We start from the raw sequence: 56,934 nt of genomic DNA, 5'->3' as shown, positions 1-56,934 counted from the left end.
GTGGTCAGGCATGAACAAGAGTTGCTATCTGGCCGATCCTGATATGCCCGACTATAAAATGGCTACCTGACTATACTTGACAATACCTGACTATACTTGACAATAGCTGACTACAACTGACAACTCTTGACTACAAATGACTACAACTGACAACTCTTGACTACAAATGACTACAACTGACAACTCTTGACTACAAATGACAATACCTGACAACTCTTGACTACACCCGACTATAAACGACCATACCTGGCCGTCAGTCGATCTTGACCACTTCTGCAGGGATGTTATATTGATCTACCGCCTCGCGGGCGAAGCGGACGTGTCCGCGCGGGGCCATCAGGTACAGTTTGGCACCTTTCATGTTTGCCAGTTCGCTCAGCAGTTTCCACTTGGAGATATACCCGCGCATCTGGTCGGTTTTAATGCACACTTCCAGATAATGGCGGTTAAACATATTTACCCCAGTCACATCAGGCGTAAAACGGGTGTTATCTGCGGCCCTTTCGTATGATTTCGGGGTTTCATAACCCTCCATATTTGCCTGGATATCCTTGAACCCGTGCGACTTTGCCCACTTCACTACCAGCGGGATGAATGCTTCCTTTTCCATATTGACCATGCATTAATTTCCTCCCGACAGATTCGGGAGATATGTTAAAAAAATCAATCCTGACGTACAGAGGGAATGCAGCGGCTTGACGGCCCTGAAAAACTCAGTCTTCCAGCTCGTCGAGGAATGTATTGTAGGCCGAGAGCAGCTCACGGTGTGTTTTCGCATTCTTTTGTGCAAGCGCGAGCTCCACACCTTTCTTATAGATCTCCTCAGCTATTTCCACTTTATCCAATGCAGCAAAAAATGCGCCAGCGTGATAGTATGTGGGCAAATAATCCGGATGTTTTTCCAGAAGCAGGTTAAAATAATGCTCTGCTTCCTTCGGGTCGGACTTGGCATATTCGATCGCGAGCGCATAGGCGTTGAACGGATCGTTCGGGTCTTCTTCGTAAAACGCCTTTAAATTGGCGAGTAGGGAGGTGTTCATCGATATTATTATGCTTGCATACTGTTTACTTTTCTCTTAATTTGCCCGGGCAAAGTTATTCTCATCAAACGTAAAGATAAGTAACCATACCATCATGAAAATACTCGTTTGTATAACTAATGTCCCCGATACAACAGCCAAGATAAGCTTCACCGACAACGACACCAAACTCAACAAGACTGGTGTACAGTTTATCATCGGCCCCTACGACGACTATGCGCTCGCCCGGGGCGTGGAGTTGAAGGAGCAGCTCGGAGGCAGTCTTACCGTGTTGCACGTAGGTGAAGCCGACGCCGAACCGCAGATCCGCAAAGCGCTCGCCATTGGTGCCGACGACGCTATCCGTGTAAACGCCGATCCGCAGGACTCCTATTTCGTGGCCGTGCAAATTGCGCACATTGCACGCCAGAACAGCTATGACCTGATCCTGATGGGCCGCGAATCCATCGATTATAATAGCGGCGTGGTGCACGGGCTCGTAGGCGAAATGCTCGGCATACCCTCCTATTCGCCCGTAATGAAGCTCGACCTCGAAGGCAACAACGCGACTTTCACCCGCGAGATCGACGGCGGCAAAGAAGTGCTGAAAGCGCCGCTACCGCTCGTGCTCGGCTGCCAGGAACCGATTGCCGAATGGAAAATACCCAATATGCGGGGCATCATGACGGCACGCACGAAGCCGTTGAATGTGGTGGAACCGGTTGCGGTGGATGACATGACCGTTCCGCAAACCTACAAGCTGCCCGCCCCCAAAGGTGCCTGCAGGATGATCCCCGCCAGCGAGGCGGAGACGCTCATCAAATTACTGCAAACCGAAGCGAAAGTGCTGTAAGCCAGCCTATTTTTCAAATTCAAACGAAAACAATTATGTCAGTCCTGATATATGTAGAACTCGATAATGGTTCAATCAAAAAAACTTCGCTGGAAGCGGTGGCCTACGGCGCGAAAGTAGCCGAAAAAACCGGCGGAAAAGCCGTGGTGCTCGCTCTCGGCAACGCGGAAGCGGCCGAACTGGAAAAGGCCGGACGATATGGGGCAACGAAAGTACTCCATGCCGCCGATGCCAGGCTGGAACATGAAAACAGCCTCGCATATGCGGATGCGCTCGCGCAGGCGGCTACTCAGGAAGGCAGCAAAATTATTATCCTCTCCAAGTCGGGCCTGGGCGACGCTATGGCGGCGCGCGCTGCGGCAAAGCTGAAAGCGGGCATCGTTTCCGGCGTTACCGCATTGCCGGAGACAGATGGCGGATTTAAAGTCACACGGGCGATTTTCACCGGCAAGGCATTTGCAACGACGGAGATCAAATCGGATATCAAAGTGCTGGTGGTCCGCAAGAATGCGGTCGAAATCGACGAGACGGGGCCAACGGATACCGTTGCCGCCGTGGAAGCGTTCCAGCCGACGCTGCGGGACAGCGATTTTACCGCCGGCGTCGTGAGTGTTGAAAAAGCCGATTCGGAGCTTTCGCTGACCGAAGCCGAAATCATCGTTTCGGGCGGCCGGGGAATGAAAGGGCCCGAACACTGGCAGCCGCTGATCGACCTTGCCAGAGCATTGGGCGCGGCAACAGGTTGCTCAAAACCCGTTTCGGACCTTGACTGGCGGCCCCATCACGAGCACATCGGCCAGACGGGCATCAAGGTAGCCCCGAACCTTTATATCGCCTGCGGCATTTCAGGCGCAATCCAGCACCTGGCGGGCGTGAACGGCTCCAAATGCATTGTGGTGATCAACAAAGATCCCGAAGCGCCGTTCTTCAAGGCGGCCGATTACGGGATCGTCGGGGACGTTTTCGAGGTGTTACCCAGGCTTACAGAAGCCGCAAAAAACCTCAAATAGAACCGCTAGGCCTCTTTTTTCAAATAAATTGCGGGAAACCACCTGAAAAAAGGAGCTATAAATCAACCGTTTAACTTTTTTTGAAAATGCCCCGGGCCCGACCCGCGCAATCTTAGCCCTTGCCGCATTTTTTTATGCAGCAAGGGTTATTTATTTTTGCACCTTTCATCCGCCAATGGCGTTTTCAAAACAGGAACACTTTGCAGAATTTACTTGTTAAAACGTTGAAAATCAACATTCGTTAGCATTTAAATTTAACCCAGGAAGGCTTACGTAGCCTGAGACATATTCACCACGACTGTTAACCATTTGCGCATCTTAATTTAAACGTGAAAAAAATCAAGTTAGAAATTCTGGGGCTTTCACCAAGCCAATCCCAAGCCGGTTCGTTTGCATTGGTGCTTGGAGAAGAACTAGGCAACCGCAGGCTGCCCATTATCATTGGTGTATTCGAAGCACAGGCCATTGCCGTCCAGATTGAAAACATAGTTCCCAACCGCCCGATGACGCACGACTTGTTCAAGTCGTTCGCCGACGGCATGAATTATACATTGAAGGAAATCGTCATTTCGGATCTCAAAGAAGGCATTTTCTACGCCAAGATCGTCTGTACGGACAATCTCCGCGAAGTGGAGATCGACGCCCGCCCCTCGGATGCGATCGCGATCGGTCTGCGTTTCGACATTCCTATTTATACATACGAAACCATCTTGTCGGAAGCCGGTATCGTTTCCAGCTCAATGAGCGAGGAAGAGGATGAAGATGAAGACGCTGTTCGTGAAACCATCCGCCCCGCGGGCTCAAAAGATTCGCTGCGCGATCTTAGCTACGACGAGCTGCAACGAATGCTCGACGACGCCCTTTCGAAAGAGGATTACGAAAAGGCCGCCAAGATCCGCGACGAAATGGGGCGGCGGAACTGAAACCGCCGTTATAGTTAAAAATAGTTAAGGATCGCCCCACGAAAGGCTGTTTTGAAATTTTAATCCTTATTTTTGCCCGAGTCGTTTTCCTGTAAACCGAACCAACGACGAGCGAAATCCTACGCTGTTATGCCTAAAAAGAAGAAAATCGGGAGTTACCCCAACGCGATGATCGTGATGAGCCTGACGGCAGCATTGTTTCTGATCGGTTTTTGCGGGCTCCTGGTGATCCAATCCAAAAAACTGGTATCCATTATCCGCCAGAACATCGAAGTGCGGGTGTTCATCGACAAGGAAGTTTCCCAAGCGGGCCAGGATTCAATCCTCCATATTATTCAGGTAAAGCCTTTCGTGCTGAAATCCACGGAAACAAAGGCCATTACATTTGTTTCGAAAGAAGAAGCCGCCAAGGAATTCATCGAGGGTACCAAGGAAGATTTCGCTACTTTCCTCGGTGAAAATCCGCTGCGCGACAGCTATCGCGTAAAGATCCAGGAAGATTATTTCGAAGAAGCGAAGCTCCGGCAAATTAAAAAAGACCTCGAACAGATTAAGGGGGTCTACGAAGTGGTGTACCAGGAAGATCTGGCGGACAATATCAACCGCAACGTAACGAAAATCTACATCGTGCTGGCCAGTTTCGCGTTGATCATGCTGGTAATCATCGTGTTGCTGGTTAACAATACCATCAAGCTGGCGATTTACTCCCAGCGCTTCCTCATCCGCAGTATGCAGCTCGTAGGTGCTACCAATGGCTTCATTCAAAAGCCTTACGTGCTGCGGGGGGGCCATTCAGGGGCTTGTCGGCGGTGTGCTGGCGGGTATTCTGCTGATCGGCCTGCAACAGCTGGCGATCCGCAATGTGGAAGGCCTGGCGATGTTGCAGGAATACGACAAAATCGTAATCCTCATCGCCTGCGTTCTCGGCCTGGGTGTCGCGATTGGCGTTGCGAGTACCTATCAGTCGCTCTCGCGCTATCTGCGCATGACGCTCGACGATCTGTACTGACCGTCCGCACCTCTTTCCCCTCTTTCAGCTATTCAGGAACAGTAACCGATAAATAAACGTTATGAGTACTTCAAAAAATGAGCTTCCATTCTCATCATCCAACTACGTGATGATGCTGGTCGGTATCGCGGTGATCCTCGCAGGCTTTCTGATCATGACTTTCGACAGCGAAGAGTTCGGTTTCGGCTTTCTCGGCCTCACCCTTGGCCCCATTGTTGCCGTTGCGGGCTTTATCATCGAGTTTTGGGCGATCCTCCGTAAACCCACCAATTCATGAGCATCTGGCAGGCGATCATTTTAGCAATTGTTGAAGGAATTACCGAGTTTTTGCCCATCTCTTCCACCGGGCATATGATCATAGCCTCTTCGTTCATGGGGATCAGTCATCTGGAATTCACCAAAATGTTCACGGTCAACATCCAGTTCGGGGCTATACTTTCCGTGCTTGTGCTTTACTGGAAGCGCTTTTTCCAGACTACCGATTTCTATTTCAAACTTTTCGTGGCATTTCTCCCGGCGGCGGCGATCGGCTTCCTGCTGAACGATTTTATCGACGCCTTGCTGGAAAATGTATGGGTCGTAGCCATTTCACTGCTTTTGGGTGGTTTTGTACTGATTTTCATCGATCGCATTGCGAACGACACCCGCGAGAAAGTGATCACGTTTCCTACTGCTTTGAAAATAGGTTTTTTCCAATGCATCGCGATGATCCCGGGCGTTTCGCGCTCGGCGTCCACGATCATCGGCGGTATGCTGAACGGCTTGTCGAGAAAGCAGGCTGCCGAGTTTTCATTCTTCCTAGCAGTGCCCACTATGGCGGCCGCGGGCGGTTACAAGCTTTTGAAAACATACGATACCATTCAGAAAGAGGACATTCAGACCCTGCTTATCGGGAATGCGGTGGCATTTGTGGTCGCCATGCTGGCGATCCGGTTTTTCATCAGCTTCCTGACGAAATACGGCTTCAAAGTTTTCGGTTATTACCGCATTATTCTCGGCCTGATCCTGCTAGGTTTGCTGGCGTCGGGCTACCAGCTGGATGTTGTCTGAAAACAGCCGCCGGCATTTAATTACCTTCCGATTTGAGACAAGAAGAAAACATACCCGACGAAGGCGAGGTCATCCTGATCGACAAGCCATTGACGTGGACTTCATTTGATGTGGCCAACAAGCTTAAAAGGGCTTGCAAATTCAGGAAAATAGGCCATGCCGGTACACTGGACCCGCTCGCTACCGGCCTGCTGATCCTTTGTACCGGAAAAAAAACCAAGCAAATCGACCATTTTCAGGCTCAGGAAAAGGAATATACCGGCACACTGGTGCTGGGTAAAACGACGCCGTCCATCGATCTCGAAACCGATTTCGATGCAGAGTTTCCCATCGACCACATCACGCCGGAAACACTCGAAAATGCCAGAAGGCGGCTAACCGGCCCGATTGAGCAGGTACCACCGCTCTTTTCGGCCATTAAGATCGACGGCGTGCGCGCGTACAAGCTTGCGCGACGCGGCGGCGAGGCCGAAATAAAGAAACGGGCGGTTGAAATCCGACTGTTCGAAATCGACGCGAGCCACTTTCCTTCCATCGATTTTAGGATCATTTGTTCAAAAGGTACTTATATTCGCAGTATCGTTCGGGATTTCGGCGTACTGGCGGGCAGCGGGGCTTATATGAGCAAGCTGTGCAGGACCAGGATCGGTAATTTCGAACTGAAAGACGCATGGGAGCTAACGGCTTTCATCCGTCAGAAACGAGTAGCTTTGAATTTGGAAGTTGACGAATGAACATTTATCACAGCCTGGATTCCTTTCAAAAACTGGAATATGGCGTCGTAACCAGCGGCACTTTCGACGGGGTGCATCTGGGACATCAGAAAATACTGGCCCGTCTGAAAGAAATTACCCAGCAATCGGGCGGCGAATCGGTTGTGCTGACCTTCTGGCCGCATCCGCGCACGGTAGTGTCCGAGGACAGCCAGGACCTCCAACTGCTTTCTACGATCGAAGAGAAGATCGATATGTTCTCGCGCCTGGGCATTCAGCATCTCGCAATTATTCCCTTCACCCGTTCTTTTTCGGAACTGACTTCGGAAGAATTTATCAAACAGGTTTTGGTCGAAAAGATCGGCACCAAAAAGCTGGTAATCGGTTATGACCATCGTTTTGGCCGGAACCGGGAAGGCAGCTTCGAATTTTTGCAAAAAAACTGCTCCGAATATGGCTTTGAAGTGGAAGAAATTCCCAGAGAAGATATCGAGCACACGGCAATCAGCTCGTCGCGTATCCGTAAAGCATTGATAACTGGCCACATACAGGAGGCCAACGAACTGCTGGGCCGCCCCTACGCGTTGTCCGGCACTGTGGTAAAAGGGAAACAACTCGGCCGCACCATCGGCTTCCCGACGGCCAATCTTTACGTACACGAGCCCTACAAACTCATTCCGATGAACGGGGTGTACGTGATCAACGCCGTTTACCAGGAGCAGGTATTCAAAGGCATGCTGAACATCGGCGTGCGTCCGACGGTCGACGGCACGGTGCGGACGATCGAGGCGAACCTATTCGACTTCGACAAAGAAATTTACGGAGAAGATCTCAAACTGGAATTACTTCATTATCTTCGCCCGGAGCAGAAATTTAACGGGCTGGACATGCTCGTAAAACAAATCGAGGTGGATAGGGAAAATTCCCTCGCCTATTTCGCCTGATCCCCCGCGAACTCTTTTTTACATACTCATACAGTTTACTTTGAACGAGAGCGTGCCCGACGGCACGCTTTTTTGTCACTATACGTAAAATCCGGGGCGTACCTGCTTTTGTACGGGGCCTGTTTTATCCATTCCTTTATGAAATACTATGACGCTATTATAATCGGCGCGGGGCAGGCCGGAACGCCTCTCAGCCGCAAACTGGCCGAATCGGGCTTGAAAACCGCATTGATCGAGAAAAGATGGGTCGGCGGGACATGCGTAAATGACGGCTGCTCTCCCACCAAAGCCATGATCGCCTCGGCAAAGGCGGCGTGGTCGGCGAAATATAACCAGACCATCGGCGTACGCCCTGGCGACGTCTCCGTTGATTTCGAAGGCATCATCGCCCGCAAAAACCACATTGTACACACCATGCGCGGGAATTCTGAAGAGCGCATCGGCGATACCGCCGGGCTCGACCTGATCTACGGCACAGCACGTTTCTCGGGCCGGAAGGAAATTACAGTCGCATTGAGCGACGGCGGTCGGGAGACCTTGACTGCCGACAAATTCTTCATCAATACCGGCTTGCAGCCGGTTGTTCCGGATATCGAAGGCATCCATACCATTCCTTACCTCACGTCCACGACGATCATGGAGCTCACGGAAATCCCCGAACATTTGCTTGTGCTCGGAAGCGGTTACATAGCATTGGAGTTCGGCCAGATGTTCGCGCGTTTCGGCAGCAAGGTAACGCTGATCGAGCCTTCCCAAAGGATTTTAAAGAGGGAGGACCAGGACATCGCCGACGAAATCGCCAAAATCCTCGCGCAGGAAGACATTGAAATACTTACCAACACCAGAGCAGTCCGGTTTTCGCAAAACGGGGGGGATTATCACGGTCACACTTGAAACCGGAAGCCTGAGGAGCCACCGCTCGTGTACCCACGTGCTCGTGGCGGCGGGGCGGAGGCCCCAGACGGGCGACCTCGGGCTGGATATGGCAGGCGTGGCATTGGATGAGAAAGGGCATATTCTGGTAAATGCGCAGCTCGAAACGTCGGCGGAAGGCGTCTACGCGCTCGGCGACGTGAAAGGCGGCCCCGCATTCACTCACGTGTCGTACGACGACTACCGCGTGATCGTCAGGAACTTGATCGATAAAAAGGAAGCGGGGATCGGAAACCGGCTCGTTCCCTATTGCATTTTCACAGATCCGCAGCTTGGGCGCGTCGGCATTACCGAGCAGGAGGCCCGGGAAAAAGGGATGGATATCAAAGTGGCGGTATTGAAAAACGACAGCGTCGCCCGCTCGATCGAAACCGGCGACGAACGGGGTATGATGAAAGCGGTGATCGATGCCCGAACAGGCAGAATCCTCGGTGCCGCTGTGCTTGCCGAACAGGGCGGCGAGGTCGTCACCATTTTCCAGATGGCAATGATCGGCGATATTTCCTGTGAACAACTCATGCGAGGGGTATTTGCACACCCTACCTATGCGGAATCGCTGAATAACCTTTTCATGACACTCGAATCGTAGGGCTGCTTGCTTTTTTGCGTGAAAATGGATCGTTTTCCTGCTTATTTACGTACAAAAGGAATATACGAGCCTTTTTGCAGTCCCGAACCACATACCTGTTAGCGTACATTATGATCGTCGCCGACCACATCAGCAAGTATTTCAATTGTATAGAAGCAGTCAGGGATGTTTCGTTCCGGGTCGGGGAAGGCGAAACGATGGTCCTGCTCGGAACAAGCGGCTGTGGCAAGACCACCACGCTCAAAATGCTTAACCGGCTGATAGAAGCGACTTCCGGCCGCGTCGAAATTCTTGGAAAGAACATCGCCGGGGAGAAACCGGAGCTGCTCAGGCGGTCGATCGGCTATGTTTCACAAAACAATGGCCTTTTTCCGCATTTTACCGTTGCTGAAAACATCGCGGTGGTACCGAAACTGCTGGGGTGGAAAGCGGCCGACATCCGCCAGCAAACCCGGCGGTTGCTCGAACAGCTCAAACTACCTTCCGATTCTCCGGAGAAATATCCCGCCGAGCTCAGCGGCGGACAACAGCAACGCGTAGCCATCGCAAGGGCGCTGATCGCCGACCCGCCCGTGTTGCTCCTCGACGAGCCATTCGGCGCACTCGATCCGGTCACGCGTGCAAGCGTGCGCGGGGACTTTGCCGAACTGCCCGCATTGAAACAGAAAACCATCGTACTCGTAACGCACGACGTGCAGGAAGCGCTCGAAATGGGCGACCATATCGGCCTGATGGACCAGGGAAGCATCGTGCAGTGGGGTACCGCGGGGGATCTGCTGTTCAGGCCGGTGAATGAATTTGTACGCTCGTTCTTCGATGAACAGCGCTTTTTGCTCGAATTGAAAATTATCCCGCTCCGGCAGATCATTCATCTGTTACCTGCTTCAAAACGTACGTATCAACATTACCTCACAACCGACAGGAATCTCTGGGACGCGCTGGAAATGCTTTCGGCGCACCAGCTCGACGAAGTGACGGTGCGCGATGCGGACGGGCGGGCAAGATCGCTGACCCTGGCGGATATCCAACGCTTTTATAACCAGGCAAAACAGCAGCATAATGGATGAGCGACAATCGTTATGGGCATTTATGGCGCAGCAGTCCGGCAAGCTGTGGGAGCAGACTCTGGCCCACATCGGCCTGACCTGCATTTCATTGCTCATCGCAATCGCCATCGGCCTCCCGCTGGGCATCTGGATCGCCCGCCGTAAAAAGGCCGCCTGGCTCGTACTAGGCATCGCCGGCGCGCTGCAAACAATTCCGAGCATTGCGTTATTGGGTTTTATGATCCCTTTGCTCGGGATTGGGGCATTACCTGCGATTACGGCCCTGTTCCTCTATGCATTGTTGCCGATAATCAGGAACACTTATACCGGCATAGCGGGTGTGGACCCGGCTATCACCGAATCGGCGCGTGGAATGGGAATGACGTCCATGCAGATACTGACCGGTGTGGAACTGCCGCTCGCAATGCCGGTAATCCTCGCCGGTATCCGCACGGCCACGGTCATCAACGTCGGGGTGGCCACGCTGGCCGCTTACATTGCCGCAGGTGGTTTGGGCGAGTTTATTTTCGGGGGAATTGCATTAAACAACACACAAATGATACTGGCCGGGGCCATTCCGGCCGCATTGCTTGCCATATTATTTGATCTGCTCCTGTCCGCCCTGCAAAAGACCGGGTTGAAAAAAATGCGCAAGATTTCCGTCGTTTTACCTGTTTTGTTGATTTTGTTATCCTCGTGTTACCTGATACCGTACACAAAAGGCAATCTGCTGGCCGGGTTTACGCCCGAGTTTATGGGCCGTGAAGACGGCTATCTGGGCTTGAAATCCAGATACGGTCTCGATATCCCAACGGTTGTGATCAGCGATGCGGTAATGTATAAAGCCGCATTCGAAGAAAAACTCGATGTGATCAGCGGATATAGTACCGACGGCCGGCTGAAAGCATTCGACCTTGTGACCCTGGACGATGACCTGCACATTTTCCCGCCCTATTATGCAGCGCCGGTTGTAAGGGTGGAAGTTTTAAACCGATATCCCGAATTGCGGCCGGTTCTGGAAAAACTTTCGGGCTATATCGACGATTCGGTCATGACCGAACTGAACTACCGGGTCGACTATCTGAAACAAACACCCGAACGCGTCGCGCATGAGTTCCTCGTCTCCAAAAACCTCTACCGACAGCCCCGTTCAGTCGCTAAAGGCACAATCCGTTTCGGCTCCAAGATTTTTGCGGAACAATATATTCTCATTCAAATGTACAAGGAACTGGTCGAAGGCAATACCGACCTGAAAGTAGAAACCAAAACGGGGCTGGGCGGAACGAAAATATGCTTCGATGCATTGACGAACGCGGAAATCGATATGTATCCCGAATACACCGGCACCGGCCTGCTCGCCATTCTGAAACCAGGCCTTGCGCAGTTGAAAAGCCTGGGCGGCGACCGGGAGAAAGTGTATGCCTATGTAAGTAAAGAATTTTTAACCCGTTACGGGCTCAGATGGCTCCGGCCAGTCGGCTTCAACAACGCCTACGCGCTCATGATGCGGCGCGCACAGGCACAATCATTGAATATCCAATCCATCACCGATCTGAAAAACTATGCAACTAATGGAAACCACCGGCATTAGGGAAGCATTTCACAATGTCAGAAAACATTCGGAAAGCATTTGCGCGCCCCTCGAAACGGAGGATTACGTACCGCAGCCCGTCGTTTTCGTAAGCCCGCCCAAATGGCACCTGGCGCACTCGACCTGGTTTTTCGAGACATTCATACTCAAACCCTACGCACCTGGCTACCAAGTATATGATCCGGATTTCAACTATCTGTTCAATAGCTATTATAACAACGTCGGCGAAAGGACGCTGCGCACCGACCGCGGAAATGTGACCCGCCCTACCACCGAGGCCGTCTACACCTACCGCCGGTACGTGGATGAACAAATGGACGCATTCCTGGAAAACCTGACCGACGCCGAAATCCGCTCGTTGGTGGAACTCGGCCTGCACCACGAGCAGCAACACCAGGAATTGCTGGTAACCGATATCAAATACATTCTCGGCCACAATCCGCTCTTCCCCGTTTACCGCGACGGCCACAACCTCGTGAACGGCCGGAACACCGAAACCGGCTTCCTGACGATACCCGAAGGTATTTACGACATCGGCCACCAGGGCGACGGTTTCTGCTTCGATAATGAGCTTGGGCGCCATAAAGTATACCTGCACGAGTTCGCGATCGCCAAAGGGCTCGTCACCAATGCGGAATATCTCGAATTCATGGAAGCGGGAGGCTACGAAGATTTCAACCTCTGGCTGGATGAGGGCTGGTCGTGGGTAAATGAGAACCGCATTTCGGCCCCCATGTACTGGCATTTCGTGGATGGCAGCTGGTATTATTTTACATTAGGCGGCCTGCAAAAGGTGAATCCCGACGCTGCTTTGAGCCATATCAGCTTCTTCGAAGCCGCCGCATTTGCACAATGGAAAGGCATGCGGCTTCCGACCGAGTTCGAGTGGGAGGTCGCCGCCGCAAATATCGACTGGGGCCTGCGGTGGGAATGGACGAACAGTGCGTACCTTCCCTATCCGGGTTTTTCCAAGGCACCCGGCGCCGTGGGCGAGTACAATGGCAAATTCATGGTGAACCAGATGGTCCTGCGCGGCGCATCGGTAGCGACTTCGCCCGGCCATGCGCGCAAGACATACCGCAATTTCTTTCACACACACGAACGCTGGCAATATACGGGCATCCGGCTCGCGCGATAACCCATTAGTTATGACAGATTTAGAAACTTTTGCAAAAGACGTCCACAAAGGACTGTCCGCACCACGGAAACACATTTCGAGCAAGTATTTCTATGACGACACAGGAAGCGGGATCTTTCAGGACATCATGAAAATGCCTGAATATTACCCTACCCCATGCGAATTCGAGATATTATCGCTGCAAGGCGAAAACATCATCCGAAAGCTGGATTTCAACGGTCCGTTCCAGGTTATCGAGTTCGGGGCCGGCGACGGCGTTAAAACACGACAACTTTTAAAAAAGCTTGTCGATCAGCGGATTGAATTTACTTACGTGCCGATCGACATTTCGTCGAAAGCTATCGACGAGCTTACCGCCAACATGCGCGCGCATCTGCCCGGCTTGAAGATCAGCCCGATGATCGGGAATTACTTTTCGATGATGGAGGAACTTGCGGGATCGCCCGCTCCCCGCCTGCTGCTTTTTCTGGGCGGAAATATCGGGAATTACGAAGCGCACGAGGTGACAGGCCTGCTTACCGATTTCCGGAAGTGCATGAACCCCGGCGATTATTTGCTTACCGGCTTCGACCTTCAGAAGAACCCCGCCACGATCCGCTGCGCTTACGACGACCCGCGAGGAATCACCAAAGCATTCAATATCAATTTGTTGCACCGCATAAACCGGGAACTTGGCGGCAACTTTAAAACCAATCAATTCGATTTTTACTCCCACTACAATCCCGTAAACGGCGAAGTACGAAGTTACCTGGTGAGCCTGGTGCCCCAGCGGGTACATGTGCAATACACCGACAAATGTTATGATTTCGATCGAAACGAGGTGATCTGGACCGAGTTATCGAGGAAATATACACTCGGCGAAATCGAAGAAATCGCATCGGCCAACGGTTTCCGCGTGGTGGAGCATTTTTTGGACTGCAAAGCCTATTTCACGGACAGTCTCTGGACATTATGAAACCGGCCGGGACCTAAAACGCCCCGGCCGGTTTGTCAAACACTGCCGTCCTAATTACTGGATACGAATTTATTGAACCGGCTTTCCTTGCCGTCGGCCGTTTTTTCCTGGTACAGAAATTCCAGTTTGCTCTCGTCGAATTTCCTGAAAAACTCGTCCCAGCTGATTTCCTCCAAGGAGTCTTCACCGCTGTAACCGGGAAAATCGATTCGCAGGATGCCGTCGCCATCTTTTTTCTTTCCGGTGCCCTTCACGATCGAGGGAACACCGCCCCGCTGCTCCACCCAGGCGCGGATGGTATCGTGGTCGCGCGTGGAAGTGTTCGACTGACCATTGCCGGTCGGTTTTTTAGCACCACCCGACTTGCCGGCTGTCGCTTTGGAACCGCCGGATTTCGCGGTGGTCGATTTCGAACTCTTTTTGTCGTCGGATTTCACACCGGCGGACTTCGTCTCTGTGGATCTGCTCCCCGTCGATGCCTTTTTACCGGCAGCCCGGGCGGCGGCAGTGGTTTCGGCTGCCGTTTTACGCGAACCGGTTGCTTTCGGAGCTGCCGGTTTCGTGGTGCTTTTAGTTGCAGCCTTGGTGGCTGTACTCTTGTTGGAAGCGCTTTTCTCCGAAGCGCCTGTCGATTTCGTTTTAGAAGGGGCCTCCTTGGTATTGCTCTTTGTAGTAGCCATGGTCTCAGTTGTTTGATTTGAAACCGGTTAGCTTCAAAAAGCGTGCCTACTCAATCCTCTGCTATCCTGATTACCCCCTTCAATCTGAAACCACAAATCCTGAAACCCGCTTTTTCCAGAGTGGCCTGTGAAATGCGGTTACCGACGTTGCAGCGCGCCGCCGGTACACGGCCCATTTTATACGCCGTGCGTTTCAGTTCCTGCACGATGTAGGTGGCATAACCTTTCTCCCGGTGTGCTTCCCTCGTTTGCATGTAAATGTCCGCGTAAGGTATATTGTAATTGAGCATCAGCCCGCCGCTGGCAACAATTTCCCCATCCACATCGACCACATAATCGCTATCGTCGCCATCCATTGGGTCGTGTTCCGAGCGTTTACGGAAAATGGCGTCCGGTATTTCGAACGAGGTCTGAAAATGGTCTTCGAAAAGAATAGCTTCCGCGAACGAATTCTCGCAGAAACGGTAAAGCATCGTGGTCAGGAAAATGTCGTTGCTCTGCGCCTCGATCCAGATTGCCCTGGCCGCCGTATGAAACTCCTCAAAAATAAAACTGGCGTATTTGCGGTAAACGGGCAGCAGGTAAAATTCAAAGATCGTGTCGCGGTCCTGCCGGCGGTCGGTCCCCCAAACGGAACCGTAACCGACACGGACATTGCCGATCCTGAACAACCAGGTGTCGGCCCAGCCGTAGTCGTGGCACTTGTTGCAGACAAACTGGAAGTGATTTTCATGCAGGAACATCGTGCGTAAATCCCTGATCTCGTCCAGTCCGGTTTTCGTAATGTTGACTTGCATAGTGTGGCGGGTAATCGGATAATAAGGTAGTATAATGGCGTGAAAAAAACTAACCGCGTTGCAGGAAATACAATGCTTCCATCCGCCTTTTTTGTACGGGCAATGCGGCTGGAATCCCGTCAGCAAGACAGCAGCGGTGCTTTTTATAAAACCGGCATCTTTATTCACTCTATTCCAAATCGGCATGAAGCCTCTTTTTCAGACCATTACGTTATTCGCGCTGATCATCGTCCGATGTCATGCGCAGAGCGGTGACAATTTAAAACTTTGGTATAAACAACCCGCGAAACAATGGGAAGAAGCATTACCCATCGGAAATGGGGCATTGGCAGCTATGGTTTTCGGCGGTGTGGAAACAGAGCGGATCCAGTTTAACGAGGAAACCTTATGGACCGGCCAACCGAGAAGTTACGCGCACAAGGGCGCATCGGCGCATTTGAACGAAATACGCCGACTTTTGAACGAAGGCAAACAAAAAGAGGCCGAAGCGTTGGCCAATGAAAAATTTATGAGCCAGCCACTCAGGCAGATGGCCTACCAGGCTTTTGGTGATTTGTATATCGACTTTCCGGGCCACGGACAACATTCTTCGTACAACCGGGAACTTGATCTTCGTACGGCCACTGTAAAAAGCAGCTACCAGTCAAATGGTGTCTATTACACCCGCGAGGCATTCGCCAGCTATCCTGCCAAGGCCATTTACTACCATATTAACAGTTCGCAAAAAGGTAAACTGGACTTTGTGCTGAGAATGGAGTCGATTCACCCAAAATGGGAATTGAATACAAATGAAAATATAATGGAATTGGAAGTTTATGTAAAAGATGGCGCATTATTCGGCCTGGCGCGTCTCAAATTGCTGACAGACGGAAAGCTGGAAACAGGAGACGGGAAGATGAAGGTTAAAGGTGCAACATCGGCGACAATTGTCCTTTCCGCAGCTACAAACTATGTAAATTACAAAAACGTAAATGGTGATCCGGGAGACAAAAATGTTTCGGTGCTGCTGGCCGCTCCCGCTTTAAAAAAAGCATACTCGGACCATTTAGCTGACTATCAGAAACTTTTCAACCGCTTTACGTTGGCTTTGCCGGCCAGCAATGCCACGGCACTTCCAACCGACGAGCGCCTCAACCACTTCAAAAACGACCCCGACGATCCCGCGTTGCTTGCATTGTACGTACAGTTCGCGCGGTACTTGCTCATTTCCAGCAGCCGCCCGGGAACACATCCCGCCAACTTGCAAGGTAAATGGAACCACAAACTCGATCCTTCGTGGGATAGCAAATACACCGTCAACATCAACACCGAAATGAATTACTGGCCCGCCGAAATGGCCAACCTCAGCGAATGCCACGAGCCGCTGTTTCGAATGATCAGAGAAGTTTCCGAAACCGGGGCCGAGGTGGCAAAAGAGCATTATAACGCCAGAGGGTGGGTTTTGCACCACAACACCGACGTCTGGCGCGGCGCGGCCCCCATCAATGCGTCGAATCATGGCATATGGGTAACCGGCGGTGCCTGGCTGAGCCTGCATTTGTGGGAGCATTACCGGTTCACACAGGATAAGGCATTTTTGCAAAGCACCGCGTATCCGCTGATGAAAGGCGCGACGGAATTCTTTCTCGATTTCCTGGTTAAGGACGCCAAAACAGGGTATTTGATAAGCTCACCGTCAAACTCGCCGGAAAGTGGCGGGCTCGTGGCCGGGCCTACGATGGACCACCAGATTATCCGCGCGTTGTTCAAAGCATGCATCGAAACGGCGGGTATTTTAAAAACCGACTCCGCATTTGCCCGGACATTGACGGAAATCTCCGGACAGATAGCCCCTAACCGCATCGGCCGCTACGGACAGTTGCAGGAATGGATGACAGATATCGACGATACCACGAGCCACCACCGTCACGTGTCGCACCTCTGGGGTGTGTACCCGGGCGAGGAAATTACCCCCACCGGCACGCCGGATTTGCTGAAAGCCGCCATGAAATCACTCAAATACCGCGGCGATGACGGCACGGGATGGAGCCTGGCCTGGAAAATCAATTACCAGGCTCGTTTCCTCGACGGCGAACATGCCTATACGATGATCCGCAAGCTATTCAATCCGGTGTATAACGCAGGGCGTAAAATGAGCGGGGGCGGCTCGTATCCCAATCTGTTCGACGCCCACCCTCCATTTCAGATCGACGGTAACTTCGGCGGTGCGGCCGGTATTCTCGAAACCTTGGTCCAAAGCCATGAGGGCGATCTTCATTTACTCCCGGCCTTGCCGGGAGCCCTGCCCGACGGACACATAACAGGACTATGCGCGCGCGGCGGTTTTGAAATAGACATGTCCTGGAAAAAAGGCAAGCTCGAAGGACTGACCATCCGTTCGAAAGCCGGAAATCCCTGCAAGCTGCGGTATGACGGCAAGGTCGTGTCCATACCCACGGCCAAAGGCAAAACGTACCGCTTCGGGGCGGGTCTGAAAATCTTGAAATAAATTCAGTTTTTTTCGTAGCTGCCGGAATCCTGCTGACATACTGCTGTCACCTGGCGGTTTTTAGTTTGTAATGTAATCAAACAATAAACTTTAAAAACCTTTGACATGGAAACTAACAACACCGCACAGGAAATGGCAACCACCACTGCAAACGTTATCACAGCCGAGGCTCTTCTGGAACATTGGCAAGGCCACCGCAGGCTCAGCCGCAAGGTTATTGAGGCATTTCCTGAGGATCAGTTTTATACTTTTTCGATCGGCGGCATGCGTACTTACGCCCAGCTCACCATGGAAATGATTGGTCTGGCCGCTCCGGGAATCCGGGGCGTCGCATTCGGCGACTGGACATTCAGCGAGCCCGCGCTCGACCATTCGACGCCCCCACCTGCCACCAAGGCGGAAGTGCTGAACCTCTGGGACCTCGTTACCGAGTACATCAACACCCTCTGGCCGCAAATTCCGGCACAACGTTTCCAGGAAGTCGAGGCAGCGTTCGGCATGTACGAAAACACGATCGTCGGCACGATCCAGTACCTGATCGACAACGAAATCCATCACAGGGCGCAAGGCTACGTGTACCTGCGTGCGCTGGGCATAGAACCACCCTATTTCTGGGAACGCCAATAATAGCCGCGGCGGGGCACCCGGAAGCCCCGCCGCATTTTCTTTTTACGGACGCGATCGATAAAGTATGCGCATACCTATGGTCAAAAGCCGAAATAAAGCCGGAATTTTCATAGAATGGTTTTAGTGCCTAACTTAGCGGGATCAAAACACCTGAAAAAGAGAGCTATGCCGCACAAGAAACCGAAAACCCTGACAGTAGCAGCGCTTGCGGGCTTACTGTTTGCAGCAAACCATGTAAATGCCCAGGTAAGACAGCCTGCCCCAACCGGACAGGTTCCCAAAGCCTATTCAGGCGTGCAATCGACACCGGCGGCTACCTATAAACCCAGACCCACCGGCCAGATCGCGCCGGAAGCACCAGGACAACTCGGAACGATCGTCCAACCTGCGCCTACGCCGGTACCTTCGCAAAAGGTATCTTCCGATGTACAGGACCTGGGTTTTGAAGTGAACTCCCGTCCGTCTACCCAACAAGGAATGGTGCCTAAGGTAACCACTTCGCAAGACCCGCGAACGATGCGTGAACGCTATCAGCCGGAACTGATCATTCAACAGCAGCCGGCCTCCGCCGGTGGATCGGTTCAGCAACCCGTTCAGCAGATGCAACAGGCTCCTGCCGGCGGGAACTATGCTCCTGCTACACAGGTAGCGCCCGCTCAAACCGGGGCAACAACAACGCCCGTCCAGGCCGCACCACAACCGGGACAAGCCGCCACACAATCACCGGCTCCACAAGCAACGCAGTCTGCCGCGCCCAAAGCTTCGCCACAGCGCGTCGCCCCGAATTAACATAAACCCCGGAATCCGGGGTTTTTCATTTCCCTCCGTTCCGAGTACCGGTTGGCGCAATCACACCCGCAAATTGTCCATATATAGGTTCAGATATAACCAGAAATAAAAAAAGCCAAATTAAGCAGCATTTAGGTAAAGGTTCATGGGTTTCCTGCGACCGATACCTTGATGTTTTCTGCAATTGTAATGCTGGACAAAGCGGGCAATCCCCTGATAAAGGTCAAGGCCGTTTTTCTCAGGATTCAAATAGACGTACTTCTGTTTTATAGTTCGAAACCACCGCTCGATATGTGCGTTGTCGGTTGCTCTCCCTTTACCATCCATACTGATCCGGATCTTCAAATCACTTAATGTACTAACCCAATGCTCGCAGGTGTACTGTGCACCCTGATCGCTATTGATGATTTCCGGCTTGCCATGCGATAGCGATTGGAAAACGTTTGTTGGTGAAGTCGTCGCTGCGATTGGTCGACACCATAATAGACCAATAAATAATCTCCCGACATAGCCGGGAGATTATCCCAATCACCTGGTTTATTCAACTATTCTATTCCCTGGCTAATACTGTCTTGTAAAATATGCCGGCCAGCAAGGCTCCTGCCATCGGCGTAACAATCAAGAGCCACCGTCAGGCCCAACGCCAGCGAAACGCCCAGCGGTGCACTGCCGACCGGATCGACGACAACGGGGCGACAGTCGGGGTTTGACTAGATGTTGTTTATCTTAGGCTTACGTAAGTCGGTTCTGTCTGAAAAGAAAGGGTTTCAGGGCGAAGCATCGCTTTACCTTGAAACCCTTTACCGTAATTACCTGGATACGGCGACCTTTTGTGTGCTGATAGTGCCGTCCAACAGGGTCAATGAAAGTGTATAGATGCCGGGTGCAAGGCCTCGTACGTCCAGGCCATCGGCAGAAACACTGCTGCGGCTCAACACGCGCATGCCCGACAAACTCGTCAGCGTCGCCTGTTTCACCTGCCCATGGGCCGGGATCAGCAGCCTTTCGGCAACCGGGTTCGGGTAAGCGATCGCCATCACGCCTTTGATCTTGACTTCACGGATGCTGCTGAATGCATAGGTGCCGTCCGTGTCGACCATTCGCAACCGGTACAGGTTGGTGCCTGCGGCTGGTTTCACATCGGTGAATTGGTAGTCGACAAGCACTTTGCTTTCGCCGCGCGATGCTACCGAACCGATCGCTGCCCACACCTTGCCGTCATTGCTGCGCTCGATCTCGAACCGGTCGCTGCCCTTTTCTTCGGTCGTAGACCAGGATAGCAGCACGGTGCCCGTTTCGGCAGTGGCTGTGAAGCGCGTCAGCGTCACGGGGAGCGGTACAACCAGCGACGCGAAAGTGTAAGCGGTGTAAGTGTCGGGGGCAAGTGGCGAAACGGTAGTGATTGACCCTGCATTCAAGTCGCTGTTACCGCCCAGAACCGAGGCGGCGTCCACGCGTGAGGGAATGGCAACCCAGCTTGTCCCGTCCCATCCTGCAATGGTCAGCTTGCTGATTTGCCCGCCGGTAAGCGAGGCAATCGCACTGGACGCGTCCCAGGTCAGAGTCAGCGGCGTGGCGGCCGCTCCATCGATATCCCAGTATTCGACGGTGCTCACCACCTCGACGTTTGTGCCCATGCTGCTGGTTGGGAAAGGCCCTCCGTTGGGCAATGCGGCATAATCGCTGCCTGTGAACAGGTTGCTGGTCACGGCGGTATTGGGGTCTGCGCGGAAGTAGGCGCCCATTGTCCCGTCGCCCGATGCGGCAAACGGGCCGAGCGAGCCATTGTCACCCACTGGGAAGACAAACTGGCCCGAGCCGTACTTGCGCACGTAACCGTCTACATACGCGGCATCGGATGCTCCTGTGGAAGTGAGGTTGTCGCCTACAAAATTCAGGATGCCGAAATTGCCTGCTTGCCGCTCGGTCAGGATTACGCCCGGCTGGGCACCACCACCGCCGGCGACGAAGTCGTGGTTGGCAAAAAAGCTCATCTGGGCGCCGCCGAAAATGGTCGTATTGCCCTGGCTGCCTTGCTGCCCGTGGGCATAACTACCCAACAGGACGACGCTGGTGAGAATTTGCAGCCCCTGTCTTGAATTGAGCTTTAAAAACTCATAGAAGTTATTTGTCATATATGTCATATATCATAGCGTTGCCAATGGTTTGATCACTTGTGGAGATCGTCTGGATACGGCGGTTTCCATACTAAGATCCAGACTGTTGGAAATTAAAGCTTGACTGCGCTGATAGGGCCGATATTGGCAATTCGGCCATATTCGGGAATCCCCCAGTATCTCGGTCTGATGACCGTGTTATCCTGGGTTACAACTACCAACTGAGAAACCTGTGCAGCTACTTGAAATGAGGATATCACAGGTATTACATGTGGCCCATCCATGCTCGCCCCGTAAGATGGAAATGTTGCAGCTCCCGACGAAGTAACAAACGAAAAGTAAATGAAGCGGGGAAATGTTGCGTAGAGCGTTTGCTTGTTGGTCGGATCTATCTCCCTGAAAGTGGTGGTGCTACCAGGTACAAAATAATCGAATTGAGCGTAATAGAATAATTGATAGGTACCTTTGTTCAATGTTATCGGACAGTCCGGTATAAGTTCACTGGTCGGAGGAGTAACGAAGGCTACCCAAGGCGAGTTGTTATCACCTATAATGACTGACGTGCCTGGCGCTGGTTGCCAGCGGGCGACTCCGTTGGCGTCGGATGTTAGTATTTTTCCTTCGCCTTGGGTACCGTCTGCGATCGTGATTTGCCCGGTAGTTTTGTCTATTTTCACTTTACGGCCGGCAGTCGACGCTTCTACTTCGAGGTTCGAATTGGGGTCGATGGTTGTAGGGTTCGTCCCGATTTTCACCTGTGCGGAAGCTACGGTTGCCGCAGCGAGCATCAAACCGAATGTCAGCGTTGGGATAAGTCGAATTGTTTTCATAGAACTAGTGATTCAGTTAATTGATAATTAAATGATTGAATTGTTACCCGCAACCAGTCGTCCGGACTTCTGATTGGGCTAATTAGGATTCTCGTTCTGACAAGGCGTCCCTTGTTCCATGCATGCGACAAACATAGGGCGTTTGTCAAATTATTTTTGTAGACTTTGAAAATTAGCAGTCGTAGATAAGCCCCTACAATGTAGCGATAGTACTACTTATCCGTAACGATCCAGTTTGAGCCCGAAGTAATTATGTCGTGAAACTGTCGTCCGCATGCTGCGGCACGTTTGCAATACGCTTCGATACAAAGGGAACTGGTCGCTGAAATCATCGGTGGTAAGGTGGAAGCCGGTCGCCTGCTGGACAGACTATAGTGTAGGCTTCCCTAAAAATAGAGCGGTGATGAATTAGACAAATTTTCTAATTTTAATCTGCTATGAAGGGAAAAACATTCACAGAAACACAGATCGTCAAAATCCTCAAAGATTTAGATTCTGGCAAACTAGCAGCCGACGTGGCTCGCGAAAATGGCGTATCAAAAGCGACATTATACAATTGGCGCAAAAAGTATGGCGGTATGGGAGCTTCGGAGCTTTCTGAATTGAAAGCACTGAAGGAAGAGAATCGTCGGCTTAAACACATGTATGCGGAATTGGCTCTGGATCAAAGACTTGCAAAAGAAATTATCGAAAAAAAGCTTTAAAGCCCGTTCAGAAGCGGTTGATTGCTTCTGATATTTCTCAGGAAGCCGGATTCAGCATCGAGCGGCATGTAGAGTTTTGCGATTAAGTAGAAGTGTTTTTTACTACAAAACCGTCAAAGACGACGTACCCATTATCAACAGCCTCAATGAGCTAACGCACCGCTCCTTCCAGAGCGTAGTTTCGTGTTCGATTTTGCCTGGAAGAATCAAGTCGATCACCTTGAAAAGCCTATCGGCTTTGATTTTCAGGATTCGAAGGCCATTAATCAAAAGGCCGCAACATACATCCGTCGGGCTTCATTGTTGTGGATATTATAACACCGATTTTGCATTGTGAAACTCATTGTGACACACCTCCCCTAGCCACGAAAAATAGCTCCTACTACCTTGCAGAGCCATTTTCAAAATCTTGTCTCATTTCACCCGCAAATTGTCCCATACTACCCCCGGTCAAATGAGCGTCTGGCCGTATTTTTGTATTGAACACTTCATAAGCCGGTGTCTGGCCGGTAACTAATCCATATCGTTATGAAAACCTTTTATGCGGTCCTGGCCAACTCGCTCGCGGCCGCGCTCACGAATACGTTTGTCTGGTTTGCGGTCACTTTCTGGGTTTACCTCGAAACCAAATCCGTACTGGCGACATCGGTAATGGCGGGGGTTTACCTGGCAACGGTGGCGGTATCTGGCTTTTTCCTGGGCTCGATCGTCGATCGGTACAGAAAAAAGACTTCGATGATGCTGTCGGCGTGCATTACGCTGGTCCTTTACATACTGGCGTTGATCATTTATGTCTCCACGCCGCCAGCTGTTTTTAAAGACGATTCGAGCATTAACCTCTGGCTTTTCATCACGCTCTGCCTTTTCGGGGCCATTACCGGCAACATTCGTACCATTGCATTATCGACCGTCGTAACGATCCTGATCGAGGAGGAGCACCGCGACAAGGCCAATGGCATGGTAGGCACCGCGAACGGCGTTTCGTTCCTGGTAGCATCGATTTTCAGCGGGCTGGTGATCGGCTACCTCGGCGTATTGTGGATGATGGTGCTGGCAATCGGTTTGAGTGTGCTGGTGATTTTACATTTGCTGACCGTCCCGATTCCCGAAAGGGAAATCGTCCATACCGGGTCCCACATGCAGCACATCGATATCCGTGGCACGGTCGCCGCAGTGGGCATGGTCCCGGGACTGTTCGGGCTGATTTTCTTTAACACGTTCAATAACTTCCTGGGCGGGGTATTTATGTCACTGATGGACGCCTACGGGCTTTCGCTGGTGTCGGTGCAAGCATGGGGAATCCTCTGGGGCGTGCTTAGCCTCGGATTTATTGTCGGCGGGCTTGTCGTGGCAAAATGGGGGCTGGGCAAAATGCCCTTGAAAACCCTGTTTACCGCGAACATTGTCATGTGGGCGATCTGTATCGTTTTCCCCATACAGGCTTCCATCGTGCTGCTCGGCGTCGGTATGTTTGTTTACCTCTGCCTCATCCCGGTTGTGGAAGCGACCGAGCAGACGATTTTGCAAAAGGTGATCCCTCCGGAGCGGCAGGGACGCGTGTTTGGCTTTGCGCAGAGTATCGAACAGGCCGCCTCTCCTATCACTGCCTTTGTAATCGGCCCGATCGCGAAGTTCATTTTCATCCCCTTCATGACCACAGGTGCCGGCGTGCGATGGATCGGCCCGTGGTTCGGTACGGGCACAGCACGCGGCCTTGCGCTTTTATTTATCGTTACGGGCATTGCAGGACTGATCGTGACGCTGATAGCCATGCAATCGGCCGCGTACAGGCAGCTCTCGCTCGTGTATAAAAAAACTTCGCCTGAATACGACGCCACGGAGGTCGCGGTTCGCGAGCAGGCATGAAGTGGTAATATTAATCGACAACTAACCATTAGAATTATGTTTGGTCAAACCAAAGCATTTAGCGGGTATTCGGTGAATAACTTGCAGGAGGCGAAGAAGTTCTACGGAGAAACCCTCGGAATGGAAGTTTCGCAACAAAACGAAATGCCTGTCCTTCATCTGAGAATATTCGGAGGGCATGATGTGATCCTGTACGAGAAACCCGATCATCAACCGGCAACTTTTACGGTGCTTAATTTTCCGGTGCAGCACATCGAGGACACCGTGAGGGAGCTCAAATCGAAGGGTGTACGGTTCGAAAGCTACGATTATCCGGAACTTAAAACGGACGAGGACAATATCATGCGGGGCAACGGCCCGACGATCGCGTGGTTTACCGACCCGGCAGGCAATATCCTTTCGGTGATCGAACAGAAAAATAGTTAACCTTCAACTGAAAACATGGAAAACGTGAAAAGCACGAGAATGCAGGGCATTATGAGTCTTTATAACCTGCAAACGCCTTTTTTTGAGTTTGTGACAGAGAATATCACCGACGAGGACGCGCACAAACGGCTCGATACAAAAGCGAACCATGTCGGCTGGCTGGCCGGGGCGCTTGTAGAGCAACGTTTCGACCTTGCACGCCGGCTCGGCAGCGACGCACGGCAACAAGCCGACGACCTGTTTAAAGATTTCAAGGGTATTCAGGACGATGCAAACTATCCGTCGCTTTCGTCCTATCAGCAGGATTGGAACGAAATCACGCCAATCCTGAAAGACGCGCTGAGCAGGCTTACGGACGAAGAACTCGAAAAACGGATCGATATGGGGCCCGAGTTTTCGATGTCGCTCTACGAGCTGATCACATTCTCGATTTACCGCGAAGCAAACATTATCGGGCAAATCGCCCTGTGGCGGAGGTTGCTTGGGTACCCCGGCATGCGTTATATGTAGCAAAATCGAGGGAATTGTGCTTTCTTGCGGCTAAATCCGACCAGGTAATCCATGAAAATTTTTCAGCAAGGCGTCCGGCTCAGCGCAAGAAACCGCGGTTTTCACCTTATTACCGGGGAAATTCTCCGGGCACTGCCATCGATCAGCGAAATCAAAGCCGGAATGTGCCAGGTATTTATCCAGCACACCTCGGCTTCGCTGACGATCAATGAAAATGCCGACCCCACCGTGCGGATGGATTTTGAAACCTACTTCAACAAAACGGTCCCCGAAAACGATCCTGATTACCGTCATGATTACGAAGGTTCCGACGACATGCCCGCGCATCTGAAAGCTTCGCTGCTCGGCAGCTCGATAATGATACCGATTCAAAACGGGCAACTGGCGCTGGGCACCTGGCAGGGCATTTACCTTTGCGAACACCGCGACTATGGCGGGCCCAGAAACATCGTCATCACTGCCTGGGGTATTTAGGGCAATTCCTGCCCGTCCGGAAATCCACGCTGATTCAGTAACACCCGTAGAGACGCCTAAACCACATTTAGTACTTTTTATAAGTATTAAATGTGGTTTACAAATTTTCATTATTATACTTATAATATTGTCCGTTATCAGACGGTATTAAACCAATTAAAAAAGATTTAGCAAAAATCCCTGCTATAATTTAAGTTCATTCTGAATGTCAGTTTGCATTTAATACCGTGACCCAATCAATTTCCTATTTAAGCAGAAGCGTCAATACTATCCGGGCACTTTCCCGATACAGCCAATAATCCTTGTTCAGCGATTTAATTATTTAGCCACAACAAATAGCTGAACTACGGAGACGGATATTGCCCAATTCGGGCCATCCCGCCGGGGATTCGGCGGCCGATCCGCACTTATACCGCGGTAGATATTCCATTTACAATTTTTAATAACCGTAGTAATAGTTTTACAATGTAGGGCTATATCTACGATTGTTTTGTACACGTCGACAGAAAATAATTGGACAGAAGTTTTATGTTTGTCCCAGGCTGTTTTATATACATGTCGTCCTCACAACTGTTTGCAGATAGTGAATATTTAAATAACCTTTTATGGAAACAAAACAAATACTGTCAGGGCCTCCCAGTGCAAAAACCTTTTCTTCGGCATTGTTCGCTGCCGGTTTTCTAATCACTTCCTCTGCCGCTTTTGCCCAGGTAAAAATCGGCGACAATCCCACGGTAATTAACGCCGGCTCCGCGCTGGAAATCGAAAGTACCAACAAAGGCTTGCTCATGCCCCGGATTTCGCTGACCAACACTACCACCTGGGGTCTGGCTGGCACACCGGCAGCGGGTATGAGCGTTTACAATACCAATGCAGGCATTACAAGCACTAACACAAGCTATCCAGCTGCCGGCATCGGTGAATATTATTTCGATGGCACCGGCTGGGTGAGCAAGAAAGGTGGTTCGGGTGGCGATATCGATTGGCATATTACCGGTAACGCCGGCACCGACGGCACCCTCAACTTTGCCGGTACAACCGATGCCCAGGATTTTGTATTGAAAGCAAATAATTTTCGGGGACTTCGGTTGAATCAAGCTGCAAAGGGCAGCGTATGGATTGGCGACGACCCGCTGAATGGAAATCCGGCGGTAGCGGACAATGCGCCTCGTTTGATCGTTTCATCCGAATCCAATTTCACAACACTGAATTCCCCTACCGGTGGTAACGGTAAACCTGGAATATTCATTTATAACCACGATCAAACGGCCAATAACTATGCAAATGTGGTCTTTGGTGCCCAGACAGGCAATGGCGCCGCCCAGGTAGGCGCAGCTATTGCGGCCGTGTTCGGAACGCGGGGTTCTACCTTTGAACTACCGGCGGACCTGACGTTTAGTACCAATATTAACATCAACCAGATGACCGAATGGATGCGTATCAAAAACAACGGTAATGTTGGCATCGGTACTACCGCACCCACGCAAAAACTGCATGTAATAGGCAATATCCTGGCCTCCGGAACCATCACCCCGTCCGATATCCGCATCAAGAAGGATATCACCGACAATACCTATGGTCTCAAGGAGGTAATGAAGCTTCGCACCATAGGCTATCGCTATAAGGACCAGGCTTTGGGCCGCGACCACAAAATAGGCTTTGTGGCCCAGCAAATGATAAAGGTCATGCCTGAGTTGGTTACTACGGCCGGCGATTCGCTGAAAACGCTGGGTGTCAACTATGCGGAAATGACGGTAGTCCTTACCAAAGCCATTCAAGAGCAGCAAGCCGAGATCGATGCATTGAAATCCGAAAATCAGACACTTAAAGCCCAGGTTGCGAAAGTGAATGACCTGGCTGAGAAGCTGGCAGATATCGAAGCGAAAATGCACGTAACGTCTGATACCGGTGCTTCCGCACACCCGGGAAACGCGAAATAGAGCCCCCAAGCGTGCCTATAAAGATCACGCAGGTGTCATAAAATAGCTGTATGCCAACCCATTCGTTTCGGAATGGGTTAAAGCAGCCATGTTTAAACAGGTTTCAGATGAGACAAAACTCTATAATTCCGCGCGGGAGAAGGGAATGGATACAAATGGTCGCCGTCGCTACCCTGCTTTTGCCGGTCGATACCGTCCAGGCTCAGGAGGGCAGCGAGGGCAATACGACCATCTTCGGCGGAGAGGAGATGACTTTCTTTGCCGACCACAACTTCGTCACCGGCGGCGGCGCACAATCGGGCGTAATCCTGACCGAACGTGCCACGGGGATTTCGGAGTCCTTAATTTTTCAGGCGGCAACCAACTGATGCGCCTAAACGGCGCATTCTCCACGCATAAAATAGTGGTTAGCAAATAATTTTCAGGTGTTTATCGTAATCTCGACGCGAAAGCAAATGCAGCAAGGGTACACCATTCGGCACACCCTTGCTGCATTTGCGCACCTCATTGGTCTCAGCGCCAGCGGATAATAGTATCGGAAACAGGGCTGTCGTTGATCGTAACCTTTTCCAGCAACGCGATTTGTTTTAAAAACGATTCGCGGTCGGGAGCCGTAAGCACATTGCCGGCCGACAGGTACTGATGGGCCGTCAACTGGTCCAGGCAGGACACCACCATTTGCTTTTCCGATGCTCCCGCATAGTTGGCATCGCATTGCAGCGCATACCGGAGCAGGTCTGTATCCAGAACGCCCGTTCGGAAATCGCCCTGGTGGCCTCCCGCCGCATTCGTCTCCTGCTCGTTACGAATAAGGTTTACCGGGTGGCCTTCGGCGGACATCCAACCGTTCCCGTGCCGCGTCTGATATGCCCTGGTCAGATAATAGATAGTGGCGTCTGGTGCCATACCGTTCCGGCGAAGTATTTCGATAGCGTTTTTACTGGTGGTATTTGATCGCGTTACATTCGGAAAAACACCGAAATCCATATCCAGCAAAATTCCCTGGCCGCCTTCGAAAATGTAGTTTTCGAAACCCATTGCAAACAGTTGCCGCTCGGTAAGCAGCCGGGCCACGTCACGGGCAACAGCCACGTCGCGCAGGAACTGGCCCACGCTCAGTATTTCAAGTTCCAGGGCTTCCAGGCAACACTCATGCCCCCGGGATTTGAACTTACCCCTATAATAATCACGCACCGCTTCCAGTTTGCGCTGAAATATCGTCGGGAAAAATAAATCCTGGGCATAAAGCTTACAGGGTCCCAGATTTCTTTCGACCGTCGCACCAAATCCCACTCCCACCGTGCCGTGCGCCAGATTGGCGCGGTCGTTGACGTTGTAAAATTTGTCGAAAGGAGTGGTAACCATAGCCAGCGGGTCTACAAAGAGGACAGGACTCACGCCCAGCCGTTCCAATGCCTTCAACTCCCGGGCTATGCCCGTCGGGTCGATGGTGCAAAACCGCGAAAAAAATACAGGCGCCCCCCCGGAAAGAGCCGGCACCGAAATTGGAGAATACATGCCGGCGGCCATCGGAATGCACCACAGTGTGCCCGCATTGATGGCCGCCGTTAAACCGGACCACAACCGGGTTTGCGAGCTGTGACGAAAGATAATCGGTAAAAACGCCTTTCCCTTCATCACCATAGCCAAGGCCTAAAACGATGTGGTTTCCTGCCATTACAATGCGATAATGCCCGATGTGCCGTGATCGCGGCGAACGAGCGAATCTTTTACCGAAACGAGCGCATTCGAAACCGACCGGCGTGTCTGCGCATCAAAGCCGCTCATGGCAATGTCGGGGCTCACACCTTTGACCAGCGCGACCGTCGTCGCGATAAGCTCGGCGATATTGTTCTGGTCTTCCAGCACGAGAAAGCGTTCCCCGAGCAGCGCCTTCCATTGCGAGAATACGAAATGGTCGTTGCGATAGCTGGCTTCGTTGGCATGGATGTGAAAAACGAAATACGACCGGCAGGCCTCGTTCAGTACCGACGCCGCCGAAAGTCCCTCCTTTCCTTTGTACCCACATTTGGCCTGTAACAAATCCGCCGCCATGTGGTCGTGGAAACCTTCGTCGCCGATGGTGAAAAGAAAGCCCTTTTCCTGCCTCTTCTCAAACGAATCGATCGAAGTGTGGCGCGCCGCGAAATACCAGGCCAACGGATAACTTTCGCGGTTCTGCCCTCCGCCACCCCTCTCTATAAAAATCTTTGAAAGGCAATCGTCGAGCTCGATAGTCCCCGATTCGAATTGCCCGACCTGCAACGGATAGTCGTCGGAAATGTGATCGCCAATAGCCATAAACATGATCTGCGGGTCCAGAATACCGTTACTGATCAGGGTGTTCATCAAAGCTCCCAGTTTGTTTTTGATCAGATTCTCTGGAATCGACCCCATCGATCCCGTTACATCCAGCGCCACGATGATCGGTACCGAATCGGGATGTAAATGCGAGTCGCGCGATTCGCGGACGTCCACATTCTCGGGAGAAAGGTCCGGATGGATCACGCCAAGTCTATTTTGGGTGAAATTGTCGTCGATCGATCGGTTTTTGCGCATCCGGCTTACACTGTCGTAAGCATCGTCGCTCCAAGATGAATAACCCATTGTATCAGATATTTAAGTGTATGAATTGTGACCGAAAGTTTTTGTCGAGCATTTCGCGGTATTTTTCGTAGCAGCTCAGCGAGTCGTCGTCCGCACCCAAGAGAAAGTCGACAAACTCGCGGTGATGCGTCCTTATCAGGGCGTTGCCCAGCCCCGACCGATCCCCTAGGAGATAGGCGCCAACCCGCTTCACCATTTCGAGGTCCGCGTTTTCGGTTGCTTTCTTGCTGTCCAGCAGCGAGCCGGGGTACCAGTGACGATAAGCGGCAGAAATGGTGGAAACCCTGCTATCCAGCGCAACCGCATGGTAAAACCCCGCTACCGCTATGCCGTGCGTCTCGGGTACAAGCATGACGTGTGCGGGCGTCAGGCCCAGATGCGCCATGCCCAGCTGACGGTGGAGCAGCATGCAGAATTCCAGCAACCGCGAGACGACCCAGTTCACGTGTTCCTGGGGCAATGTTAGATTCACCAGCGGAATCGCCCGTTGGTCAAGCAACAAGCTCCGGTCCGAATCCCAGACGTAAGGCATGTACCTCTTAAGATGTGCGCCCGCACCGGCCATCACCTGCTGCTGCTTTTGTTTCGCGGCGGCGATTACGAATTCTTCTCCCCGGTATTTAACCCAGAAATCATTTGTCAGAAACTCGCCGGAATCGTCTGTATAAGGACTGCCGTCCGTAAAATGGCGGTGCATTGCCAGCAAGCGATTGGTAGCTTCCTGCGCTTGCGGGTGTTTGCATTTGTCCGGATGAATGGTTTTCAGAATATCCTTGAATTGCAAAACCGAGCCGTTGTGCTGCTTTAATTCATTGAAATGGGTGGCACGCATTACCCGGTCGATCATCTCGATTTCGCTAATCATAAATGTCAGATATCATTGTGCGGCCGTTCAGGTAACGGCCGACCAGCAAGCAATGTATCTGAATTACAGTTATTCAGTTCGCGTAACTGATCGTCCGGAGAGTATTAGTTAGTAACCGGAAAATATCCTTTCGATACGTTTGTCACAATCCCCCCCCTGATAATGTCGCAAATCACATCTGTTTTTGTTCGCCGAACCCGCTTAGTTTGTAGCATCGGAATAATGTCAGGCGCGGTGTTCGAAAACACACTCAAAAACACTGAAAGCACAATGATTGAAGTATTCAAAACAAACGTAACGAAACAAAGCCAGGCGAAACTCCTGGCCGACCTGATCTGTCTTTCATTTACCGGATACCGTGCCAGTTTCGATCTCGAAGATTGCGACAAGGTGCTGCGCATCGCCTCTGATGGCGGAGAAATCTGCAACGCAGGTGTAAAAGCGCTGCTGGAAAGCTTTGGCTACCGGGCAACCGAACTGGAAGAGGACCCCGCGCCCGATGCGACGGTCATCGAAACGAATGAAGAAGCGTACGAGTTACGTATATAGCTTACCGAATACCCCTTAACATTCATTCTTTTTAACTACCAAACTACATCAACTATGAAAAAGACGAGAATTATCTTCTGGATTGCAACAGGACTGCTGGCGATCATGCTCGGCATCGGTTCGATCTATGACGCCATTTCGGCTCCCGAAGCGGTTGAACATGTCACACGCATCGGTTATCCCGCCTACATCGTGCCGTTCCTCGGGGTCGCTAAACTCCTCGGTATCATCGCCATCCTGGTCCCCGGTTATCCGCGGATCAAGGAATGGGCGTACGCAGGTATCTTTTACGACCTGCTCGGCGCGTTCTATTCGCATATCGCAGTCGGCGACGGGCCCGATATGTGGGCAGGCTTTATCATCGGCTTCGCCCTGATCGCGACGTCTTATATTTATTACCACAAATTGCAGCGACAAACCCTGGCTGCCGCCTAGCATATCGGCGCGGCCGTCGCAATCCGGCTTTTTTCCGATATTATTCAAGCAGGCCGCAAACCCGCCTGTACTTGTCATCGACCCTGTCATCTAAACAAATTTCCCATGAAGATTATCAAAAAGATCCTGTTTGCTATTGCCGGTATCATTGTGCTGGCACTGGTCGTCGCGTTGTTTGTAAGCAAAGAATACACCGTCAGGCGGGAGATTACTATCAGCAAACCCAGCCACGAGGTCTTTGATTATGTCAGGTTCGTGAAAAACCAGGAGCATTACTCCAAATGGGTCATGATGGACCCGAAAATGAAAAAGGAAACCAGGGGCACCGACGGTACCGTGGGCTTCGTTTACGCCTGGGACAGCCAGATGGACGGTGTCGGCAAGGGGGGAACAGGAAATCAGGCAGATCGAGGACGGCAAAAAGCTGATTCTGGATGTCCGGTTTATCAAACCATTCGAAGGGCTCGCGGTAACCGAAATGACAACCGAAGCCATCGCGCCCGCGCAAACGAAGGTTGCCTGGGGCATGAGCGGCAAAAGTGCTTACCCGATGAATTTGATGAATGCTTTTATCGACGGCATGCTCGGGCCCGACCTGGATGAAAGCCTGGCAACCCTGAAAGGCATACTTGAAAAATAGCACCTGGTTATACGAATCCATCAACAATTAAATCCAATAAAGCTATGTCGACAAATCAAACCGACCAACCATTCGTTGAAACCAAACCGAGCGACACTATGGACAGGCGTCAACTTCTCCGCGAGCTCGATGCAACGGAGCACGACTTTTACTCGGCCCTCGCGTCATTCCTGCCGCACCAGGTCAATGTGGTGCCGTTTGAAGGCAGCTGGACGGCCGGTCAGGTCGCAGAACACATTCTGCTTGCCGAATCGGGCATTCCGGAAACCGTACTCGGCTCGACCACCGAAACCGACCGTCCGGTGGCGCAATATGTACCGGTCATCGAGTCGATATTCCTCGATTATTCGGCCAGATACCAGTCGCCCGAATTCATCGTCCCCACCTCCGGGCCGCACGACCGGCAACAATTGCTGGAAGCATTCAAAACCGAACGGGCGGCAATCCGCAAGATCGCAGAAAACGAAGATCTCACGCTCACCTGCACCGATTTCGAATTTCCACAAATTGCGAATCTCACACGCTGGGAATGGCTTCAATTCGTTCTTTGCCATTCGAAAAGGCACACCCGCCAGTTGCAGAACATTTTCCGGAAAGTTACCGGCCGGGCAGAGGGATAGTGGGTTAAAGATTCGATAACTTGCGGATTCATTTTATTACCATCAGTATTATGTTCCGTAAATTATTGCTTCTGTTCCTTTTGCTGACGGCGTCCCGGGGCTTCGCCCAGAACGCCGCCAGCAGTAAAAAGATAGCTCCCTTTCAGATCCGGTTGGTCAGCGGCCAGCAGTATACCTCGTCCCAGCTTGCCGCCGGACCGGTGGTGCTCATTTACTTTTCGCCGGACTGCGAGCATTGCCAGAATTTCACGAAGGACCTGGTAAAAAATTACAACGTGGTTGCCAACAAGCAGGTAGTGATGGTCACATTCCAATCGATGGAAATGCTGAAACCGTTCGTAAGCCAGTACAGTCTCGGTACATATCCGAATTTCAAAGTCGGAACGGAAGGGACTTCCTACCTCGTGCAGCGTTATTATCAGATCCGATCGTTTCCTTACATTGCCATTTACGACAAAAAGGGCAATCTCGTGAGGACATTCGAAGGCGAACAGCCGCATTCGGAGATTTTCAAGGCGTTAAAGCAAATCTGACGGCGATCATTTCCCGCATTTTATTTAAGTTGCGAACCAATGCCAGATAGTGTTTGCTGTTTGGCATTGGTTTTATTTCACCCTTATCTATCCGTTCCCCAATGGGCCTCCTACCCCAGCTTGGAAGACTGTGTAAGTCCGCCTGATGGCGTTAAATCGACAGGCTCCCGGGACGCGCATGCAAGCAATATAACACGCTGCCGTACCAATCTTATTTCGTTCACAAAAAACGGTTACTTGATTTTCAGGCGGAGTTGTACCACGCCCCTCAGCCATTAAACATAGCCTCGTAATGTGCGGACGGTGCCAGAATGCCGCCGCTTTCGGCATAGAATGATTTGTCGGTAAGGTAAACGCCTTTTTGTGTTTTAGTCCAGCTACCGTTTGCCATCGGGTGGAAGGTCATGAGCTTGTCCCAGTTTTTGTAGTATTGGTGGCCGTTCGTTTCCTGCAACCCCACCGACATGCCCGGAAACGGCTGCAAGCGCGCCGCCACATTCTTGTTCCAGTCCACCAGAATAGGGTTCACGGTAAGGTCGGCACAGAAGCAGGGTACCTTTTTTTCATAAGCCAGCTGGGTGATTTTCATCGTCATGCTCAGCGTTTTCGCAATGGCCTTGACGGCAATAGCCGAATAGCCCAACTCGATGCGGTGTGCGGCGTCCTCGACCGTATGCGCGCTCTCGTCCGCCGCCACCCGTACGCCCAGGTCGCCCACGAAGGTTTCGTTGCTTTCCTCGAAAGGTTCCTCGATCACCGCGATCTGGTCGAAAGCCCCGATCTTCCGGGCATGGTCCAGGAAGCGCATCAGCGTTTCCTTTTTCTCATAACGGCCGTTTGCGTCGAAATAATAGGGTATTTTCCCATTCCGGGTATAGGGCGTCTCGTAATGCCCGATAGCCTTATGCACGGCCGTCAGGAAGGCAATGTCCTTTTCGATCATTTCCTGCTGCGTTCCTGCCGCGCCGGTTTTAAGTTTTAGTATGAAATAACCTTCGTCGGCGGCCTGTTTGATGCGCTCGGGCGAAGTCCCGACGGCGAACGACGGAATACTTGCCACTTTCCCGTGCCGGTACGACAGGCCCGGACGGTAGGCGGCCGGCACCATTTCGTCGAACTGTTTCATACCATTCTCCTGCGCGTACAGCAGCCAGGCTGCATTATCCACGCAAACGAGGGCATTCAATGCGAATGTTTTGCGCAAATCGGCGTTGCCGGTGATCTTTTTTCCATAAGCGAGCACTTCCGGCAAAATATCATCGAGGAGCTGTACGGGGTCGGTAAACGACGTCCCTTTGATCATCTGTAAAGCCCGTTCGCTCATTGCGTACATCAATGCATTCCCCGCACTTTCCGAATGCGCCGCGAATACCTTCGAATCCGACCACAAAACCCCTTGCGTCCCCAAGCCGATCTTTTTAATGCCTGAATCCGATTCGAGCATGGCGACGGCCTGCCAGCTGTCGGTAATGGCGCTGCCTTTGAAACGATACGGATTTAAAGGTTCCCTCTCAAAATTGGAACTGACATTCTTGACGGTGATCTTTTTCACGGATGGCTGTGGTATTGGGTTCAGGATGTGGTTTTCGGGCGTAAATATACCGGCCGCCGCCAGCATACCCGCACGACGGGCGAATTCGCGGCGTGAGAAATGGTCAGGTTTTCCGGAAATCATGGTTCAGGTGATGTGTTTCAAAAGGTCAGACTTCATAAGCGGCCGCTACCCTGACCCAATATCCGAATTTTATCCGCTTTTAATGCATCAAAATATCGATAATAAACAAAATCAGCCGGCTTCTGCGGAGACCGGCTGATGTGCATTACACTATGAGAATTTAACTAAACTTTTTACTGATAACCCGGATTCTGCCGCAGGGTCGCCTTGCCGTTGACGGTACTGAGGTCTATCTGCGTTTGCGGAATAGGGTAATACTCGTTCTTGTTCGGAGTGAATTTCATCCCGGTTACTTCGGTAACTTTGGTGACTTCGTAGGCGTAATAGGCATTCAGGAAACTATCGGCCAGTCCCCAGCGTACCAGGTCGAAAAAGCGGTGGCCCTGCATCGCCAGTTCAAGTTTCCTCTCGAAATAGACCGCCTTTAAGGCATATTCCTTCCCGCCCGATTTGAAATTGCCTTCCGGGTAAAGCTTGATCAGATAATTAGCGGCGGGCGTCGTCGAAAAGCCTAGTTCTGGTTTGGAATCGTCCTTGTATTTATAAACAAAGCCTTTCGGGTTCGCTGCGCGCATGCGTACGCGGTTCACATAACCCTGTGCCGCATCCAGGTTACCGAGCTGCGCCTCCGCTTCGGCGGCCAGTAAAAGGACATCGGCGAAACTGATCACATTATAGTTGATGGCCGAGCCGGGCGCCCAGGCTGATCCATCGTAATAGAGGTTTTTGGTGGCATTCCAGTAGATATTTTTCAGATTTACATAAGGCCCCGTCGCCACGGAATTGCGTATCCAGTCGTTGCCCGGCATAAGCCCCCAATCCTTGAACGGAATGCCTCTTCTGCCCGCCGTCCAGTCGAGCCGCGGATCGAGTGTACCGGCATCGGGCGTGAATGGCTGGCTCGACAGAATGCCAATGTCGGCTTTCACTTCGTGCTTGTTGTAGTCGTCGAGATAAGGCAGCCCGGTAGCCGGATTGGTACGAAAGGAATTGACGAGGTCTATCGACGGCAGGAAATTGCCACAGCAACCGAACGGGCTGTTGATGGGAAAGTTGAGCATACTTCCCTGGTTTGCCGTCGCGATGGTTCCATTGCCAACGTTCGCCGACATGTCTATCGAGAACAATGCTTCGGGACTCTCCAACTCTTTTTCGGGGCGGTGATTATCCTCGAACTCCGGGTTCAGGTCCACTTTTTTTACCCCGGCTTGTAATGCCGCCGTTTATTACCAGGTCGAAGTTCGCTTTGGCCTCCGCATACTTTTTTTGATATAGACAGACTTTTCCAAGATAGGCCTGGGCGGCGGTTTTATTGATCCTTCCCGCTTCCGGTTGGGTCGATGGCACATTTTCTACGGCATATTTGAAATCCTCCTCGATCATCGGCCATATGTCCTTATCGTTCGGCTGCTTGAAATCCGTCGTATGCTCGTCGATCCACGGCACCATATTGTACATGCGTTTCAGTTCGAAATAGTAATGCCCGCGCAGGAACCGCGTCTGCCCGACGATGTTTTTGAGCTCGGCGTCCGTCAGGTCCTTTGTTTTCGCAGCTACCCTCAAAACGGCGTTGCAACGGCTCACACCGGCATAACTGGCCTTCCAGCGCTCGTTCAGGAACTCGTTGATCGGCTCTACGCTCGTCGACAACGGCATCGCGTGCGACTCGCCACCATAGCCGCTTCCGTAGATCGCATTGTCGGGACCTACCGCCCAGGCGGTCCCGCCGTTGATATTCAAACCATAATTACCCTGACCGTCGAGCGCCGCATAGGCACCGATCAGCAGCGAATTAACACCCTCTCTGGTGGCCAGCATATCTTCGCCCAATGCGCCCTGGGGTGTATAATCGAGGAATTCCTCTTTACAGGATTGCAGCGACAGGCCGGCAGTCAGGCAAGTCAGCAGTATTGTCTTAAATGCTTTCATATATTGTTCTGAAAAAAATTAGAAACTGACCTGAACGCCGCCAAGAAACTGGCGATCGTTGGGGTACATCCCTTTATCCACCCCGAAACTCGTTGCCGAGCCACCTATTTCCGGGTCCAGCCCCAAGTATTTGGTCAGCGTGAACACATTCGCCGCCTGCACGTAAATCCGGAAGTTCGACACGTTGATTTTCGAAAGCAGCCTGGCCGGGACGTTGTAGCCGAGCTGGATGTTCTTGAGCCGCAGGTACGAACCATCTTCGACGTAATACGAAGTCGGCGAACCGTTGGTGGCCGCGGTCATTTTCGTTTCCTGAATCGGCAGTGTCGCATTTTTGTTTTCGGGGGTCCATGAATCGTACAGCGCGCGCTTGCTTTTGGCTTGAACAAAGGAGGCGTAGAAATCAGTGGTATATCGAAGTTGGTTCCAAATGTCCCCGCCCTGCACACCATAAATGAATGCGCTGAGATCGAACTGCTTATAAGTCAATCCGATGTTCAGGCCGTAGTTGAAGTCGGGGTTAGGGTTTCCGAGAAAGGTACGGTCGTCGGCAGTGATGATGCCATCACCATTAACATCCTTGAACCGGAAACGGCCCAGGGCCTGATCGGTCTGATATACGGCTTCCGCATTGCCGGTAACCTGCCGGGCCTGCTCGTTGGCTTGCTCCAGTTCCTGCGTGCTATTCCAGAAACCGGTAATCCGATAGCCGTAAAACGACCCGATCGGGTGGCCTACTTCGTTGCGCACGTAGTTGATACCATTCAGCGCGCGGCCTGTCGAGAAGAAATAATTGGTGTTGTCGGTCACCCGGGTAACCTTGTTTTTATAGGAAGTAAATGTAGCGCCCAGATCGAGCCGGAGGTCTTTCGCGAGGTTTTTGTGAAAGTTAACCGACAGGTCGACGCCCCGGTTCGTGGTACCGGCGATGTTCACAAAAGGCACGGTACCAGGGCCCTGCGTTCCCACTACCGCCGGGTTATAGAGGAGGTCTTTAATATCCTTTCGAAAATAATCAACCGAAAGGTCAATCATCCCGCTCAAAAACGTGGCGTCGATCCCGATATTGGCATTGATATTCCGCTCCCATTTCGCATCCGGGTTACCTATTTGCCCCACCTGAAAGCCCGGTTGATTGGAATTGTTCGTCCGGCCTATATCGTAATACGAAGCGGCCTTGTCCATAATGAATGTGTAGTAGCCATTATTCGCATTGACATTCAACTGATTACCCATTACACCCCAGCTTCCGCGTACTTTCAGGTCGGCCAGCCATTTGGCGCCTTGCATAAAACTCTCCTCGGAAAGCCGCCATCCCGCGCTCACAGAAGGGAACCAGCCATATTGGTACCTCACGAATTTGGAAGAACCATCGCGCCGCAAGGTCCCGCTGAGCAGGTATTTGCCTTTAAATGCATAATCCAGCCGCCCGAATTGGGAGTTCAGCGATTCGAAACTCCGGCCGCTGTAATTGCTCTGGATGCCCGAGCCGGTCGATAATGTGGTGTAATTGGGGTCGAATGTATAGTAGTCGCGCGTGGTCCCGCCCAGGTTTTCGAAATACGATTTATAAGCCTCATTACCCAGGACGACGGTGATGTCGTGGACACTGCCAATCATTTTTTTGTAGGTCAATGTATTGGTCCAGGTCCACGCGTAACCGTTCGAGGAGCCCTGCGTAAATGCATTATACTTGGTATTTTCGTTGTTTTCGTACGTTGGATAAACGAACGACCTCGACGTGCCCGAATACATTTCTCCTCCGAAATTCGTCCTGAATGTGAGGCCGTTCAGCACGTCCACTTCGGCAAACAAATTGCCGAAAAGCCTGTTGCCGAGCGTGCGGTTATCTTTCAGCCGCTCCAACGTTCCCACCGGGTTGTTCCCGTTGTAGCCCGTCCCGAAAATACCCGCGTAATTACCCATAATGTCGTGTACCGGGAATATAGGCGCCATTTGGGAGGCCGTCTGGACAATGTTCAGGTCCGACAACTCGGTTTGTTGGGGATTGCTGGTGATCGTGTAAGTGAGGTTTTCGCCGATACGTATCCGCTTGCTGACGTTGAAAAGTGTATTGGCCCGGAGGTTGTAGCGTTTCAGGTACGTGGAAAGCATGGTGCCCTGCTGGTTGAGATAATTGAGGGAAATCATATAATTGCCCTTATCCGTCCCACCGCTCACCGAGAGGTTATGGCTCGTATTGACAGCCGGCTTGAAAACCTCGTGAAACCAATCGGTACCTTCTTTATTGGCCCGGATAATGCGGTAAAACTTGTTGTAATCGTCGTCCGTCCTGAAATTCGGGTTAATGTAATATTTGGCCGGGTCCACTGCCGGATCACCCTCCATTTTTCCCAACGGGTAAATGTAGTCGGGAATGACCGGTTCGGGGCCGGAACCGTAAATCGGGTCGTTGATCGCCAGGCCCGAGTTCTTGTTGGCGATCCAGCGCAATTTGGCCTCTTCGGCCGGGCTCAGCAAATCCCACACGTTCCCCGGTTTGGGCACCTGCACGCCGTAGTAAGCATCGTACTGAACGGATACCTTGCCCGTACCTTTCTTGGTGGTAATGATGATTACCCCGTTCGAGGCCCGCGAGCCGTAAATGGACGCCGCACCGGCATCTTTCAACACCTGAATGGACGCGATGTCGTTGGGATTCAGATTGGTGCTGTTCTGTGTCGGCACACCGTCCACAACATACAGGGGCGTATTGTTTCCGAACGTGTTGATCCCCCTGATACGCACCTGCGGTTCCGCGCCCGGCTGTCCCGAGGAAATGACCGTCACGCCCGACGCCTGTCCCTGCAACAAGCCGGAAACCAAGCCATTGGGCTGCCTGGTGATGTTTTTTACATCCACTACGGATACCGAGCCGGTGATGTCCTTTTTCTTTTGGGTGGCATAAGCCGTTACCACCACCTCGCTGAGTATTTTGGTGTCCGGTAGCAACTGTACATTGATTTCGGACCGGTTGCCGATCGCGACTTCCTGCGATAAATAACCGATAAACGAGAACATCAGCGTGCCGTTTTCAGGAACCGTGAGCCGAAAGTTTCCCTCCGGGTCGGTTGTAGTACCGACAGACGTTCCTTTCAGGATCACGTTCACGCCTACGAGCGGCTCGTTCTTGTCAGAAAGCACTTTTCCGTGTACCTCCGCATCGGCATTAGCGGTGTGCCCCGCCGCCGGCCTTGCGGGCCCCCATGCCACGGCAGCGTCCGTACAGCAGCATGCAAAAGCCGCCAGAACAATACACAATGCCTGTTTTCCTGGTGAGTAGTTCTTTAATTTCATAAATGAACAGAAGGTTTTAAAAATGATAGAATAGAACGTGCCGGATTGGACTCTGCCGGGAAAAGTTCGGCGCAAGAATTGTGTCAATCAAACACTTTGATGGTAAGATGAAAGAATATTTAACTATCTGTTGCTAAAACAGTTAAAAAATTTCCGCAAACCTTTCCGCAATCCTTTGCAGGATCAGGCCGATATTGGTCAGGTTCTGATTTTGAGCGCGGGGGAAAAAGAAACGAGCCGCCTCCGACTTGAAGGAATATATGATTTTTTCAATATAACATTTAAACAATTGCCCCGGAAACACAAATGCCAGGCTTCGAGGCCTGGCATCCGGTGCTACTGTTCAAAATTAGGCTTGGTATTATATTGATCCGACTGCAAGCCCCGCAGCTTCACTTTCAGGATTACGCCGTCGGGCGTGAGCGTCGAATGATACACCTCATCACCGTTCCAGATCCTTCGTCGTTTCCAGGTGCCCTGCTCGAAAGTCCCTTCTTCCACGTAAATGAACTCCGAGGCCGAGTAACCCGAGCCCAGCCTTGGCCGAAACTGGAATTTGGCGTCGAAGCCCATCAGGTAAAACTCGTCTGGTCCGGTTTCCCCCACCAGCACGCGGCCGGTGGGCTCCTTAATAGTTTTGTACGATGGGAATCCGAATGTAACCAGCAAATCGTAGTTCGAAAAATGCAACAGCTTCTCCCCCAGCCCTTCCTCCTCGACGGCCGCCTTCAATTTGCCGGTCCCTTGCAGTGAAGTAATCAAAGGAATGGCAGGTTGAAGCAACCTGTAATTGGAAGCAATGGCCGCGAACTTTTCGTCGAGCTTTGTCTTGTCGCGCTGGTCATGCGGATCGCCATGAAACGGGTCGACACCATATGGCGCTACGCCAATCGCGTTGTAATCCCCGATCGCATAAAAATGAAACCGTGCGAAGAGCATTCCCTTACCGGTTTCGGGCACGAGCAATGCGTTGTCCGGGCGTGCATATTTTTCACATAAATCCCGGAACTGCACGTAATTACGGTTATAAATATCCACCGCCAGCAAGTCGATGTCAGGCGCCACCGCCTTGTAGACGTCGATCATATTCGAAGTAGGCCCGCCGCTCGGATGCTCGCCCGCTCGTTCGAAGCGGTTCTCGCGCAGCCAGGCGTTCACGTACATGGGAAGCGGGTATTGCTTCTTGCCTTCCGCGGCGACGTGATCGATGTACTGCGCCATATAGTAGGCGGAGAATGTCTCCGGCGCATCGAAACCGAATACCTGCTGCCAGGTGCCGGGTTTCTTTTTCAATGCCGAAAGCAGTTTCGCCGGCACCTGGCCATTGAAGAGCCTTGTTGCTTCCGGCGAATAATCCCGGTCGGTCCCCAGCGATCCCGGTTCGTTCTCGACCTGCATCATAATTACCGTGCGATGTGCTTCGTCGATCTCCCGGATATGTGCCATAACCGCCGCAAACGCTTTCGCATCGGCATTCCGGTTATTTTCGGAAATTGTCGCCTGTACCTGTATCGGTTGTCCGCCCGCGTTCAGCATGCGGGGATATTGCTTAGTATTTTCCTTCATCCAGACGGGAATATACTGTGAGCTGCCGTTTTTAAACGACGCGAACCACAGCAGCACCAGCCGGATGTTCTCCCGTCTGGCGTCGAGAATGAGCTTGTCCAGATCGGCGAAGTCATATTTTCCCTGCTCTTTTTCAATGTTTTCCCAGTAAACAGGTACTTCAAGCGTGTTGCAATGCAGCTCTTTCAATTGAGGCCAGGTCTTGTCGAGGATATCGGGCCACCCGCTCGAATTCCACATCTGCGCGCCCAGGATCAGAAAAGGTTTGCCATCGACTATCAGCGTATGCCGGCCATTTTTAGAAACAAGCGCCGGGATGGGTTTCGGGTTATGCTGGCTAAATGAGGGAAGTTGCGTGGACAGTATCAGGAAGCCCGCCAGCAGTACATTCAGGTATTGCTTTATCATATTCAGGTTTAGAAATGGGAAATTGAATATGAAGCAATTAATAACCTGCTGCAAACAAATAACTTAAAAAATTTCCGCAATGCGTTCCGCAAAGGTTTGCGGAACGCATTGCGGAAATTGGCATTTTACATTTTAAGGCAGACATAGAGCCACCGAGGCATCGATCGGCTCGATCTCATTCTCCGGATTACTCACATCCAACTGACGAATCATCTGAATTGTAAACACGCTCGTCCTCACATTATAAGGAACGGTCTCGAATAGCACATCAAACAAGAAATCAATTGCGTACCATAGCGATCGACCGTTTGCCCACGCCGCTTCTACCCGTATGATATAGGACGTTGATGAATCGCCAGGATAGGCTTCTTCAAGCGTGATACTGTCCAAGGCCTGTCGAGCTCAGCACACCTCTTACAGAATGGCTCCAAAGCTTTAATTAATTCTGCTCTATCCATGCTAGTATTCCGTTATGATTTGACAATAAACTCAGCAAATTTTTCATATCCTCTTCCGCCACATGGCCACAAGGCATATATCTGGCCTTTTCATTTCATGCATCGAAAAGCAACCCGTTGGCTTTTGCAAGCTCAGGGTGTAACGCTTTCCCCTCCTCGAATTTGACCTTTAATCCGCTAAAAACCAGAATATTAATCAAATTATGTGTTTTTACGGCGCTCCGGATATCCTTTATGCCTTGAAGCGAAGGCCCACCACCCTCGTCGAATAGATTAGGGATTCCGAATCGTTCGGATATCTTCGCTTTCAGGGTAAGCTCGGCACTGTAACCGGCGAGATAAAATGCTCCGTCAAACATCTTTTCGTTATAAAGGACGATAGCCTCTTGAAGTCTTTGCCTGGCTATGGCGCGCATGGACTGAGGATTGATCATAATTCATGTGGTATAGCGTTCGGCACAAACCAACCATTTTTTTCTCAGAAAGTAAAGAGATAATCGAAAATATAACCATAGTTACTAAGCTGATTATCTTTTACTTACCACCACCTACATGAATGTCATTCATTAATACTCTTCCTAATTCCGCATCCTTCGAATCCAAAAACAAATCCCCCTTCAACCCCGGATGCGAAACCGACACATTCCGTATTTCCAGTTCGCCGACGGTCATGTTTTCATCGAACCGGAAAGTCGGGGCGGGGTAACGGTGTTCTTCCCTCCTGATATTTTCAATGAGTAGCCGGTCGATTTCCGAGTTTTTGAAAGTAATCGGCGCATAGGATGCGTGCAGGTTGGGATGTTCCGATCGGGAGTAAACGTTCGTGCCTTCGACGCCGGAAATTTTCACGTTGGAGAAATAGCCCTTTTTATCGAACAAACTATAAAAAAGAACGGAGGCGGCAGCCGTGTTGCCCTTGACATTCCCGATCGAAATGTTGGAAACACGCGTGTGCCCGAATGTATAGAACGCAACCGCCTTCAACGCGGGAATGGAGTCGTAAATGTTTTCCGGAAAAATGTTGCGGACGGTGATATTCCGGTAATCCCTCGGCGGGAACGGCGACATTTTCCCCTGAAAACTCGCCCCGCCCGACGCGAATGCGACGAGGTCGTCGTTGGTAAAGCCAGAAATGTTTTCAATAAGCACATTGTTCCCGCCTCCGGTTACACCGTCGCCATTGTGGTTCAATGCGCTGGTGAATCGGGCATCACGGAAAGGATTTTGCTGGAAACGGATATCGTGGACATACACGCTGTCGCATTCCATGTAGGCGATGCCCCAGCTACGGGTGCTATCGATTTGCAGTTTTCCCACTTCCAGGTTTTTGACCTTGTAAAAAAAGAAACCGAAGCAGAAATCCGAATTCCCGACTCTATCGCGGATGGTGCGGGTCTGCGTCCAGGCGTTGCCATTCCACTTCCCGCCGAATATTTTGATGTTCTCGTTTCCGTTCACGATGTCCCTGTTACGAAGCAGGTACTGGTTCGACGACTTCTTCAATTCAATGTGGGCCTTCGAATCGGCGATCAGCGTAAAGTTGGAGGGAATAAGCAATGGCGACGAGATTACGTAGTGCCCCGCCGGGATTTCCACACGGTTAGTACCTTTCTTAACCGCCTGGTCGATCGCTCTTTGCAGCGTTCGGCTATCGTCCTTCTGGCCACGAACCTGCACCGCGAAAAGGAATAAAAAAATGGCTAACAGATGCTGAAATTTCACGGATTAGGGTTGTGGATGAATGGGTATATAAATGTAAGGGTTTAGGTGGAGACTGTACGCAGCCGGCAGCGTGCCGGCCGCGTACGTCGGTTGCATGCTCAATATCCGTTGTTCTGTTTCAAACCGCTCGAAAGGTCTATCTGGGCCTGGGGAATCGGATATACTTTCATGAAATCCTTCGGCGCCAAGTTCACTACGACAGGCGTTTTGGCCGCATAATTGTAAAGACGTTCTTCTCGCGTCATTACGGACAGGTACTTGCCCGTGCGCACGAGGTCGAACCAGCGCTCATGCTCGTACGCGAGTTCCAGCTGGCGTTCGTCCAGGATCAGGTCCATAAAATCGGTGGTTTCGTTCCCTTTGTAGTTATGGCTGGCATTACCAAATGCGCGTTCGCGGATCTTGTTGAGCTGTACCAATGCATTCGCTTTGTCGCCCGACCTGAAAAGCGTTTCGGCGTACAACAAAATAACATCCGCGTATCGCAGCACAGGAATGTCGATGCCCGAAGCACCGTAGGAATGCTTTACAGCATATTTGCTCACATAAGGATAGTAGATCGGCTCCGCGTTGGGCTGCGCCGGCGAAGTCCACCACTCCTGCACGGTTGCCGCTTTGCGCTTATCCCCCGCTTCGTATTTTTTCATCAGGCTCCACGACGGCAGCGACGTTTCGGCACCACGGTCGGCGATACCCACGAGCCCTCCGTTCGGCGTGTAGGAGGTCGAAAGGCTTTGGCCATTGGTTCCGTCCACATACTTCACCGTGAAAATAACTTCGTCGTTATCTTCGGTTTCCAGCTTCCAAAGCGAGGCGAAATCGCTCACCAGTTTGTAATCCGGTTCGTTGATCACTTTTTCCAACTGATTTTTCGCGTTAGCCCAGTCCTGGCGGTATACATACACCTTTCCCAGCAATGCCATAGCCGCCCCCTTGCTCGCGCGCCCTGTGGCGATGGACTTCTTCGCCGGAAGCCTCGTGATTGCGTCGGTCAGGTCTTCGATGATTAATGAATAGATTTCCTCCTCCGTCGCCCTGGGCAATGCGGCGGCTTCGGGGATAGAGATTTTATCCACCACTTTGGGTACACCTCCGAAAATCCGCACGAGGTCGAAATAATAAAGTGCACGCATGAATTTCGCCTCGCCGATGTACTGATCTTTCTGGCCCGGGGTGTAGTTGACAGGTGTATCGATGTTGAGCAACACCGCGTTGGCACGGAAAATACCATTGTAAGTGGTGTTCCAGAATGCGGCTGTCAACGCATTATCGGCGTTTACGGTCAGGAAATCGACGTCGTTGGAGCCGGCGATGGTGGTATTGGCCGACATATAGAGGTTATCCGCCGGCACTTCCATCAGGAGGTAATCCGTTTGTCGGCGCGTTTGCAAACTATTGTAAACACCCAGGACAGCCTGGTTGATATCTGCCGCCGTTTTATAAAAATCGGACGGCGTCAGCACCGATTCCGGCGTGAGGTTCAATAGCTTGTCTTCACAGCTGGTCAGGCCCAATGCCATCAACAAGAGGCCGGTTTTAATATGTTTCGAGATTTTCATACCCTGATTTTCAAGTATTAGAAATTGAAATTGAGACCCAATGTGTACACGCGGTTAATCGGCGCTGCGCCATTGTTATAGCCTGGCTTGCTACCCGTTCCCGCGATTTCGCCACCCGTGTATCCCTCGGGATTATAACCGTGGAAGCCCTTTTTGGTAAACATGAACGGATTCGCGAGCGAAGCGTACACGCGCAGACCCGACAGATGCAGCTTTTGGGAAATGCCCGCAGGCACAGTATAGCCGAGGTTGATGTTCCGGACGGCCAGGAAAGAGGCGTCTTCGATGTACGCATCCGACGACGACTGGTACGTCAGCTTACTCAGCGAACTCGCAGGCACCATCCCGTTGCCCGGTTCGGCCTCCGACCACCATTGGGTTTCCACCAACGAGCGCCGCATGGCTCCAAGCAATGCGCCCTGGTAGTATTCATTCTCGAAGTTGTACATCTTCGCTCCTACCGACGCCTGCATCGCGATGCTCAGGTCGAACGCTTTGTAAGCAAAGTTGTTGATCAGACCGAAATAGGCCTTGGGCTGAAAATTACCCAGGATCACTTTATCGGCCGAGGTAATCTGGCCATCGCCGTTCACGTCCTGAAATTTAGGATTACCCGGCAACGAACCGGCCAAAACCGGCGAATTTTTCACGTCTTCCTCGTTTTGAAGCACACCGATGATCTTGTAGCCATAGTAAGAGAACATCGGCTGGCCGAGCCGCAATATCCATCCCATTCCGTAGGTATCCGTAGTAATGCGCTCCTGCACGCCACCCAGGTCCTCCACCTTGTTCACATTCCGGGCCATATTGAACGAAGTCTCCCATTTGAACTCGCCTACCAGGTTTTTGGTAGTCAATTCTATCTCAAACCCCTTGTTGCTCACGCTGCCGACGTTCGAGAGGGAACTGGTGAAACCGGTGATCGACGGGATCGATACGTTGTAAAGCAGCCCGCTCGTGCGTTTGTCGTAGTAATCGAGCACCAGGTTCACCCGGTTGCGGAACAGGCCCAGTTCCAATCCAAAATCGTAGCTTTTGGTTTTCTCCCAACTCAGGCTGTTGTTGCCGTAGGAGGTTTGCGTCTGCCCTTTGGTCAGTGTATTGTTGGGCGAATAATAGACGTCGCCTATCTGTCCCAGGTACTCGAAATCGCCGATGTTGAAGTTACCGGTGGTGCCATAGCTTGCGCGGAGTTTGAGCTCGCTTACCGGCCGTACGTTTTTCATGAAATCTTCCTGCGAAATGCGCCACGCCACGGAAGCCGACGGGAAATACCCCCATTTGTTATCCGGCCCGAACCGCGAACTCCCGTCCGTCCGGATCGAGGCGGAAAGCAGGTATTTGTCCTTAAATCCGTAATTCACCCGGCTGAAATAGGAAATCAAACCCCATTGCGATTTAGAAGAAGTTGTGGCCGAGGGGTTAATGATCGCGTTGTTGAGCGTGCGGATAATGTCATTGTTGAAAGAACCGTTCACTGCCGCCATCGAACTGCTGCTTGAATTGTATTTCTGGTAAGAAGCCCCGGCGATCGCGCTCACATTGTGTACGCCTCCGAAAGTGTTGGTGTAGCTCAAAACGTTCTCGTTCGCGATGCTGGTGGTGGAGCTCAGCGCCTGGGAACCCGAATTCAAACCGGTGCTGATCGCCCAGGAAGCCTGGAAACGATCGGTGGTATTGGACGCAACGTTTGTACTCAGTGACGAACGGAGGGAAAGCCCTTTGGCGAGGTTCAGGTTAATGAACGCTTCGCCCAGGTTATTGATCGTCGTGCCGTAGTAATGGCTGCCGTCGAGCGTCGCCATGGGGTTGGTCTGGCCGCTTACGACCGCCCCCCCAGTAGGAACGCGCATTGGGATAAGTGCCGTCGGGGTTCCGTACGGCCACGAAACTCGGGAACTTCACATAGTTATTGATATCGGTCGAAGCGAAGCGACGTTTGGAATAAGACGGGTTTAGCATAAAACCAAGGCTCACCACGGAATTCACCGTGACGTCCACGTTTGCACGCAGGCCGTAGTTTTTGTACCAGGTGTTTTTCAAAGTTCCCTGCTCGTCTTTCAATGTACCTGATACGTAATATCTTACGTGATCATTTCCACCACCTACCGAAAGGTTATAATTCTGGATTGCGGCGCTTTGCAATACGGCGTCTTCCCAAATCACATTGTTGCCGTTTTTCAAAACATCGCTTACCTGGTAGGCATTGGGGCGGCGTGCGTCGTTCCACACGGGAATGCCGGTATCGCCGCCGATCCACTTGTATTCGCGGTTCTGGTAACGCACGGCGTAATCGTAATACTCCTGACCGGTGATCCAGTCTTTATGTCCTTTTGCATTCGCTACCCCGGCGTAGGCATTGAAATTGAATCTGGCCTTACCCGATTTCCCCTTTTTGGTCGTAACGATGATTACCCCGCCCGCACCGCGCGAGCCGTAGATCGCGGCAGCCGAAGCGTCCTTCAATACCTCTATCGATTCGATATCGTTGGTACTCACGCTCCCCAGGCTACCGCCCGGAAACCCGTCGATTACGACGAGCGGGTCATTACCAGCGTCGATTGAGCTCGCTCCCCGGATGCGGATCAATGGCGCACTGCCCGGCGAGGTGTTGTTCTGCGTCACATTAACCCCCGCAAGCCGCCCCGCCAGCACGGATTCCGGCCGGCCCACAGGAATCTGATCCAGCACCGTATTCTCGACCTTGGCCACCGAGGCGGTTACGGAACTCTTTTTAACCGTCCCGTAACCTACCACCACCAGTTCGTCGAGTACCGTATTATCCTGCTGCATTACCACCCTGATCACAGATTGGTTGCCTACCGGCACTTCTACCTTTTTGTAGCCGATGAACGAGAATGTCAGGACATCCCCGGCCGACGCCGGTAACCTGAATTTTCCGTCCACATCGGTGGTAACCCCTTTGCTGGTGCCTTTAATCACGACACTCACGCCGGGCAGGCCAGCATTACCGACGCTGTCCACTACCGTCCCGGATACGTCGCCGGTGTCCTGGGCCTGTAACCGGCCCGACATACATAAGGCCAGCACCAGCATTATCGCCAGCAGAGGCCGTTTCAGGTAAAACTTCATTGTGATCATAGGGTATTTAGGTTTAAACAGATATACAATTGGTGCCGTGCACGTGCACGATTTGTGTCAAAAAGGCTATTTCCCTCTCATTTCAGCGACATCCTGAACCCGTACCGGGTCGAGATCCCGGTTGAACGTCTGCCGCACGTAAGTCCCGATCTCGGCGATCGACTCGTCGGCCAGAAAGCCCATTGCGGGCATATGCTGATCGAACTCTTCGCCGTTGACCCTGATTTTTCCCGAAAGGCCTTTCAGTATGATTTGCACGAACCGGGCTTTGTCCCTGACCTGCTCGGTGCCGTGCAGCGTCGGGAAGGTACCCGCCACGCCTTTTCCGTCGGGTTTATGGCAAGAGGCGCAGTACTGGCGGTACAGCAGGGCACCTCTCCCCGTCTCGCCGGAATCCGTTTCGCCTTTTGGGTTTTGAACGGCCAAATCGGCTTTCGTCCCTCGGGTAATGCGTAGAATACGGTCGTCTTCCGGTTTCGGGAAACCGCTGCCGGGGTTCCAGTCCCGGTTACTGGTGGAAACGTAAATGCTGCCGTCGGGCCCTACGCATACCGCGCGCAGGCGGCCGTAGGTACCGTCTATGGGAATGTGTTCCGAAACGATGCGCGTGCCCTCCGCATCGGGTTTCAGCACCCGTAAATCCGCCTCTTTCAATGTGGTGAGCAAAATAGCGCCTTTCCATTCAGGAAAATGTTTGCCTTTGTAAACGGCTATTCCTGCCGGGGCGATTGTCGGTGTCCATGACTTCACAGGGTCCGTCGCTTCCACCGAGTCGCGGAACGCTCTTTCGTTCGGCTGGTCACAAAAACCTTCCACTTTCGGCCAGCCGTAATTATGGCCTTTGCGAATAATGTTCAGTTCGTCTTCGACCGCGTCACCATGTTCGGAGCTGTACAAAATGCCGTTTGCACCGTAAGCAAGCCCCTGAATGTTCCTGTGCCCCCACGACCAGACGTAACTTCCCCTGATCGGGTTGTCGGCCGGGACGCTCCCGTCGAGGTTCATTCTCAACACCTTCCCGTTTAATGAGCCCTTATCCTGTGCATTCGTTATCGTAATTGCATCGCCGGTAGCAAACATCAGCTTCCGATCGGGCGAGATCACGATCCGGGAACCATTATGGCCGGTGTGCGCAGGGATTTCCAGCATTGTCAACGGGTTCGTCAGGCGCTCCCCGCGATACGTGAAGCGCACCAGCTTCGTGGTGATGACGGAATCTTTTTTGCAAGTGTAATCGACATACACGTAAGGGTTTCCGGCAAAATCCGGATGTAGCGCCATCCCCAGCAAGCCGAGCGACCGGTGGCGGTACACCTCTTCGATTTTGACCAGCAACTTGTTCTCCCCTGTCCGGGGATCGATCCTGCCTATGGTGCCGCTTTGCCCGGTATACCAAATCCAGTTGTCGGGCCCCCAAACGATTTCCCACGGCACATCCAGCCCGGAAGCGACTACGTGCACGTGCACGGGACTCCGCAAAGAATCGGGAACGGCGCGTCGGTGTACAACTGCCCTTTCCGTCGTCGTGAAAGCAACGACGATATATGCGGAAACCGCAGCCAGCCAGACCGGTGCAGAGCGGAAGAAATTCATCGGGACATTTCATTTTCAAGGAAACGGGCCACAAATGCGTCGTCGACCAGGTGCGGGTATGATTCGATTACACGCGTAATCTCCTCGTATTGACCGGGCGATAGTGTCTCCTTCGGGTTCAGCGTCCAGATTCCCTCCATCAGCCCCTGCCGGCGAAGCACCTCGTGCACTCCGGTAATACAACCATGGAAAGCATTCGCCGGATCAAAAATGGCCGCATTCATGTCCGTAACGGCGATATTGGTACTCAACATCGCGTCCGCATCCGCATAACCGGTTGCCAGCGTGTGTTTTACGGCCACGAGCAGTTCCACGGCCTTTTCCGTCCACACGGCCCAATGTCCCAGCAAACCGCCCACAAAGCGTTTCTCGACTGTCTTTCCCCCCTATTTCAAAACGGTAGGGGGGTCAGAAGGTCTGCAATGATGTTGTCGTCATTGCCTGTATAGAGGGCAATTTCCCCGGATCGGCTGGAATGCGCTACGGCCCGCACGACGTCGAGGGTTTGGTAGCGGTTAAATGCCGCCACTTTGATGGCGTACACATTCGGGATCTCCACGAATTGCTGCCAGAAATCGTAGCTGTAAACGCGCCCGCCGATGGCGGCCTGCAAGTAAAACCCGAACACCGGAATCGCCTCAGCTATTTTTTTTACATGGGTGATGATCTCCGATTCCGGCTGCGTTTTGAATGCCGCCATGCTCACCAGACCAAGGTCGTAACCGTACTTCACGGCGATTTCAGCTTCCCGCAATGCCTGTTCCGTCAAGCCGCAGATACCCGCTACTTTGATAAACGGCCTTTTCAGGGCGGCACGGCCTATTTCATCGGAAGCGACAGCCAGCACTTTCTCAAACAGGTTCACCTCCGGATCGCGGATCTCAAACTGTGTGGTATGCACGCCAATTGCGACCCCTCCCGCCCCGCTGGCCATGTAATAGCGCGTCAATCCGCGCTGTTTCCGCTCGTCGAGCTGCAACTCGCGCGTAAGCGCCAGCGGATGCGCCGGAATGACCGTCCCGGCGAACAACAGCTTTTTAACATCTTCTTTTAACATAACAAATCTATTCCCAATACATTAAAAACAATAACCAACCGCCCCCTCCTTCTTTCTCGTCCTCCATTAAAACTGCCCCTTTCGCTCCTGGAAATGCGTGGGCTTGTTGATCGTCTTTCCGCCTTGCAACAGCCATCGTGCGGTGATATCGATCATTTGTTTCAGGGTCGTGCGCGGATAACCAAACAGGCGGAACGATTCGGCCGCATTACTGAGCAGCGCTGTTGGCTGTTCCTCTCCCACGAACTGCGGTTCGGTATTGAATATACGCCCGAACTCCCCGGCCAGCCAGCGCAGCGAAACCGTTTCCGGGCCCGTTATGTTCAGTATCTTCGAAGGGGATGCGCAGTGCAGTAGCGAGCGGATCGCCATTTCGTTGGCGTCGCCCTGCCAGATCACGTTCACATGCCCCATCGTTACATCCAGCGGCTTGCCGGCCAGCACCGATTTCGCCACTTCCAGCAGCACACCGTATTTGAAGTCGATCGCATAATTCAGCCTGTACAGGAGGATCGGCGTGCCGTGAACCGATGAAAAATACTGGAACATACGCTCCCGGCCCAGACACGACTGCCCGTATTCTCCCACCGGATCGGCGCACATTTCCTCTGTGGCGCCCCCCCGACCCTACCGGCGTAAAAGGGTACACATTGCCGGTAGAATACACCACGATGCGCGATTTCCGGAATTTTTCCGCTACCCGTCCGGGCAGGTAAGTGTTCATTGCCCAGGTGTACGGCTCATTGCCGGAAGTGCCGAATTTTTGCCCTGCCAGGTACAGCACGTTTTCGACCTCGGGCAGGTTTTGCAGCTGTATGTCGTCGAGGATGTTGGCGACGATCGTTTCGATACCTTCCGCATTCAACTCCTCCGCAAGCCCTTCTTCGGTGAAACGCGACACGGCGATCACCCGCTTGTTGAGCCCGGCCAGCCCGACCGCCCGCATGGCGAGTTTGGCAATACTCGGGCCGATTTTCCCTCCGGCACCGAGAATCATAATGTCGCCCTCGATGCTTTTCATGTCCCCAATCAGCGCCTCCGACGGGCTAAGCCATTGTTCCTCAAAAGATTCGATACCGTTCATTGCTATTTAAAAAGGGGATTGTTAAAAAATAATTCTTTGACATTGACCAGGGCGAGGGCGAAAATGACGAGCAGCCCCAGCCCCGCCGAAATTTTCACAAAAGGCTTGTTGGCTCTTTCGCCCATAATCGACTTGTCATTGGCCACCAGGTACATTACCGTACCGATAAAGGGCACTACGAAAATTGTGACGCTCTGGGCAAAAACGATGAGTTCAAGCGGCAGTTTTCCGAAGCGGATCGCTACAAACGCTCCGATGACCATCACCGTCGCCACCAGATAGCGTACCTGTCTTGAGGAAAAGTTACTACCCATTCCCAGCGCGTCGCCAAGCAGCGTGCCGCCCACAGACGCATTTCCTATCACCGACGAAAACGCAGCCCCGAAAAGCCCTACCAGGAAAACGGCCGACGCATTGCTTCCAAACAGCGGTTCGAGCGCCCGGGCCATATCCGAGGCCGAGTTTACCTGTATTCCTTTCGGTTTCAGGATCGCCGCCGCGCACACGATGACGATCATACACATGACGCCCAGCAGGAGGATGCCCGTATTGCTGTCGTTCCGCCCTTTCCGGACCCCCGGGTTGATCCGGATACGCTCCTGGACCAGATACGACTGGTATAATGCGCCCACGATGGAGAAACAGGAAGCAGTGAATGCAATGATAAGGCCCAGCGATCCGTCGGGCACTTGCGGCGATACAAGCCCCCTGCCCATCTCCGCACCGTCGGGTTTTGCCCAAAACAGTGTCGTAATAAAGGAAAGCAGCATCAGAACGATCAGAAAGATCATCGTCTTTTCAAGAACCGAATAAAAGCTTCTGAAAAAAAGCAGGCAGATAGCGAGCGCATTGAAAAACAATATCCAAGGCACCGGCGACGTATGAAAAAGCTCGCCCGCCGCGATCCCGACCCCGACGGAGTTACCGGCCTGAAACGACGATGCCACCAGGAATACGCCGATGCCCATTGCTACGGCGGCGGGTTTGCCCCATTTCAAGCGGACGGTCGATAGCAACGACTGCTCGGTGGCAACGCCGATGCGTGTAGCCATACCCGTGAATACAGCCATGAAGAAAATGGCAACCACCACAAGCCAAAGCAAGGAATAGCCGTATATGGCCCCCATTTTTGAAGTGATTGTCATTTTGCTGGGACCAAAAACGAGGGCCGCAGTAATCATACCCGGGCCTAGCGATTTAATCCAGTTGAGCAAATTATTCTCTGATTTTTCCAAGGTAAAAAGGGTTTGGCTTTGAGTGTACTGAGGTTGACCGGCAATTGCGGGCACGTGCCCGTAAAGGTAGAAAAGAATTTTTGAATTCCACTTTTCAGCAAATTATATCCATAAAATTTTGTGAAAATTTTTAACGGCAGTCTATTTTACGCCACCTGCCATCATATACCATATATATGTGCGGGGCCGTCAGTTTTGGTAAAACTCATAGTTCTCCTTCGTCACAATGTCTATCGGCATGTAGTTCTGCCTCGTGACGGGCGCATTCACGACGAGTGTCTGGTAAAGCGCCATCATGCCGCGGTACCCCTGGTCGTCGGGGCGGTGGCAGATCAGGAAATCGATCACATTGTTTTCGAGGTAATCCACATTCTCCTTCACGAAATCGTAGCCGATCAGGGAAACATGCGTGCGGTGGCTGTTTTTGAGGAACGAAGCAACGGTATGCACACGGGAGTTGGTCACAAACGCGGCGCCGATGTCCTTGTTTAAATGAAAAACGTAGGTCAGGTGCCGTGCCACCGATTGATAATCGGTTTCGCGGATATCGATCCTCACGATTTCGTTCGGTTGGGCATTGTCGTTAAAATAGGCCCTGAAACCGTCCTCTATTTCGAGGTAATTGAAATTGTCGATTTCCTTCGAAATATTGATGATCAGCACTTTCTTTTCGGGTTCCAGCCGGTAAGTCAGCAGCTTCGCACCTACATACCCGCTCTTCCGCAGGTGCGGGCCTATGTAAGCGAGGCTATGCAAACCGGGAATATCCGAGTCGATGAAAACATACGGAATTTTGCGGCGGCCACACTCCGCCGCGAACGCCTTGGTTTCTTCGATAAATGAGGGAGAAATCAATATACCATGAAAATCTCCTTCGAAAACATGCCGGATCTGTTCCGCAAACGAATCCTTGTCGTTCAGATCGAAAAGGAAAACCTGCACCTGCACGCCATATTGCTTCATTTCGGCCTCCGCACGCCGGATCCCGTTCAGCGGCGCCGACCAGAAGTCCGTTTCTTCCGACACGTCGGGGATCAATGCGGCGAGGTTGATGATTTTTTCTGGAAGCCAGCCGGCTCGCGAGGATGTTCGGCTGGTAATCCATCTCCTTGATGATCGCGTTTATCTTCGCTTTGGTCTTCTCGGAAACACCGGTCCGGTTATGCAGCACGCGGTCGACAGTAGCGGTGGAGACATTGGCGCGCCTGGCGATTTCTTTTACGCCGAACAATTCGTTGTCTTTTTCCATTCAGGGGTTCGTTTGGACTGCAGGCGGAAACCGGCATTTTCCGCGCCGCCGCGACAGCCGTGGACGGCGCCGGGTTGGTTAAGGTTTTATTCGATGGGTAAATATAGTCGGAAGACCGCGATCCGTGCAAAAAGATTTCCCTTGCCGCGCCACCCTACCCTGCCAAAAGTGATGCGGGCGGCGCATTGCTTAAAAAAGCTTACGCCCATTGCGGCGATCTGAGAAAACAATTTATTCAAATTAACTTCCTTCACCGAGAAAGGAATTACAAAAACAAATGTACCCGGCCAGGATTTCGAAATATCATATAAAATAGCGGAGCCGTAAACCGTAATCAGGCAAGAAAGAACAGAAACCAATGTAAACTTGACGATCTGCCGTCTGGTTTGTGTGGTATTTCGGGCATTGAATGCAAATAATCTTGTCAAAAAATAACCGACGACGAAAGAAAACCAGTAACCTGTAAACAATGCCGTCTTATAGGAAATAGTAAACCATTCCTGTAATAACGTGGCAACGAGCAAATTGGATAGCGCGCCCGTTGCGGCGACGATAAAATACGCAATGAGGTCACGGCGGTTGAAGAGTTGGTCGGGCATAATCCTGGTTTCGAACCGCTTAATATAATGCGTCAAATCCACTAATCAGCTACGCCACATGACGAAGAGATTCCTGCTTGCCGCCCTTTTGTTACTGCAAACGGCGCCGCTTCCGGCGCAGGAAAACTATC

58 protein-coding genes and 3 pseudogenes (1 of these 61 only partly in view) are annotated in these 56,934 nt (G+C 52.0%); 32 read left to right on the top strand and 29 right to left on the bottom strand.

Annotation, left to right across the window (positions count from 1 at the left end):
* Window positions 1-253: 253 nt before the first annotated feature.
* Both ABV298_RS28450 and ABV298_RS28445 read right to left on the bottom strand, forming a co-directional pair.
* Window positions 254-610: a hypothetical protein gene (locus ABV298_RS28450; RefSeq protein ID WP_353719519.1), complete on the bottom strand. Its 357-nt coding sequence runs from the start codon at window positions 608-610 to the stop codon at window positions 254-256.
* A 103-nt stretch (window positions 611-713) separates the two neighbouring features.
* Window positions 714-1,040 carry a tetratricopeptide repeat protein gene (locus tag ABV298_RS28445; protein ID WP_353719518.1) on the bottom strand — a complete coding sequence of 109 codons (327 nt, stop codon included), beginning with the start codon at window positions 1,038-1,040 and terminating at the stop codon, window positions 714-716.
* 94 nt (window positions 1,041-1,134) lie between these two features.
* Here ABV298_RS28445 and ABV298_RS28440 point away from each other — a divergent pair, with 94 nt between their 5' ends.
* From ABV298_RS28440 to ABV298_RS28375, 14 genes and pseudogenes are all read left to right on the top strand, one after another.
* Window positions 1,135-1,872: an electron transfer flavoprotein subunit beta/FixA family protein gene (locus tag ABV298_RS28440; RefSeq protein WP_353719517.1), complete on the top strand. Its 738-nt coding sequence runs from the start codon at window positions 1,135-1,137 to the stop codon at window positions 1,870-1,872.
* A gap of 35 nt (window positions 1,873-1,907) precedes the next feature.
* Window positions 1,908-2,882, top strand: a complete 975-nt coding sequence (locus ABV298_RS28435; RefSeq protein ID WP_353719516.1) for an electron transfer flavoprotein subunit alpha/FixB family protein — start codon at window positions 1,908-1,910, stop codon at window positions 2,880-2,882.
* 329 nt (window positions 2,883-3,211) lie between these two features.
* Entirely contained in the window at window positions 3,212-3,805 is a 594-nt protein-coding gene (locus tag ABV298_RS28430) for a bifunctional nuclease family protein (protein WP_353719515.1), read from the top strand.
* A gap of 129 nt (window positions 3,806-3,934) precedes the next feature.
* A pseudogene (locus ABV298_RS28425) lies at window positions 3,935-4,814 on the top strand (ABC transporter permease).
* Between the two features lie 61 nt (window positions 4,815-4,875).
* Complete coding sequence (locus tag ABV298_RS28420; RefSeq protein WP_353719514.1) at window positions 4,876-5,091, top strand: DUF3098 domain-containing protein; 216 nt, start codon at window positions 4,876-4,878, stop codon at window positions 5,089-5,091.
* On the top strand, window positions 5,088-5,864 hold the full coding sequence (locus ABV298_RS28415; protein ID WP_353719513.1) for an undecaprenyl-diphosphate phosphatase: 777 nt from the start codon (window positions 5,088-5,090) through the stop codon (window positions 5,862-5,864). Before ABV298_RS28420 ends, ABV298_RS28415 begins: the two co-directional genes overlap by 4 nt.
* A 32-nt stretch (window positions 5,865-5,896) precedes the next feature.
* Window positions 5,897-6,598 carry a tRNA pseudouridine(55) synthase TruB gene (truB, locus tag ABV298_RS28410; protein ID WP_353719512.1) on the top strand — a complete coding sequence of 234 codons (702 nt, stop codon included), beginning with the start codon at window positions 5,897-5,899 and terminating at the stop codon, window positions 6,596-6,598.
* Window positions 6,595-7,521, top strand: coding sequence for a bifunctional riboflavin kinase/FAD synthetase (locus tag ABV298_RS28405; protein ID WP_353719511.1), 927 nt, complete (start codon window positions 6,595-6,597; stop codon window positions 7,519-7,521). Before truB ends, ABV298_RS28405 begins: the two co-directional genes overlap by 4 nt.
* Window positions 7,522-7,659: 138 nt before the next feature.
* Window positions 7,660-8,415: an FAD-dependent oxidoreductase gene (locus tag ABV298_RS28400; protein WP_353719510.1), complete on the top strand. Its 756-nt coding sequence runs from the start codon at window positions 7,660-7,662 to the stop codon at window positions 8,413-8,415.
* Window positions 8,345-9,043, top strand: coding sequence for an FAD-dependent oxidoreductase (locus ABV298_RS28395; protein WP_353719509.1), 699 nt, complete (start codon window positions 8,345-8,347; stop codon window positions 9,041-9,043). The genes ABV298_RS28400 and ABV298_RS28395 overlap by 71 nt, the downstream gene beginning before the upstream one ends.
* 110 nt (window positions 9,044-9,153) lie before the next feature.
* On the top strand, window positions 9,154-10,110 hold the full coding sequence (locus tag ABV298_RS28390) for an ABC transporter ATP-binding protein (protein WP_353719508.1): 957 nt from the start codon (window positions 9,154-9,156) through the stop codon (window positions 10,108-10,110).
* Window positions 10,103-11,680, top strand: a complete 1,578-nt coding sequence (locus tag ABV298_RS28385; protein WP_353719507.1) for an ABC transporter permease/substrate-binding protein — start codon at window positions 10,103-10,105, stop codon at window positions 11,678-11,680. The genes ABV298_RS28390 and ABV298_RS28385 overlap by 8 nt, the downstream gene beginning before the upstream one ends.
* Window positions 11,661-12,818, top strand: coding sequence for an ergothioneine biosynthesis protein EgtB (gene egtB / locus ABV298_RS28380; protein WP_353723266.1), 1,158 nt, complete (start codon window positions 11,661-11,663; stop codon window positions 12,816-12,818). Before ABV298_RS28385 ends, egtB begins: the two co-directional genes overlap by 20 nt.
* Before the next feature lie 10 nt (window positions 12,819-12,828).
* Entirely contained in the window at window positions 12,829-13,773 is a 945-nt protein-coding gene (locus tag ABV298_RS28375) for an L-histidine N(alpha)-methyltransferase (protein WP_353719506.1), read from the top strand.
* A gap of 50 nt (window positions 13,774-13,823) precedes the next feature.
* On the opposite strand, the gene ABV298_RS28370 is transcribed toward ABV298_RS28375, so the two are convergent.
* Both ABV298_RS28370 and ABV298_RS28365 read right to left on the bottom strand, forming a co-directional pair.
* Entirely contained in the window at window positions 13,824-14,453 is a 630-nt protein-coding gene (locus ABV298_RS28370; RefSeq protein WP_353719505.1) for a hypothetical protein, read from the bottom strand.
* 50 nt (window positions 14,454-14,503) lie between these two features.
* Window positions 14,504-15,250, bottom strand: coding sequence for a GNAT family N-acetyltransferase (locus ABV298_RS28365; RefSeq protein ID WP_353719504.1), 747 nt, complete (start codon window positions 15,248-15,250; stop codon window positions 14,504-14,506).
* Window positions 15,251-15,434: 184 nt separating this feature from the next.
* Between ABV298_RS28365 and ABV298_RS28360 the strand changes: the two genes are divergently transcribed.
* The 3 genes from ABV298_RS28360 (at window position 15,435) to ABV298_RS28350 (ending at window position 19,154) form a co-directional block, all read left to right on the top strand.
* On the top strand, window positions 15,435-17,738 hold the full coding sequence (locus ABV298_RS28360) for a glycoside hydrolase family 95 protein (RefSeq protein ID WP_353719503.1): 2,304 nt from the start codon (window positions 15,435-15,437) through the stop codon (window positions 17,736-17,738).
* A gap of 105 nt (window positions 17,739-17,843) precedes the next feature.
* Window positions 17,844-18,365: a DinB family protein gene (locus tag ABV298_RS28355; protein ID WP_353719502.1), complete on the top strand. Its 522-nt coding sequence runs from the start codon at window positions 17,844-17,846 to the stop codon at window positions 18,363-18,365.
* A 165-nt stretch (window positions 18,366-18,530) separates the two neighbouring features.
* Window positions 18,531-19,154, top strand: a complete 624-nt coding sequence (locus ABV298_RS28350; RefSeq protein ID WP_353719501.1) for a hypothetical protein — start codon at window positions 18,531-18,533, stop codon at window positions 19,152-19,154.
* A gap of 120 nt (window positions 19,155-19,274) precedes the next feature.
* Here ABV298_RS28350 and ABV298_RS28345 read toward each other — a convergent pair whose 3' ends face one another.
* The gene (locus ABV298_RS28345) at window positions 19,275-19,499 is read right to left on the bottom strand and encodes an integrase core domain-containing protein (protein ID WP_353719500.1); all 225 of its coding nucleotides are present in this window, start codon (window positions 19,497-19,499) and stop codon (window positions 19,275-19,277) included.
* Window positions 19,500-19,735: 236 nt separating this feature from the next.
* On the opposite strand from ABV298_RS28345, the gene ABV298_RS28340 reads away from it, so the two are divergent.
* Entirely contained in the window at window positions 19,736-19,864 is a 129-nt protein-coding gene (locus tag ABV298_RS28340) for a hypothetical protein (protein ID WP_353719499.1), read from the top strand.
* Window positions 19,865-19,963: 99 nt separating this feature from the next.
* Here the strand turns inward: ABV298_RS28340 and ABV298_RS28335 are convergent, their stop codons facing one another.
* Together ABV298_RS28335 and ABV298_RS28330 are read right to left on the bottom strand one after the other, a co-directional pair.
* Window positions 19,964-21,289 (bottom strand): T9SS type A sorting domain-containing protein, encoded by a 1,326-nt coding sequence (locus tag ABV298_RS28335; RefSeq protein WP_353719498.1) that lies wholly within the window; start codon window positions 21,287-21,289, stop codon window positions 19,964-19,966.
* Between the two features lie 95 nt (window positions 21,290-21,384).
* Entirely contained in the window at window positions 21,385-22,101 is a 717-nt protein-coding gene (locus ABV298_RS28330) for a hypothetical protein (protein ID WP_353719497.1), read from the bottom strand.
* 437 nt (window positions 22,102-22,538) lie between these two features.
* Here ABV298_RS28330 and ABV298_RS28325 point away from each other — a divergent pair, with 437 nt between their 5' ends.
* From ABV298_RS28325 to ABV298_RS28295, 7 genes are all read left to right on the top strand, one after another.
* Entirely contained in the window at window positions 22,539-22,805 is a 267-nt protein-coding gene (locus tag ABV298_RS28325) for a transposase (RefSeq protein ID WP_353719496.1), read from the top strand.
* A 528-nt stretch (window positions 22,806-23,333) separates the two neighbouring features.
* The gene (locus ABV298_RS28320) at window positions 23,334-24,671 is read left to right on the top strand and encodes an MFS transporter (RefSeq protein ID WP_353719495.1); all 1,338 of its coding nucleotides are present in this window, start codon (window positions 23,334-23,336) and stop codon (window positions 24,669-24,671) included.
* Between the two features lie 36 nt (window positions 24,672-24,707).
* On the top strand, window positions 24,708-25,097 hold the full coding sequence (locus tag ABV298_RS28315; RefSeq protein ID WP_353719494.1) for a VOC family protein: 390 nt from the start codon (window positions 24,708-24,710) through the stop codon (window positions 25,095-25,097).
* Window positions 25,098-25,112: 15 nt separating this feature from the next.
* Window positions 25,113-25,607: a DinB family protein gene (locus tag ABV298_RS28310; protein WP_353719493.1), complete on the top strand. Its 495-nt coding sequence runs from the start codon at window positions 25,113-25,115 to the stop codon at window positions 25,605-25,607.
* Window positions 25,608-25,658: 51 nt separating this feature from the next.
* The gene (locus ABV298_RS28305) at window positions 25,659-26,081 is read left to right on the top strand and encodes a secondary thiamine-phosphate synthase enzyme YjbQ (protein WP_353719492.1); all 423 of its coding nucleotides are present in this window, start codon (window positions 25,659-25,661) and stop codon (window positions 26,079-26,081) included.
* Window positions 26,082-26,686: 605 nt separating this feature from the next.
* Window positions 26,687-28,021, top strand: coding sequence for a tail fiber domain-containing protein (locus ABV298_RS28300; protein ID WP_353719491.1), 1,335 nt, complete (start codon window positions 26,687-26,689; stop codon window positions 28,019-28,021).
* Between the two features lie 107 nt (window positions 28,022-28,128).
* On the top strand, window positions 28,129-28,389 hold the full coding sequence (locus ABV298_RS28295) for a hypothetical protein (RefSeq protein ID WP_353719490.1): 261 nt from the start codon (window positions 28,129-28,131) through the stop codon (window positions 28,387-28,389).
* Between the two features lie 145 nt (window positions 28,390-28,534).
* On the opposite strand, the gene ABV298_RS28290 is transcribed toward ABV298_RS28295, so the two are convergent.
* The 4 genes and pseudogenes from ABV298_RS28290 to ABV298_RS28275 form a co-directional block, all read right to left on the bottom strand.
* Window positions 28,535-29,539 (bottom strand): adenylosuccinate synthetase, encoded by a 1,005-nt coding sequence (locus ABV298_RS28290; protein WP_353719489.1) that lies wholly within the window; start codon window positions 29,537-29,539, stop codon window positions 28,535-28,537.
* Between the two features lie 16 nt (window positions 29,540-29,555).
* Window positions 29,556-29,699: pseudogene (locus ABV298_RS28285) on the bottom strand (adenylosuccinate synthetase); the annotation flags it as partial.
* Entirely contained in the window at window positions 29,699-30,628 is a 930-nt protein-coding gene (locus ABV298_RS28280) for a hypothetical protein (protein WP_353719488.1), read from the bottom strand. The gene ABV298_RS28280 and the pseudogene ABV298_RS28285, both read right to left, overlap by 1 nt.
* Window positions 30,629-30,632: 4 nt before the next feature.
* Entirely contained in the window at window positions 30,633-31,493 is an 861-nt protein-coding gene (locus ABV298_RS28275; RefSeq protein ID WP_353719487.1) for a hypothetical protein, read from the bottom strand.
* 270 nt (window positions 31,494-31,763) lie between these two features.
* Here ABV298_RS28275 and ABV298_RS28270 point away from each other — a divergent pair, with 270 nt between their 5' ends.
* From ABV298_RS28270 to ABV298_RS28250, 5 genes are all read left to right on the top strand, one after another.
* Window positions 31,764-32,042, top strand: coding sequence for a hypothetical protein (locus tag ABV298_RS28270; protein ID WP_353719486.1), 279 nt, complete (start codon window positions 31,764-31,766; stop codon window positions 32,040-32,042).
* A gap of 54 nt (window positions 32,043-32,096) precedes the next feature.
* A complete protein-coding gene (locus tag ABV298_RS28265) occupies window positions 32,097-32,477 on the top strand; it encodes a DoxX family protein (RefSeq protein ID WP_353719485.1) in 381 nt (126 codons plus the stop codon).
* A 373-nt stretch (window positions 32,478-32,850) separates the two neighbouring features.
* The gene (locus tag ABV298_RS28260; protein ID WP_353719484.1) at window positions 32,851-33,117 is read left to right on the top strand and encodes a hypothetical protein; all 267 of its coding nucleotides are present in this window, start codon (window positions 32,851-32,853) and stop codon (window positions 33,115-33,117) included.
* Between the two features lie 44 nt (window positions 33,118-33,161).
* Window positions 33,162-33,737: a DinB family protein gene (locus tag ABV298_RS28255; RefSeq protein ID WP_353719483.1), complete on the top strand. Its 576-nt coding sequence runs from the start codon at window positions 33,162-33,164 to the stop codon at window positions 33,735-33,737.
* A 50-nt stretch (window positions 33,738-33,787) separates the two neighbouring features.
* Window positions 33,788-34,270 (top strand): thioredoxin fold domain-containing protein, encoded by a 483-nt coding sequence (locus tag ABV298_RS28250; protein ID WP_353719482.1) that lies wholly within the window; start codon window positions 33,788-33,790, stop codon window positions 34,268-34,270.
* 268 nt (window positions 34,271-34,538) lie between these two features.
* Here the strand turns inward: ABV298_RS28250 and ABV298_RS28245 are convergent, their stop codons facing one another.
* The 14 genes from ABV298_RS28245 to ABV298_RS28180 all read right to left on the bottom strand — a co-directional run bounded on the left by ABV298_RS28245 (window position 34,539) and on the right by ABV298_RS28180 (window position 53,239).
* Entirely contained in the window at window positions 34,539-35,945 is a 1,407-nt protein-coding gene (locus ABV298_RS28245) for a mandelate racemase/muconate lactonizing enzyme family protein (protein WP_353719481.1), read from the bottom strand.
* Between the two features lie 173 nt (window positions 35,946-36,118).
* On the bottom strand, window positions 36,119-37,138 hold the full coding sequence (locus ABV298_RS28240) for a RagB/SusD family nutrient uptake outer membrane protein (protein ID WP_353719480.1): 1,020 nt from the start codon (window positions 37,136-37,138) through the stop codon (window positions 36,119-36,121).
* The gene (locus ABV298_RS28235; protein ID WP_353719479.1) at window positions 37,110-37,874 is read right to left on the bottom strand and encodes a RagB/SusD family nutrient uptake outer membrane protein; all 765 of its coding nucleotides are present in this window, start codon (window positions 37,872-37,874) and stop codon (window positions 37,110-37,112) included. Before ABV298_RS28235 ends, ABV298_RS28240 begins: the two co-directional genes overlap by 29 nt.
* An 18-nt stretch (window positions 37,875-37,892) precedes the next feature.
* Entirely contained in the window at window positions 37,893-41,171 is a 3,279-nt protein-coding gene (locus ABV298_RS28230) for a TonB-dependent receptor (RefSeq protein WP_353719478.1), read from the bottom strand.
* Window positions 41,172-41,507: 336 nt separating this feature from the next.
* Window positions 41,508-43,145, bottom strand: coding sequence for a DUF5597 domain-containing protein (locus ABV298_RS28225; protein ID WP_353719477.1), 1,638 nt, complete (start codon window positions 43,143-43,145; stop codon window positions 41,508-41,510).
* 553 nt (window positions 43,146-43,698) lie between these two features.
* Entirely contained in the window at window positions 43,699-44,037 is a 339-nt protein-coding gene (locus ABV298_RS28220; protein WP_353719476.1) for a hypothetical protein, read from the bottom strand.
* Window positions 44,038-44,137: 100 nt separating this feature from the next.
* On the bottom strand, window positions 44,138-45,325 hold the full coding sequence (locus tag ABV298_RS28215) for a glycosyl hydrolase family 28-related protein (RefSeq protein WP_353719475.1): 1,188 nt from the start codon (window positions 45,323-45,325) through the stop codon (window positions 44,138-44,140).
* Between the two features lie 98 nt (window positions 45,326-45,423).
* The gene (locus ABV298_RS28210) at window positions 45,424-46,884 is read right to left on the bottom strand and encodes a RagB/SusD family nutrient uptake outer membrane protein (RefSeq protein ID WP_353719474.1); all 1,461 of its coding nucleotides are present in this window, start codon (window positions 46,882-46,884) and stop codon (window positions 45,424-45,426) included.
* Window positions 46,885-46,901: 17 nt separating this feature from the next.
* The gene (locus tag ABV298_RS28205; protein WP_353719473.1) at window positions 46,902-48,737 is read right to left on the bottom strand and encodes a SusC/RagA family TonB-linked outer membrane protein; all 1,836 of its coding nucleotides are present in this window, start codon (window positions 48,735-48,737) and stop codon (window positions 46,902-46,904) included.
* Window positions 48,643-49,986, bottom strand: a complete 1,344-nt coding sequence (locus ABV298_RS28200; protein WP_353719472.1) for a SusC/RagA family TonB-linked outer membrane protein — start codon at window positions 49,984-49,986, stop codon at window positions 48,643-48,645. The genes ABV298_RS28205 and ABV298_RS28200 overlap by 95 nt, the downstream gene beginning before the upstream one ends.
* A gap of 66 nt (window positions 49,987-50,052) precedes the next feature.
* The gene (locus tag ABV298_RS28195) at window positions 50,053-51,579 is read right to left on the bottom strand and encodes a PQQ-dependent sugar dehydrogenase (protein ID WP_353719471.1); all 1,527 of its coding nucleotides are present in this window, start codon (window positions 51,577-51,579) and stop codon (window positions 50,053-50,055) included.
* The gene (locus ABV298_RS28190) at window positions 51,576-51,929 is read right to left on the bottom strand and encodes a hypothetical protein (RefSeq protein WP_353719470.1); all 354 of its coding nucleotides are present in this window, start codon (window positions 51,927-51,929) and stop codon (window positions 51,576-51,578) included. The genes ABV298_RS28195 and ABV298_RS28190 overlap by 4 nt, the downstream gene beginning before the upstream one ends.
* Window positions 51,930-51,970: 41 nt before the next feature.
* Complete coding sequence (locus tag ABV298_RS28185) at window positions 51,971-52,636, bottom strand: hypothetical protein (protein WP_353719469.1); 666 nt, start codon at window positions 52,634-52,636, stop codon at window positions 51,971-51,973.
* Between the two features lie 66 nt (window positions 52,637-52,702).
* Window positions 52,703-53,239 carry a hypothetical protein gene (locus ABV298_RS28180; protein WP_353719468.1) on the bottom strand — a complete coding sequence of 179 codons (537 nt, stop codon included), beginning with the start codon at window positions 53,237-53,239 and terminating at the stop codon, window positions 52,703-52,705.
* 113 nt (window positions 53,240-53,352) lie between these two features.
* Here ABV298_RS28180 and ABV298_RS28175 point away from each other — a divergent pair, with 113 nt between their 5' ends.
* Window positions 53,353-53,730: a hypothetical protein gene (locus tag ABV298_RS28175; RefSeq protein ID WP_353719467.1), complete on the top strand. Its 378-nt coding sequence runs from the start codon at window positions 53,353-53,355 to the stop codon at window positions 53,728-53,730.
* On the opposite strand, the gene ABV298_RS28170 is transcribed toward ABV298_RS28175, so the two are convergent.
* The 4 genes and pseudogenes from ABV298_RS28170 to ABV298_RS28155 all read right to left on the bottom strand — a co-directional run bounded on the left by ABV298_RS28170 (window position 53,723) and on the right by ABV298_RS28155 (window position 56,803).
* Entirely contained in the window at window positions 53,723-54,901 is a 1,179-nt protein-coding gene (locus ABV298_RS28170) for an Nramp family divalent metal transporter (RefSeq protein ID WP_353723265.1), read from the bottom strand. The two genes, ABV298_RS28175 and ABV298_RS28170, sit on opposite strands and share 8 nt — an antisense overlap.
* A 243-nt stretch (window positions 54,902-55,144) precedes the next feature.
* Window positions 55,145-55,993 (bottom strand): substrate-binding domain-containing protein, encoded by an 849-nt coding sequence (locus ABV298_RS28165; RefSeq protein ID WP_353719466.1) that lies wholly within the window; start codon window positions 55,991-55,993, stop codon window positions 55,145-55,147.
* 109 nt (window positions 55,994-56,102) lie between these two features.
* Window positions 56,103-56,204 (bottom strand): annotated as a pseudogene (locus tag ABV298_RS28160) (LacI family DNA-binding transcriptional regulator); the annotation flags it as partial.
* Window positions 56,205-56,290: 86 nt separating this feature from the next.
* Entirely contained in the window at window positions 56,291-56,803 is a 513-nt protein-coding gene (locus ABV298_RS28155) for a GtrA family protein (RefSeq protein WP_353719465.1), read from the bottom strand.
* A gap of 58 nt (window positions 56,804-56,861) precedes the next feature.
* On the opposite strand from ABV298_RS28155, the gene ABV298_RS28150 reads away from it, so the two are divergent.
* A protein-coding gene (locus ABV298_RS28150) for a TraB/GumN family protein (RefSeq protein WP_353719464.1) crosses the window boundary here: on the top strand, window positions 56,862-56,934 show its start. The gene runs 782 nt beyond the window's last position; 73 of the gene's 855 nt are visible here — the first part of the coding sequence; it begins with the start codon at window positions 56,862-56,864; the stop codon falls past the right edge of the window.

Source organism: Dyadobacter sp. 676, from assembly GCF_040448675.1.
Lineage (GTDB): Bacteria > Bacteroidota > Bacteroidia > Cytophagales > Spirosomataceae > Dyadobacter.
This window is presented reverse-complemented; position numbering and strand designations above follow the sequence as displayed.

Coding starts and splice junctions, on each gene's coding strand:
- ABV298_RS28405 (WP_353719511.1), top strand. CDS start 6,595: ATGAACATTTATCACAGCCTGGATTCCTTTCAAAAACTGGAATATGGC.
- ABV298_RS28195 (WP_353719471.1), bottom strand. CDS start 51,579: ATGAATTTCTTCCGCTCTGCACCGGTCTGGCTGGCTGCGGTTTCCGCA.
- ABV298_RS28185 (WP_353719469.1), bottom strand. CDS start 52,636: ATGTTAAAAGAAGATGTTAAAAAGCTGTTGTTCGCCGGGACGGTCATT.
- ABV298_RS28445 (WP_353719518.1), bottom strand. CDS start 1,040: ATGAACACCTCCCTACTCGCCAATTTAAAGGCGTTTTACGAAGAAGAC.
- ABV298_RS28295 (WP_353719490.1), top strand. CDS start 28,129: ATGAGACAAAACTCTATAATTCCGCGCGGGAGAAGGGAATGGATACAA.
- ABV298_RS28305 (WP_353719492.1), top strand. CDS start 25,659: ATGAAAATTTTTCAGCAAGGCGTCCGGCTCAGCGCAAGAAACCGCGGT.
- ABV298_RS28340 (WP_353719499.1), top strand. CDS start 19,736: ATGCCGGCCAGCAAGGCTCCTGCCATCGGCGTAACAATCAAGAGCCAC.
- ABV298_RS28265 (WP_353719485.1), top strand. CDS start 32,097: ATGAAAAAGACGAGAATTATCTTCTGGATTGCAACAGGACTGCTGGCG.
- ABV298_RS28235 (WP_353719479.1), bottom strand. CDS start 37,874: ATGAAAGCATTTAAGACAATACTGCTGACTTGCCTGACTGCCGGCCTG.
- ABV298_RS28375 (WP_353719506.1), top strand. CDS start 12,829: ATGACAGATTTAGAAACTTTTGCAAAAGACGTCCACAAAGGACTGTCC.
- ABV298_RS28440 (WP_353719517.1), top strand. CDS start 1,135: ATGAAAATACTCGTTTGTATAACTAATGTCCCCGATACAACAGCCAAG.
- ABV298_RS28335 (WP_353719498.1), bottom strand. CDS start 21,289: ATGACAAATAACTTCTATGAGTTTTTAAAGCTCAATTCAAGACAGGGG.
- ABV298_RS28370 (WP_353719505.1), bottom strand. CDS start 14,453: ATGGCTACTACAAAGAGCAATACCAAGGAGGCCCCTTCTAAAACGAAA.
- egtB (WP_353723266.1), top strand. CDS start 11,661: ATGGAAACCACCGGCATTAGGGAAGCATTTCACAATGTCAGAAAACAT.
- ABV298_RS28330 (WP_353719497.1), bottom strand. CDS start 22,101: ATGAAAACAATTCGACTTATCCCAACGCTGACATTCGGTTTGATGCTC.
- ABV298_RS28270 (WP_353719486.1), top strand. CDS start 31,764: ATGATTGAAGTATTCAAAACAAACGTAACGAAACAAAGCCAGGCGAAA.
- ABV298_RS28210 (WP_353719474.1), bottom strand. CDS start 46,884: ATGAAAATCTCGAAACATATTAAAACCGGCCTCTTGTTGATGGCATTG.
- ABV298_RS28350 (WP_353719501.1), top strand. CDS start 18,531: ATGCCGCACAAGAAACCGAAAACCCTGACAGTAGCAGCGCTTGCGGGC.
- ABV298_RS28300 (WP_353719491.1), top strand. CDS start 26,687: ATGGAAACAAAACAAATACTGTCAGGGCCTCCCAGTGCAAAAACCTTT.
- ABV298_RS28155 (WP_353719465.1), bottom strand. CDS start 56,803: ATGCCCGACCAACTCTTCAACCGCCGTGACCTCATTGCGTATTTTATC.
- ABV298_RS28275 (WP_353719487.1), bottom strand. CDS start 31,493: ATGATTAGCGAAATCGAGATGATCGACCGGGTAATGCGTGCCACCCAT.
- ABV298_RS28450 (WP_353719519.1), bottom strand. CDS start 610: ATGGAAAAGGAAGCATTCATCCCGCTGGTAGTGAAGTGGGCAAAGTCG.
- ABV298_RS28315 (WP_353719494.1), top strand. CDS start 24,708: ATGTTTGGTCAAACCAAAGCATTTAGCGGGTATTCGGTGAATAACTTG.
- ABV298_RS28360 (WP_353719503.1), top strand. CDS start 15,435: ATGAAGCCTCTTTTTCAGACCATTACGTTATTCGCGCTGATCATCGTC.
- ABV298_RS28200 (WP_353719472.1), bottom strand. CDS start 49,986: ATGATCACAATGAAGTTTTACCTGAAACGGCCTCTGCTGGCGATAATG.
- ABV298_RS28230 (WP_353719478.1), bottom strand. CDS start 41,171: ATGAAATTAAAGAACTACTCACCAGGAAAACAGGCATTGTGTATTGTT.
- ABV298_RS28385 (WP_353719507.1), top strand. CDS start 10,103: ATGGATGAGCGACAATCGTTATGGGCATTTATGGCGCAGCAGTCCGGC.
- ABV298_RS28180 (WP_353719468.1), bottom strand. CDS start 53,239: ATGTGCGCCGATCCGGTGGGAGAATACGGGCAGTCGTGTCTGGGCCGG.
- ABV298_RS28420 (WP_353719514.1), top strand. CDS start 4,876: ATGAGTACTTCAAAAAATGAGCTTCCATTCTCATCATCCAACTACGTG.
- ABV298_RS28225 (WP_353719477.1), bottom strand. CDS start 43,145: ATGATAAAGCAATACCTGAATGTACTGCTGGCGGGCTTCCTGATACTG.
- ABV298_RS28400 (WP_353719510.1), top strand. CDS start 7,660: ATGAAATACTATGACGCTATTATAATCGGCGCGGGGCAGGCCGGAACG.
- ABV298_RS28355 (WP_353719502.1), top strand. CDS start 17,844: ATGGAAACTAACAACACCGCACAGGAAATGGCAACCACCACTGCAAAC.
- ABV298_RS28255 (WP_353719483.1), top strand. CDS start 33,162: ATGTCGACAAATCAAACCGACCAACCATTCGTTGAAACCAAACCGAGC.
- ABV298_RS28325 (WP_353719496.1), top strand. CDS start 22,539: ATGAAGGGAAAAACATTCACAGAAACACAGATCGTCAAAATCCTCAAA.
- ABV298_RS28250 (WP_353719482.1), top strand. CDS start 33,788: ATGTTCCGTAAATTATTGCTTCTGTTCCTTTTGCTGACGGCGTCCCGG.
- ABV298_RS28280 (WP_353719488.1), bottom strand. CDS start 30,628: ATGGGTTATTCATCTTGGAGCGACGATGCTTACGACAGTGTAAGCCGG.
- ABV298_RS28245 (WP_353719481.1), bottom strand. CDS start 35,945: ATGATTTCCGGAAAACCTGACCATTTCTCACGCCGCGAATTCGCCCGT.
- ABV298_RS28320 (WP_353719495.1), top strand. CDS start 23,334: ATGAAAACCTTTTATGCGGTCCTGGCCAACTCGCTCGCGGCCGCGCTC.
- ABV298_RS28220 (WP_353719476.1), bottom strand. CDS start 44,037: ATGATCAATCCTCAGTCCATGCGCGCCATAGCCAGGCAAAGACTTCAA.
- ABV298_RS28310 (WP_353719493.1), top strand. CDS start 25,113: ATGGAAAACGTGAAAAGCACGAGAATGCAGGGCATTATGAGTCTTTAT.
- ABV298_RS28290 (WP_353719489.1), bottom strand. CDS start 29,539: ATGTATTCTCCAATTTCGGTGCCGGCTCTTTCCGGGGGGGCGCCTGTA.
- ABV298_RS28365 (WP_353719504.1), bottom strand. CDS start 15,250: ATGCAAGTCAACATTACGAAAACCGGACTGGACGAGATCAGGGATTTA.
- ABV298_RS28170 (WP_353723265.1), bottom strand. CDS start 54,901: ATGATTACTGCGGCCCTCGTTTTTGGTCCCAGCAAAATGACAATCACT.
- ABV298_RS28415 (WP_353719513.1), top strand. CDS start 5,088: ATGAGCATCTGGCAGGCGATCATTTTAGCAATTGTTGAAGGAATTACC.
- ABV298_RS28390 (WP_353719508.1), top strand. CDS start 9,154: ATGATCGTCGCCGACCACATCAGCAAGTATTTCAATTGTATAGAAGCA.
- ABV298_RS28205 (WP_353719473.1), bottom strand. CDS start 48,737: ATGCGCGTTCCTACTGGGGGGGCGGTCGTAAGCGGCCAGACCAACCCC.
- ABV298_RS28435 (WP_353719516.1), top strand. CDS start 1,908: ATGTCAGTCCTGATATATGTAGAACTCGATAATGGTTCAATCAAAAAA.